The following is a 55,800-nucleotide window of genomic DNA, read 5'->3' on the forward strand; positions in this document are numbered from 1 at the left end:
GGCATAGTCGAGTCGTCTGCGGTTGATCGCACGGTTGTAACCAAGCTTCTCGACCCCGTCATAATCGTTGCGGGTGGCGAGCAGCGCATGAATGTAGAAGGCTGGAACGCCCTCAAGCCCCATAACAATCGCCTGGCTGCATAAGAAGCGCTCGAGCTGGTGATCGTCGACGCCCTGATGTGTGCCGGCAAACGCGTCGAACAGCGCCACGTTCAATTCGTAGGGGCGCTCGCCATCCGGCCTTGCGTAACAGGATACGCGACCGCCAAAGCCCTTCACCGTTTCGATGACCCGTGCGATCTCGTCTTGCGGGATCAGCCCCTCTGCCGGGCGCAGGCCGATGCCGTCATGCGAGGCGGAGAAATTGAAATAGGTGCAGCCGAGCTGGGCCGGTGGCATGGCCATCTGCCAGGCGTTCAGATATTTCGACGTGCCGCCCAGAAGCGCATGCAAAAGAAGCGGCGGCAGCGCGAAATTGTAGATCATGTGCGCTTCGTTGCGATTGCCGAAATAGCTGAGATTCTCGACATTCGGGACGTTGGTCTCGGTGATGAGAACGATCGGCTCTTCGCGATAATCGCACAGGAGACGGATCAGCCGGATGATCTCGTGCGTCTGGCGCAGATGGATGCAGGGCGTGCCGACCTCCTTCCAGAGAAAGGCCACCGCATCGAGGCGGATGGTGCGCACGCCATGCTCGATATGCCCGCGTATGATGTCGAGAAACTCCAGCAGGACACGCGGATTGGCAAAGTCGAAATCCACCTGATCGTGACTGAACGTGCACCAGACATAACGGCTGCCGCTTTCGGTCCTGAATTCACGCAGCAGCGGATGCGTGCGCGGCCGCACCACAGCGCTCAGATCGTCGTCGGGGCTTGCTTCCTTGAAAAAGCCGTTCCACGGCTCGTGGCCCTGAAGAAAATCGGAAAACATGCGGGCCTGGCTCGAACAGTGGTTCATCACCAGATCGGACATGAGGCGGAAATGCCCGGCAATGCGTGCGATGTCCGCCCAGTCGCCCAGCTGGCTGTTCACCTGACGATAATCCGTGACGGCAAATCCATCATCGGAGGTGAAAGGGAAGAAGGGCAGGATGTGAATGCCGGTGAAGACGCCCGCCAGATAACGTTCGGAGAAATCGTGGAGCAGATCGAGCGGCTTGTGCTCGCCATCGACGAGCGTGTTGCCATAGGTGATGACGTAGTTGTCCTTCTCGCTCCACAGTGCGTTTGCGGGAAGACGGCCGCGCCTGCGCGGCGCACTGGCCGCGCCGAAGAAAGCCCTTTCGGCGCTGGCTGCCAGTTCGGCGGGATCGTGATCCGGATAGATGGAGGCGAGAAGCTGGCGCAGACCGTTTCGCAGTCTGGCGGGCGCGGCCGCCCGGGGCTGGCGCGCTGCTTCTCTCACAGTCATGGGCTGAACCGGCCATGTTGCATTGCAGCATGATGACGCGGGACGGCGACGATGACAAGAGGCCGCACGGGAAGCGACTGCAATTGCGGATGCGCCACCGGCTGAAGCCGTTTATAGAATGGCCTCATGCGTATTCTCGATATCAAGACATTCGTGGCGCTCGCCCGCAACCGGCATTTCGGCCGCACGGCGGAAGAGCTGAACACGACACAGCCGGCGATTTCGAGCCGGCTTGCGGCCATTGAGGCCGAACTGGAAAGCCGGCTGATCAACCGCGGCGATGGCAGCTTTGCGCTGACCGCCGATGGCGAGCGCGTGTTGCAGAGTTTTGAGGCGATCCTTGGCGATATCGACCAGTTGCGGGGCACGCTTCAGGGCGACGCCGTGCCGGCGCTGGAGCCGCTGCGGATCGGGGCAATCGATTCCGTGTCATCCACCTGGATGCCGCATCTGATCGACTCGCTGCACCGGAGCTTTCCGAACCTGAAGATCGAACTGACGGTCGACGGCACGAAACATCTCGTTCAGGGCATGACCAAGGGCGAGTTTGACGTGATCTTCTCGCTGCACCCGGTGCTGGATGACGGTTTCCGAAGCTTCACTTCCTGCGTGCTGCAGATGGTGTGGGCCGGTTCGCCCAAGCTGATCGACCCGAACAGGACCTATAGCGTGGCGGAACTGGCGAGCCTGCCGATCATCAGCTTTCCGAAGAATTCGCCGCCCTACCAGATGATCGCGCCCTATTTTCACGACGAGCAGGCACTGGCCTCGAAGCTGACCACCTGCAACTCGCTCTATGCAATCATCAACCTGATCATTGACGGGTTCGGCGTGGGCGCGATCCCCGCCGTGACCATCAGGCGCGAGTTGAGCATGGGCCTCCTGCATCAGGTGCAGGTGTCGAAGCGCTTTCCGCCCATGCACATCGTGGCCAGCTATCAGGCCTCGACCCATCAGGACTTCATCCGCAAGGTCATCAGCCAGGCGCGCATCAGCGCCGCGCGATTTTGCGCCAGTGTGGAACCGGACATGGCCTGGATCGACTGATCCCGGCAGGAAACACAAAAAAGCCCGGCATCTTTGCCGGGCTTTTTCTTATCCGTGCCGTTGCGGCTCAGGCCACCATGATGTGGCGGGCCTGCGTGTATTCCAGCAGCGACTGCATGGAAAGATCCGAGCCATAGCCGGAGTTCTTCATGCCGCCATGCGGCATCTCGGTGGCGAAGACGCCATGGGTGTTGACCCAGGTGACGCCGTATTCGAGATCGTTGGCAAGACGCAGCGCGGCGCCGGTGTCACGCGACCAGACCGACGAGGCAAGGCCGTATTCCGAAGCGTTCGCCCAGCTCAGCGCCGTGTCCGGTTCATCGAACTCGGTGAGCGTGACGACGGGGCCGAACACCTCTTTCTGCACGATCTCGGCGCCGATGGGCGCACGCACCAGCGTCGGCTCGTGGAAGAAGCCTGCGCCATCCGGCTTATTGCCGCCAGCGACGATGTCCGCACCCGATGCGCGGGCGCGCTCGACGAAGCCGGCGACGCGCTCCTGCTGGGCGGCGCTGATCAACGGGCCGAACTCAACATCCTCACGCTCCGGCGCGCCGTAAACGAGGCTGCCGATCATGGCGGACAGCTTGTCCGTCAGTTCATCGGCAATCGCCTTGTCAGCGAAGACGCGGCAGGCTGCGGTGCAGTCCTGACCGGCATTGTAGAAGCTGGCCTCGCGCATCGTGTCGACAACGCTGTCGAGATCGGCGTCCTTCATCACAATGACCGGGGCCTTGCCGCCAAGCTCGAGATGGGTGCGCTTGATCTGCTCGCCGGCAGCCGCCTTGAGGATGGCGCGACCGGTGCGCACATCGCCGGTCAGCGAGATCATGCGCACGAGCGGATGGGTGATGAGCGGCTGGCCGACATCCGGGCCGTTGCCGCAGATGACATTGACGACGCCGGCGGGCAGAACCTCGTTGAGGATCGCGGCCAGACGCAGAAGGCTGAGCGGCGTGTTTTCCGATGGCTTGATGACCACGGTGTTGCCCGCGCCGATGGCCGGGGCAAGCTTCCATGCGGCCATGAGCAGCGGATAGTTCCACGGCGCGATGGACGCGATGACGCCAAGCGGATCACGACGCAGCATGCTTGTCATGGTGTGGGCGCGATAGCCGTCTGCGGCGACGCCCGGCATGTTGCGCACAGCGGTCGCGTAGAAGCGGAACACGTCGGCCACATTGGCAAGCTCGCCGGCCTCAACGAAGCGGCGCGGCTTGCCGGCGTTCAGCGATTCAACCTCGGCGAGACGGGCTGCGTTTTCCTCGATCTTGTCGGCGACGGCCCACAGCATGCGGCTGCGTTCCTTCGGCGTCGTGCGGCGCCAGCGCTGGAACGCGCGGTAGGCGGACTGCACGGCGGTGTCGATCTGGCCTTCGCTGGCCGAGGCGACACGGGCGAGCTCGGTCCCGCGTGCGGGATCGAATGCGGTTTCCTCCGCGCCCTCACCGGCGACGAACTCACCATCGATGAAAAGACGTGTTTCAAGGCTGCTCATGCGTGTCTCCATTCGCTCAAGGGCGATCGGTTTTCAAAACTGTATGTGAATGCGTCAGGCAGAACGCGGCCGAAGCCGCTATTCCCCTTCGGACAGAACGCGCAGGCGCGCCGGATCGATGGCGAGGCCAACCGTCTCGCCGCGCTCGAAATCGAGATCGTGCGGGGCCAGAACGCGGATTTCTTCCTTGCCGATCTGGATCACGTAGCGATTGCGCGCGCCAAGATAGACGCGGGTGCGCACCTTGCCCTCGATGACGCCCTCGCCCTTCGGCTTGATGGCCACATCTTCCTGACGCAGTGCGACGACGGCCGGGCCACGGCGCGTTTCGTCCTTGCCGACCGGCAGGGTCTGCCCGTCGGCAAGTGTTGCCACCGGCCCGCCAGCTTCTTCGGTAATATTGGCCGACACGAGGTTGGCCGCACCAAGGAAGCTCGAAGCGTAGCCGGTGGCGGGTTGGGCGTAGATCTCGCGGGGAGCCCCCTCCTGCTCGATCTTGCCCTTGTTCAGAAGAATGATGCGGTCCGAAAGGCTGAGCGCCTCTTCCTGATCGTGCGTGACGAACAGGGTGGTGAGGCCGAGACGCTTGTGGATCTCGATGAGCTCGACCTGCATGTCTTCGCGAAGCCGCGCGTCGAGATTGGACAGCGGCTCGTCGAGAAGCAGGATCTGCGGACGCGAAACGATGGCGCGGGCGAGCGCCACGCGCTGCTGCTGGCCACCGGAGAGCTGGTTGGGCCGGCGGTCGGCCAGATGGCCGAGCTGCACGGTCTCCAGCGCATCACGCACCTTGTCGCGCTGCTCGTCAAGCGTGCCGATGCGGCGCATGCGCAGCGGGAAGCGGACATTCTCGGCAACGCTCAGATGCGGCAGAAGCGCGTAGGACTGGAACATCATCGCGATGTCGCGCTTCTCGGGCGGCAGGTCGGTGACGTCGCGCCCGCCGATCTCGACAGTGCCGGAAGTGACGCTTTCGAGACCCGCAACGATGCGCAGAAGCGTGGTCTTGCCGCAGCCGGAGGAGCCCAGAAGGCTGACGAACTCGCCGGATGCGATATCGATGGAGATGCCGTGAAGAACCTCGACCGGGCCGAAGGATTTCTTGATGGCGTTGAGACGGACTTCAGCCATGGATCAGGTGCTCGCGAAACGGTGCAGGCCAAGCATCCGGTCGATCACGAAGATCAGAAGGACGGTCAGGCCGATCATGATGGAGGAAACGGCAGCCACCGACGGGTCGGGGCTGAATTCGAGCTGGCCGTAGATCTGCACGGGCAGCGTGGTCATGCCGGGCTTGCGCAGGAACAGCGCCAGAACGGCCTCATCGAAGGAGATGTTGAAGGCGAAAAAGGTGCCTGCCGCAAGGCCGGGAAGGCACTGCGGAAGAACCACCAGCCGAAGCCGCTGGAAACGGCTCGCGCCCATGGTCTGCGCCGCTTCCTCGAGGAAGGGGTTGGACTCCGACAGGACCGCCAGCGTGGTGCGGATGACATAGGGCGTGGTGATGATCGTATGGCTGACCCACAGGGTAAGCACCGACACCGGCCCGAAGATCGCGCTCCACAGCATCAGCATGCCGATGGCGTAGATGATGGTGGGCAGAACCAGCGGCGACAGAAACAGCGTCGAAAGCAGGCCCGAGAAGGGCAGCTTGCGCCGGTGGAGCGCGATGGCCGCCGCACCGCCCACGAGACAGGAGGTGACGGTGACCAGAAGCGCCACCTGGATGCTGATCCAGGCCGCATTGAGATAGGCGTCGGACGACAGGACCGCCTCGTACCAGCGCAGCGAGAAGCCCGTTGGCGGGAACGAGATGAACTGGCTTTCCGAAACGGACACACCAACGATCACGACCAGCGGCGCGAGAAGGAAGATGCCCGTCAGGACGACGAAGGCGACAGCGCCGATGCGCAGCGGAGTGGAAACGGCTCTAACCATTGGAGCGCCCCGAAAGTCTGGCATAGGGCATCAGGAGAACGATGATGCCGAGGAACAGGATGACAGCCTGGGCTGCGGCGAAGGGCCAGTCGAGCGTCTGCGTGACCGAACGGTAGATGGACGCGGCCAGAACCTGAATGCGGGCGCCGCCCAGCAGGTTCGGCGTGACGAACGAGCTTGCCGAAAGCGTGAAGACCAGCAGCGAGCCGGCGACGATGCCCGGCACCGAAAGCGGCAGGACGACCGTGCGCAGGGTCTTCAGGAAGGAACAGCCCATGGTGCGCGCCGCCTCTTCAAGCCGGCTGTCGATGCGGGTGATGACGCCGAGGATCGACAGGGTCATGAAGGGCAGAAGCACCTGCACCATGCCGATGACGATGGCGGTCTCGGTCTGCATCAGACTGAAATTGCGCCCGACGAGGCCAAGGTCACGCAGGACCTCGGGCACGAGGCCGCTGCGGCTCAGAAGCACCATCCAGCCGAAGGTACGCACGACCACGGAGGTCATCAGCGGCAGGATCACCATGATGACCAGCCAGAGCCGCAGCTTCGGGCTGACATGCGCCATGATATAGGCCATCGGGAAACCGATCAGCGCGCAGATGAGCGTGATGATCGCCGACAGGCGCACGGTGCGCCACAGCACATTGAGATAATAGGGGTCGCTCAGGAAGCGGGTGAAATGGGCCAGGGTCAGCCCGTTCTCGCCCGAGACAGACAGCATCAGCATCTGTGCAATCGGCACGAAGAAGGCGAGCACCAGGAGCAAGAGGCCCGGCAGGATCAGAAGCGAGTTTTCCGCGCGGTCTGTCATGGTCGTCCTTGTTTCAGCTTGCATTGGACCGGTGAAGGCCCAGCGGGTTTGGCCGCGCGAATGTGCAGGCGCAAGGCGCGGCGCCGCAAGGGGATGCGACGCCGCAATTCAAGGTTTCGCCTTAGCGGGCGATGGTGCGGTTCCAGGCGTCGACCCAGGCCGAACGGTTGGCCTCGATCTTGACCGGGTCAAAACGGATGAGGCCCTTCACGCCTTCTTCGCCATAGGCGACGTCAGCGGCGACTTCACCGGCAAGCTCGGTCTTCGCGTTGGTCGGCGAGTAGCGCAGCTTCTCTGCGAAGCAGGCCTGCGCCTCCGGCGAGATCGACATGTCGATCAGCTGGACGGCGAGATCCTGGTTCGGACGGCCTGCCACGAGGTTTGCCGTGATGAAGCTTGCCGGCGTGCCTTCTGCACCCTGGGTGAAGGCGGTCGGCAGACCGGCCTTGCGCAGCGTGTAGGCGTAATCGGAAGCGTAGGCCGCGATCCAGGCGTCGTTCTGGGCGAACTCCTGCTGGATTTCCGGCGAGGTGGAAACAACGATTGCGCCATTTTCGAGCAGCTTGGTGACTGCATCGAGACCCGGCTGAATGTTGTCGAGATCGCCGCCATTGACCTGGTTGATCATGAGGAAGCCGAGCATGCCGTAACCGTTGGAAATGTCGGTCAGGACGATGTGGTCGGCATAGGCCTCGTTGGAAAGATCCTTCCAGGCGGTCGGCTTGGGATCGGCAGCTTCGTCATTGTAGAGAAGGCCGATCGCAGCAATCGAGTAGGCCGGACCTTCACCCTTGGCGAGGTTGGCGCGCGCGAAGTCATAGACATCGGCGGCGTTGGTCAGCTTGGCTTCGTCGATGGGCGACAGGAGGCCTTCTTCGGCAGCCACGATTTCCTGACCACCGGAGAAGTGGATGACATCGAACTGCGGAGCGTTCTTCTGCGCGCGAAGCTGGGCGAAAGCGTCGGCGGAATAGGCCGTCACCACGCGCACCTGAGCGCCGGTCTTTTTCTCGAACGGGGTGAGAATGCACTCACGATGTGCTTCTTCGTAAGCACCGCCGAAGGAGTTGATCGTGAGCGTTTCGGCCTGGGCAAGCGCCGTGCCTGCCATCAGAGCGCCAACGCCGGCGACCGTGATCTTGGAAATCGTCTTCATGGCTGTTCCCTTGCTGTCTTTATGTTTGATCTTCTGGAAATTGGGCAGCCGGCCCCGAGAAGGGCCGGCTGCCGGATCATCAAACGATGCGGCCGATCTCGACCGTCTTCAGGCCTTCCTTGCGGATCAGGCGGCACTGCTCGGCGATTGCGTCGAGCCCTTCGGACATGTTTCCGAAGTAGGTGCACGGGATCCAGCCGGTCGGGCCGAACGTGCGGCCACCAACACCGTAGAACATGCCGATCTCCCAGAACTCGTCCGGATCGATCTTGAAGAAGTTCTTCGGCTGATAGAACCAAAGCATATCACCAGGCTCCGGGAGAACCGTCTGGTTTTCCGGCGGCAGGCTGGTCGGATCGAAGTTGCGGGCCTCTTCCGGCAGACCCATCATGATTTCCGGGCCGGAGAAGATGGCATGGCTGGCAGGAACCTGAATCGGCTTCTCCAGTGCACCCCAGATCGCTTCGCAGGTCTTGGGCGCGGTATCCCAATAAAGAGAAATGATACCCTTTACGTCTGCCTCGACGAATTTCAGATAGATATTCTTGTCAGTCATGAACCTAAACCCGTTTGTTACGCCCATATTTCAAGGCAAGGTCGGGTGCATGTCCAATCGCAATGCGGAATTCTGCCTATAAAGAAATTTTATCGCCAGTCAGATCAGAGCGCGCTTACGCCTGTGACAATCCCGCCGCACGACGCGCCGCCTCTCCGACGTAACGCCAAAACGCCAGATCATGCGGCCGTTTTTCCGCTTCCCACTCGGGATGCCACTGCACGGCGAAGACCGGAGCCTTTGTCCCGGCGGCTGCGACAGCCTCGACAACACCGTCATGTGAACGAACGGCGGCGGAAAGCCCCTCGCCCAGCTCACCAATGCGCTGATAGTGAACGCTGTTGATCTTCAGGGGACCGGAGACGGCGAGCGCCTTCTCATAGGCCGCACCCGGAACCACCTCGGCGTCATGCCCATAGGCGAACATGGCATCGAGATCGACGCCATCGGGCGCATGGTGCGAGAACTCCGGCGTGCCGGCATCACGCTCGTCGACAAGCGTGCCGCCAAAAGCGACATTGATTTCCTGAAGGCCACGGCAGATGCCGAACAGCGGCGTGCCGCCTTCTACCGCTGCATCGATGAGACGCGCGGTTGCGCTGTCACGCGCAGCATCCAGCATGCCGCGCTGCGCATGGGGCGAGCGATAGCGGGCGGGCGAAATGTTGGAATTGCTGCCAGTCAGAAGCAGGGCATCCATTCTGGGCAGGAGTGCCGCGACATCATCCGCATCGAGATTGCTGGGAAGGATGAGAGGCAGCGCGTCCGCGTGCTGCCGCACGGCGTTCAGGTAACGCTCCTTGACGATCTGGGCATTCTCTCCCTCCACCGGACGGGTGCAGGCGATGACGCCGATGACAGGCAAAGCGGACATGAGTTTCTTCCTTTCGGGAACTGGAAAACGGCAAATAGCGGCGAGGCTCATAACGCCTCGGACAACGCTACGAGAATAAGACAGCCGCGAAAAGCTTCTGGACCAAACGACCAGTCCAGCAATAAATCAACCCGCTATTCGGTCGCAGCCGGTTGTTCCGGCAGCCACCCGCCTTCGGGCGTTGGCGCAAGGGCCGGCGTTTCGAACACACCGACAACGCGGTCGCAGATGCCCCCGCTCTCGGCCGAAAGCGCCTCGCGCCAGCGGCGCGTCTGCAACATGGCCGCACCGACGGCGACGGGCTCGATGTTGCACAGTTTGAGGAGTTTCAGACCGGCGAGAATGGAACTGCCGGTGCTGATGACATCATCCACCAGAAGCACGCGGCGACCCTCGATGAGGGGCAGCATGCGGGGGTCCACATAAAGGCGCTTCTGCTGATCGGGGCTGGTGACGGAGCGCAGCGGAACCGAGCGCTCTTCCTCGTACCAGAACTTGCGCGACGTGCTGAGCGGCACATAGCGGCTGTGACCGAGCGCGCGGGCGACCTGCGAGGCGAGCGTCAGACCCAGCGTCGGTAGACCGACGACAACATCCGGTCTGAAGGCGGACGCCTTTTCAGCGAGCGCCTTCGCCAGCGCGTCGGAAACGGAGAAGCTCGCCTGGTTGACGATCAGCGAAGCCAGCGCCCGCTCCCCACCTGAAAGAACGCGGATCGGGAGGCCGAGCTGACGCCCATCGGGCAGCTCTGCGGGGAAGAACCCCTTGTGGCCGCCGCGCGGGGCGCGCTCGTAGGTTCCTGCCGGTTCGAGCTCCTGCCAGAATGCCTGGGGATCGATCTGGAAATCGGAATGCGTCATTGTCTGCCGAAAGGCCCCGCGTTAAGAATGAGCTGTTTTCACCTGGATTTCTGTTCCCGGACAGAGCGTATATCTCCACGCCGGCCGCCTTGTTGCGGAAGGCACCTTTTATCCGGGCAGACGCATAAATGGAAAGGGCGTATTGATGGCTGTTAACGAGGATGTTCGCGCGGAGATGGATTTTCTCGTCGCATTGCGGCGCGATCTGCACGCACATCCCGAGCTGGGCTTCGAGGAAGAGCGGACCAGCCAGATTGTCGCCGAGCATCTGACAGAGACCGGCATGAAGGTGCATCGCGGCCTTGGCGGCACCGGCGTGGTGGGCACGCTGACGGTGGGCAATGGCCCGCGCACCATCGGCCTGCGCGCCGACATGGACGCGCTCGCCATGCCCGAAACCGCCGACCGCCCCTACAAATCGACCGTGCCCGGCAAGATGCATGCCTGCGGGCATGACGGACACACGACGCTGCTTCTGGGCGCGGCGCGCGAACTGGCGCGCACGCGCAATTTCTCAGGCACGGTGCACTTCATCTTTCAGCCGGCGGAAGAAGGCCGGGGTGGCGCAAAGCGCATGGTGGAAGACGGCCTGTTCGAGATGTTCCCCTGCGATGCGGTCTATGGCCTGCACAACATGCCCGGCCTCGACACCGACGAGATGGCCGTGGTGGCCGGCCCGCAGCTCGCCTCCTCCGACAGCTGGCAGGTGCGTTTTCGCGGCGTCGGCACCCATGGCGCAAAACCGCATCTGGGCAAGGACCCGGTGACGGCGGGCGGACATTTTCTCGCAAGCCTGCAAACGATTGTCGGCCGCGTGGTGGACCCGTTGCAGCCAGCCGTGGTGAGCGCCTGCTCGGTGCAGGCGGGCGACCCCAATGCGCTCAACGTGATCCCCGATTTCATCGACATCGCAGGAACCGCCCGCGCCTACACGCCGCGTGTGCGCGACCAGCTGGAAGAAGAGATCGGCCGGCTTGCGAATGGTGTTGCTGCAATGTTCGGCATCGAGGCCGAATACCGCTTCATCCGCCGCATTCCGCCCGTGGTGAACAATGCGGATGCGACGGCGCGTGCGCTGGCGGCGGCGCAGGCCGTGTGCGGCGACAAGGTGCGCACCGACTTTCCGCCCTCGACGGCGGGCGACGACTTCGCGTTCTTCTCGCAGGACGTGCCGGGGGCCTATGTGTGGCTCGGCAATGGACCGGCAGTGGATGGCGCGCTGCACCACAACACGGCTTATGACTTCAATGACGGGGCGATTGGCACCGGCGTGAAGTTCTGGACGACGCTGGTGGAGCAGGAACTGGCGGCCTGATTTTGGACGTGGGGCGCTCGCCCCTCATCCGCCTGCCGGCACCTTCTCCCCGCAGGCGGGGAGAAGGAAAGCGCGGATTTTCTCTCGCTCAAAAACCAAGATGCGGCTTCTATGCCCCCTTCTCCCCGTTCACGGGGAGAAGGTGAGGATGAGGGGCGAGCGCCGACTTCTAAAACCTATCCCAGAATTTCGAGAACCGGCGTTTCCAGAACAGCGGGGCGGGCATTGTCGGCAATGCCGAGATCGGTCTGGTGCGGGCCGGCATTGCAGGCGAGCGTCGCGCCGAAACAGGCCTTGAACACCAGATAGGGCGGCTCCCAGTCGACAATGCCGTCCATGGCGGAGCGCAGGGCCGCAAAGCCCGCTGCCACATCGGCCAGCGGCTCATCGGAAACGAGGCCCGACAGGGGCAGCGCCAGAGAGGCGACGATGCGACCGCCCTGCGCAACGGCCATGCCGCCGCCAGCCTCGATCACCCAGTTGGCCGCTGCCGCCACATCTTCTTCATTACCGCCGAAGACCGTGACGTTGTGGCTGTCGTGGGAAACCGTGGTGCAGAATGCGCCGCGCCACGCCCCCCAGCCGGTGAGATAGCCCACACGCGGAATGGCCGCCGCGCGGCCATGACGGTGGATGACGCTGATCAGCGTCGCGCCCTCGGGCGGCACGACGAAGCCATCGCGCACCGTTGTTTCGGCCTCGCCCCACTCGGTGAAGCGGGGGCGGTGAATGGTGGCGACGCGCACACGCTCTCCTTCCGCCCGGACGCGGAAATCATCGGGCGTGAAGGCGGGGCATTTGATGGAGCCTTTGAGCGGCGCGGTGGAATGCGCCTTCACCGGGGCGGTCAAAGCGCCATCGCGCGCGACCACAACGCCATTGGCGATGACGGCGGCGGCGCGGAAATTCTCCAGATCGTCAAACAGCGCGATGTCGGCGCGGCGACCGGCGGCGACAAGGCCAAGATCGGGGCGCGCGAGCCGGTGCGCGGCATTGAGCGTTGCGGCCTGAATGGCCCAGCTCGCCGGCATGCCGTAGCGCACCAGGCGGCGCACCACATCGTCAAGCCCGCCTTCGTTCAGAAGCGAGTCGGGAAAAACGTCGTCGGTGCACAGCGTGACCGTGGAAGGCAGCCGCCCGAGCGCGTTCAGCGCTTCGACGAATTCCGGCAGTAGGTGGTCGTGCGAACCGCGCATCTCGATCGCCAGGCCGGCACGCAGCTTGGCCATCAGATCATCGCCGGAGACGAGTTCGTGATCGGAGCTGACGCCGGCGGCCATGAAGGCGTTGAGGTCTGCGCCTGCGAGGCTGCGGGCATGGCCGAAGACGGGCTTGCCGCTTTCAAGGCCGGCCTGCACCACATCGCGCATGGGCGCGGTGCGGTCGATGACGCCGCGCATGTTCATGACCTCGGCAACGCCGCCAATGCCGGGACGCGCCAGCATGCCGGCAAGCTCGGCTCCGCCGAAATCGGCAGCGGACATTTCAAGTCCCGGTGCTGCGGGAACGCAGGACGGCGCGAGCACGATCATGCGCAACGGCAGATCGGCTGCCGCCTCCAGTGCCCAGGTGACGCCGTCGAGCCCGTGCACATTGGCGAATTCATGCGGGTCCCACTGAACGGTGGTGACGCCGCGCGGCAGGACAGCCTGCGCATAGGCGGCCGGCGTGATCATGGAGCTTTCCACATGCATGTGCATGTCGATCAGGCCGGGCGTGATGGTGAGCCCTTCCGCCTCGATGATCTCGGCTGCGTCTTCGCGCGCGCCCCGTTCGTGGACGCTGGCGATGAGCGCGCCGACAATGCCGATATCGGCAGGGCGCAGTTCGCCAGTCACCGCATCGAGCAGCGTGCCGCCGCGAATGAGAAGATCAAACGGCGCATCGCCGCGTGCGGCTGCAACGGCGCGGTCGCGCAGGGCGGCATTGTCGAGATCGCGGGGTTCGACGGTCATGAGCGGGCAGCCTCCACAAGGGCGTCGAGCGCCAGCGCGCGAACGCGGGCGGCATCGGCGCGCATGCCCCACAGGGCGTTGGGTTTCACATGCGGGCGCTGGTCGACAATGGTGCGGCCGCGCGTGTGCGCGCCGGCAAGCTCCATCGTCACCTCCGCTTCTTCGAAGACGAAGGCGTCAGGCGCGACAAAGGCGGCGGCGGCGGTGGGATCGTAAAGCGCCATGGCGGGACGGCCGCGCGTGAGCGCGATGTCGACATAAGCGCCCAGAAGATCGGCCAGAATTTCGCCGCGCGGCGTGCCGGCGGCGCGCACGACATCGACATCTTCGGGACCGACGAGCACCTGGCGGCACAGATCGAGATCGGCGACGCGCAGCGAAATGCCGCTTGCCAGAACGATGGCAACGGCCTCCGGGTCGGCGAAAGCGTTGAACTCGGCGGACGCCGTGTGGTTGCCGCGGGTTGCGCCACCGCCCATCCAGGTCACGCTGTCGATCTTTGAAAGCAGATCCGGGCGGGCGAGCGACAGGATCGCGATGTTGGTGAGCGGGCCGAGCGCAAGGATTTCGCCCGGCGCATCAAGCCCTTCAAGCCATGCGGTCAGAGCCGCAAGCGCATCGGTGCGCGGCAGCGCCTCGGCTTGAGGAAGGCTGCGCCCACGGGTGGGAATGCCGGTGGGGCCGAGAACATGGGCGGGTGTTTCCACCCCGCCCAGGATCGCCCGTTCCGCGCCGGTGTGGATCGGGAACCGCCAGCCAAGCAGCGATGCGGCTCCGGCGGCATTGGCGCGCACCGCATCCATCGGCGCGTTGCCGAACACCAGCGAGACGCCAGCGACCGGCTTCGACGAGGCGGCGACCATCATCACCGCCAGAATGTCGTCGAAGCCCATATCCGTGTCGATCCAGACCAAGGCGGACACTCCCTTTCTACATGCGTTCGAGAACGGCGGCGCGTTCCGGCGGCAGGTCGAAGGCAACCCGGCTGCCCGGCTCGAAAGCAGGTGCGGCGGCATCCATCTCGGCCTTGATGGGGCCGAGCGGGCTCTTCAAGAGATATTCGCGCGAGCCACCGGCAAAGGCGGCGCCAAGCACCTCGCCCTCAAAGCGCCCCTCGCCGAGGGTCACCATGTTCGGACGCCATGCAAGACCGGACGCGCCGGCTGCGGGCTTTGCGGAAAGCTGCATCGCGCCGGCTTCGGTGCGAATGCCGTCGCCTTCCACCGGGAAGATGTTCTCGAAGCCGACGAAGTCCGCGACGAAGCGGGACTGCGGCCGGTTGTAGACATCCTCGGGCGAACCGACCTGCTCGATTGCGCCTTCCTTCATGACGACGATGCGGTCGGCCAGCGCCAGCGCCTCGTTCTGGTCATGCGTGACGAAGACCATGGTGACGCCGCTCTCGCGCTGAACGCGCTGCAGCTCGGTGCGCATTTCCAGACGCAGGCGCGCATCAAGGTTGGACAGCGGCTCATCGAGCAGCAGAACCTTGGGCTCCATGACCAGCGAGCGGGCAAGCGCAACGCGCTGCTGCTGACCGCCTGAGAGTTCCGCCGGCTTGCGGCTGTGGAACCTGGAAAGCCCGACCATGGCGAGGCCGGCCTCGACCCGCTGGTTGATCTCCACCGTGGGAAGCTTTTTCAGGCGCAGACCGAAGGCGACGTTCTCGAACACGGTCAGGTGCGGGAACAGCGCGTAGGACTGGAACACCAGACCGACATGACGCTTGTTGGCCGGCACATAGGTGATGTCCGCGCCATCCAGCGTGATCTTGCCGGACGCCGGACGCAGAAGGCCGGTGATGGCGCGCATGGTGGTGGTCTTGCCGCAACCGGAGGGGCCGAGCAGTGCAATCAGCTCGCCCTTGCGGATGGACAGGTTGAGGCTTTCGACCGCGACGGTCTTGCCGTAGGCGAGCGTAAGATTGCTCAGATCGAGATAGGTTTCATCAGACATAGCGGGAGAACCCCAGGAAACGTTCCGCGAGGAAAACGATGGAAATGGAGAGGAAGGCGAGCAGCGCGGCAAGAGCGGCCACCGACGGATCATAGGTGATTTCCATGTACCAGATCATGTCGATGGGCAGCGTGCGCACGCCCGGTCCTGAAAGGAAGAGCGACACCGGCACCTGATTGAAGCTGGTGACGAAGCCCAGAATGAAGGCCGCCAGAATGCCGCTCTGAATGTTGGGCAGCACGATCCGGAAGAAAGTGGCGACCCGCGAAGAGCCGAGGATGACCGCAGCCTCCTCGATGTCGCTGCGCAGATTGTCGAGCGAGGCTGAAACCACGCGCACCGCATAGGGCAGGATCAGCGCCGTGTGGGCGATGAACAGCGCCACGCCGACGCTGACATCAAGCGGGATCACCAGATAGCGCAGCAGCGCCAGACCGACGATGATGCCCGGCACGATGATCGGCGCGGAGACGATGGTGCGGATGGTCTCGCCGAAAGGCAGACGATAGCGCGAGGCGGCATAGGCCACCGGCACGCCAAGCACGAGTGCAGCGAGCGTGCCGAAGATGGCGAGGAACATGGAAAGCGCGAAGCTTGCCCTGAAACTCTCCACCTCGAACACTTTCATCACCCATTTGAGCGACAGGCCCTGCGGCGGGAAGGCGAGCGTTTCGCCGCCCGAAAGGGCCGCCGCGACGATGATGACGAACGGCCCGAGCAGGAAGATGAGGACGAGCGTCAGCGTGACGTAGGACAGAAGGCGGGAGGTCATCGCTTGTTCCTCGCGGTGGCCAGGCGTTTCAGAAGCAGGTTGGCGGAAAAGCTCATGACCATGAGGATCATGGCGATGATGCTTGCCGAGGCGAAGTCATTGGCGACGGTGACGCGCTGATAGAGCAGCGTTTCCAGCATCAAGACCTTGGAGCCACCGAGAATGGCGGGGGTGATGTAGGCCGTGAGCGAGCCGGTGAAGACCAGCGTGCCGCCGATGACGAGCCCTTCCTTGGTGAGCGGAAGGATGACCTTGACGAAGACCTGCAGCCAGTTTGCCCCCAGAACACGCGCGGCGGGCACGGCATCCTTGGGCATGTTTTCCAGCGCACTGATGAGCGACAGGATCATGAGCGGCAGGAAGAGCTGCAGAAGACCGATGAAGACGGCCGTCTCGGTGAACAGGAACCGGATGGGCGTGTCGGAAAGACCGAGCCAGACAATGGTTTCGTTGACGAAGCCGGTGCGGCCCAGAATGACGATCCAGGCATAGGTGCGGGCGACGGGCGAAATCATCAGCGGCATGACGACGAGGCCGATCATGCGGCCGCGCGCGGTGGGCGGCAGCGTGACGATGGAATAGGCCGTGGCATAGCCGATGACCGCCGACACGGCAGTCACGATCGCGCCGAGCTTCAGCGTGCGCCAGAAGACGGTGCGGTTCAGGTCGCTTTCAAAGAAGCTGGCATAGGACGCCAGGGTCCAGCTTCCCTCGGCGCGAAAGCCCTCGGAAAGCAGGATGCCCACGGGAACGAGAAAAACGATCGCCGCGAAGACCGCCGCAGGCAACGCCAGCGCCAGTCCTTCCATCCGATTCTGAAACATGTGTTGGAACCTTGTGTTGGGTTCAGGGGCGGGTCCTCCACCCGCCCCTGGACCATCGCATCAGCGTATCGGCTTACTGGCCGATCTGAGCATTCCACTCCGAGAGCCAGGTCTCGCGGTTGTCGAGGATGACGGCCGGGTCGAGCAGCTGCAGGCTCTCAACGGTCTCGGCGCCATAGGTGAGGTTTTCGGCGATCTCCTCGGAGACCTTCACTTCCGAATTGGCGGGGCTGTCCACCAGCGCCTCGGCAAGCTTGGTCTGGACCTCGGTGGAGAGCCAGAAATCCATGAACTCATAGGCGAGATCTTCGTTCTTCGCGCCCTTGGTCAGGATCATGACGTTCATGCCGCCGGTCTGGCCTTCCTTCGGGGTGGCCCAGGCCATGTCGAAGCCCATCTTGGAGTATGCGCCCCAGGCAAAACGGCCAATGGGTGCTGCCAGGATTTCTTCCTGCTGCATGAGCTGTGCGACCTGCGAGGAACGCTCGTAGAAGGTGACGATGTCGTCCTTGTTCTTGGCGACTTCGGCAATGGCGGCCTTCAGGTCTGCGGAATCGTCACCGATGGCCTTGCCGACCATGTAGAGCGCGGGCGGACCCTGATTGGTGCTGACATTCGGGAACGCAACGCGGCCCTTCAGCTTGTCCTGGAACAGGTCGGCCCAGCTTTCAATCGTCACCTCGTCGGCGCGGTAGGCGATGGAGGTGGCGTAGAAGGTGTAGCCGACAGCCAGATTGTCGCCGAGCGGGTCCTTGGCGATGTCATAGAGCTTGTCGTAGTTCGACAGGCGGCTGACGTCGATGGACTGGGTGATGCCTTTGCGCGATGCCGAAAGCGCGTCGTGCGTGGACATGACGGCCATGTCGATTTCCGGATCGTCCTTGCGGGCTTCCAGCTTTGCGAGACGCTCCACGGAGTTGCCGGTCTCGACCACCAGCTCACAGCCGCACTGGGCCTCGAACGGATCGTAGACGATCTCCTTGAAGGCGTCCTGGGCGAAACCATAGACGGAGATGACGAGGGTCTTGTCGGCTGCCTGTGCTGCGCCGCTGAGTGCGGCCAGCGCGACGCCGGAGGCCATGAGTTTCTTGAACATGTCTAATCGCTTCCTTCTCTGGTGGTGCTTTTCTAGACGGGGTCCGTGGCGGATGATGACGCGGGCCAGCGATGGACCGACGTCCTGTCGCCAGGAGCGGCCCGACCCAACACCGGGCCGCTTGACTGGCGTATGATGAGCTCCATCGGGATGGAACTCTGGCCCTTGAGGGCCGGCAGATCGGACGACGCATCGCGCGCGCCGCCTTGGTCGATCTGGGAAATGAGGTCGGCTATCGCGATCTCGGCAATGCGCTCCATATCCATGCGCATGGTGGTGAGGCTCGGCGCGATGACGCCGGCCCAGATGAGATCGTCAAAACCGGTGACGCTGACATCGTCGGGAATGGAGACGCCGCCCTGCTGCAGCTCGGTGATGGCGCGCAGGGCATGAAGATCGGACACGGCGGCGAAGGCCGTAACGCCCTCCTCCACCAGACCCACAAGACCGAGCGGGCAGCCGGAACCATGGCTGCGCTCCATTTCGCCGATCCAGATCAGGCGGGCTTCGCCCTTGCCGGAAAAGGCTTCGCGAATGCCGGCAATGCGGTCGTTCTGAACGTTGGAATCGGAATGAAGGCCGATGATCGCCACGGAGCGGTGGCCGAGCTCCAGCAGGTGCCGGCCCATTTCGAGGCCGCCATTGCGGTGATCGGCGGCAACCGTGTTGCCCGGTGTGGAGGGGGAATCGATGACCGCAACGGGACGGCCGATATCGGCAATGCAGGTGCCGTGGCGCGGCACGACGACGATGCCATCCGCACCGCGCTCGATCAGCCGGTTGATGGCGCGGGACTGGGCTTCGATATCGCCGCGACTGTCGCCGATGAGAACGCCATAGCCAGCCTCGGAGGCGGCATGCTCGATGGCCTGCGCAAACTGGGGAAAGAGCGGGTGACCGATATCGGCCAGAACGAGGCCAAGCACATGGCTGCGCCCGGTGCTCAGCGCCCGGCCTGCGAGGCTGGGCACATAGCCCAGCTCTTTTGCCTTTTCGCGGATCGCCCGGCCGAGCTCCTTCGACACGCGGCCCTTTCCGGACATCGCGTTTGAAACGGTCGCAACCGATACGCCAAGAGCTTTGGCAATATCGGATAGATTGGCGCGAGAAGCCATCAAAGCCCGATTCAAATGAAGGTTAAGCGTTTAAGCATTATGCCCGGCAAGAACCATCATGTCGAATCGGATTTTGAAAATCCCCAGAAATAGCGGTCAGGACATATCAATATCATGACCGCTATGGCGATCAGGCGGACGCCGTGACCACCCTCGCCGCGCCGACCTGCGCTCCCTCCTGCCCGGCGGACCGGGCAGGAAGCGGCGCCTGAAAGCGCTTGAGGCGCAGGGCATTGCCCAGCACGAAGACACTGGAGAGCGCCATCGCACCGGCAGCGAGCATGGGCGACAGGAGCGTGCCCGTGGCCGGATAGAGGACGCCGGCGGCAACCGGAATGAGGCTCACATTGTAGGCGAAGGCCCAGAACAGGTTCTGCCTAATGTTGGTCATGGTCGCCTGCGAGAGGCCGATGGCGTTGGCAACACCGGTCACATCGCCCGCCATGAGAACCACGTCGGCGCTTTCGATGGCGACATCCGTTCCGGTGCCGATGGCGATGCCGACATCGGCTTCGGCCAGAGCAGGAGCATCGTTGATGCCGTCACCGACGAAGGAGACCGGACCTGCCAGACTGCGCAGGCGCTTGAGCGCCTCGACCTTGCCCTCGGGAAGAACCTCCGCCTCGACCCGGTCGATGCCCAGCTTTGCGGCGATGGCTTCGGCGGTGTGGCGGTTGTCGCCGGTGATCATGGCCACTTCCAGCCCCAGTGCATGAAGTGCGGCGATGGCGCGCGGCGTCGATTCCTTCACCGGATCGGCAACGGCGACCACGGCGGCAAGCCGGCCATCGACCGCCGCATAAAGCGGCGTCTTGGCGTCGGTTGCGAGCCTGTCGGCATCGGTGGATGCGCTGCCGATCTCGACACCCTGCTGGCGCATGTAGCGGTCCGCACCGATGTGGAGTTTGCGGCCGTCAACGGTGGCTGCGATGCCGAAGCCCGGAACCGCATCGAACGCGGCGACCGGCTTGAGGGTGAGCCCCTCGGCGCGCGCGGCCTCGACGATGGCCTCGGCCACCGGATGTTCGGACATGGCTTCCGCCGATGCGACGAGCGAAAGGATATCGGCGCGCTCGAACCCATTCTGCATCACGAAATCGGTGAGTGCGGGGCGACCGAGCGTCAACGTGCCGGTCTTGTCGAAGGCGACGACACTTGTGTTGCGCAGGCTCTGCAGCGCCTCGCCATTGCGGAACAGAACGCCAAGCTGTGCAGCGCGACCGGTGCCGACCATGATGGAGGTGGGCGTGGCGAGCCCCATGGCGCACGGGCAGGCGATGATGAGCACCGCGACCGCGTTGACCAGCGCGAAGGCGAATGCGGGATCGGGACCGAACACCATCCACACGACGAAGGTGAGCGCGGCGGCAAGCATCACGGCCGGCACAAACCAGGCCGTGACCCGGTCGACCACCGCCTGAATGGGCAGCTTGGCCCCTTGCGCGTTTTCGACCATGCGGATGATCTGCGCCAGCACCGTGTCGGAGCCGACCTTGGTGGCGCGGTAGACGAAGCTGCCGGTCTTGTTGATCGTTCCACCGATCACCTCATCGCCTTCAGCCTTGGAGACAGGCACCGGCTCGCCGGAGATCATGGCTTCATCGACATAGGAAGAACCGCTTTCGACCAGACCGTCGACCGGCACCTTGTCGCCGGGGCGCACCTGAAGCCGGTCGCCCACAACCACGTCCTCAAGCGGCAGCTCGACAAAGGCACCCTCGCGGAGAACACGCGCGCTCTTGGCGCGCAGGCCCATCAACCGCTTGATGGCCTCGCCGGTGCGGCCCTTGGCGCGCGCCTCCAGAAGCCGGCCGAGCAGGATGAGCGTGACGATGACGGCGGACGCCTCGAAATAGACGTTGACCGTGCCGGACGGGAGAACGCCGGGCGCGAAAGTGGCCACGACCGAATAGGCCCAGGCGGCGGTGGAACCGAGCATGACAAGCGAATTCATGTCCGGCGCAAAGCGCATCAGCGCGGGGAAGCCCTTGCGATAAAAGCGCAGGCCCGGCCCGAACTGCACGATGGTCGCCAGCACGAAATAGAGGAGGTAAAGCGTCTTGCGGTCGGCGATCCCCATCAGCCAGGCATGCATGCCCGGTATGAAATGGCTGCCCATCTCGAGAATGAAGATCGGAAGGGTGAAGATTGCAGCCAGCGTGAAATCGCGCTTGAGCGAACGAAATTCGGCGGCCTTGGCCTCCTCATGCGCATCACGGGCGGCAGCGCCATCGGAACGCGCGACCGGCGTGTAACCGGACTTGCGGATCGCCTCTTCAACGCCGCGGCGCGCTTCATCGTTCAGAAGTTCGACGGATGCGCTTTCGGTGGCGAGGTTCACCGCGACCTTGGAAACGCCGGGCACGGCGGCAATCGCCTGCTCCACACGCCGCACGCAGGATGCGCAGGTCATGCCCTCGATGCCGATATCGAGATGGCTCTCCGGCACGCCATAGCCGGCACGTTCCACCGCACTGACGATGCTGGAAAAATCAACGCCGGGCTGCACCGCCACATCGGCCGTCTCGGTCGCCAGATTGACCGAGGCGCTTTCAACGCCATCGACGGCGGCAATCGCCTTCTCCGCGCGTTTGACGCAGGAAGCACAGCTCAGCCCCTCGATGCGGAAGCGTTTTACATTGGCCGAAGACGTGCCGGCAGGAAGGGTATTCATCGCTTTCACCCTGAATGACTATTGTTCAGGATTGCGCTTCTAAACCTTCCAGTCAATGGAAGGTCAAGCGAGAAAATCACTGCATCATGTCGGAGCCGGAAAAGGCGCTCAGAAGCAGGCGCAGATACTGCACTTCCGGGTGGTTCGGCAGCCGCCGGTCGATCTCGGCAAGCTGGCGGCGCGCCGCATATTCGATATCGGCATGGGGCGGGAGGCTCAAAAGCCACTCCATGAAAGCGCGCTGCTGCGCCGGGATCGAGCCCGCGCGCAACAGCTTCATTCTGGTTGCGTCATACGCCATGGATCAGTCCCAGCTCAGCGCGCCGCCGTTCTGATATTCGATGACGCGGGTCTCGAAGAAGTTCTTCTCCTTCTTCAGATCCATCGCCTCGCTCATCCACGGGAACGGGTTTTCGGTTTCGGCGAAGACCGGAGCCAGGCCAAGCTGGGCGCAGCGGCGGTTTGCGATGAAGTGCATGTACTGCTCGCACAGCGCCGCGTTGAGACCGAGAAAGCCGCGCGGCATCGTATCCCGCCCGTAGGATGCTTCAAGTTCGGCGGCATGCGCGATCATGCCCCGCACCTCGTCCTGAAAGGCGGGCGTCCAAAGATGCGGGTTCTCGATGCGGATCTGGTTGATGACGTCGATGCCGAAGTTCAGATGGATCGATTCATCGCGCAGGATGTATTGATACTGCTCGGCGATGCCGACCATCTTGTTGCGGCGGCCAAGCGACAGGATCTGTGCGAAGCCGGTGTAGAACCACATGCCCTCGAAGATGACATAGAAGGCCACGAGGTCACGCAGGAACGCCTGATCGGCCTCCGGCGTGCCGGTCCTGAATTCGGGATCGTCCAGATGCTGCGTGAAGTCGAGCGCCCATGCCGCCTTGTCGGTGATGGAGGGCACTTCGCGATACATGTTGAACAGCTCGCCCTCGTCCAACGACAGGCTTTCCACGATGTACTGGAAAGTGTGCGTGTGGATCGCCTCCTCGAAGGCCTGACGCAGCAGATATTGCCGGCATTCGGGATTGGTGAGGTGCCGGTAGATCGCCAGAACGATGTTGTTGGCGACAAGGGATTCGGAGGCAGCGAAGAATCCGAGATTGCGCTTGATCATGCGCCGTTCGTCTTCGGTCAGGCCATCGCGCGATTTCCAGAGCGCAATGTCGGCCTGCATGGAGACCTCGGTGGGCATCCAGTGATTGTTGCAGCCGGCGAGATATTTCTCCCAGGCCCAGCGATATTTGAGCGGCAGGAGCTGGTTGACGTCGGCACGGGCGTTGATCATGCGCTTGTCATCCACCGAGACGCGGGCCGCCCCGCGCTCGATCTCGCCGAGGCCCGTGGCGTCGGCCTCGTCAGCGGCAGGGTTCGCGGCAGTGGCGGGCTGCGATTGTTCGTTCCAGTTCAGCATTTTTTTGTCTTCCGATTGGGTTTGGGCGCTACGTACCCACCTTCGTCCTTCGACAGGCTCAGGATGAGGGGGGGGCTCAGGCTCACGATGAGGGTTGGGGCGCGCTGCGCGGGATGCGAAGGCCGGGTTACTGGCAGGCTTCGCACTCGGGATCGTCGATGGCGCAGGCCCTGCCCCATGCCGCGTTCGGATCGATGGCGATGGGCGCGGCAGGAACGCTCGTGGCGGAGACGGCGTTGAGTTTGCCATCGGTTCCCTTGAGCGTGGATTTCTCCACATGGGTGGCGGAACGCGAGCGCAGGTAATAGGTCGTCTTCAGGCCCTTCCGCCATGCCAGCCGGTAGAGTTCGTCCAGCTTCTTTCCACTCGGATTGGCGATGTAGAGATTGAGCGACTGGGCCTGATCGATCCATTTCTGGCGGCGCGAGGCGGCGTCGATCAGCCAGGCGGAGTCGATCTCGAACGCGGTCGCATAGAGCGCCTTCAGATCATCCGGCACACGGTCGATCTGACCGACGGACCCATCGAAATATTTGAGATCCGACATCATGACCTCATCCCACAGACCGCGCTCTTTCAGATCATGGATCAGCGCCGCGTTCACCACGGTGAAATCGCCCGACATGTTCGATTTGACGAACAGGTTCTGGTAGGCGGGTTCGATGGACTGCGACACGCCGCAGATATTGGAGATGGTGGCGGTGGGCGCGATGGCCATGCAGTTGGAATTGCGCATGCCGGTTTTCTTCACCCGCTTGCGCAGGCTCTCCCAATCGAGCGTTGCCGCACTGTCCATCTCGACGCCCGGTCGCGCTTCTTCCAGAAGCCGGATGGAATCGATGGGCAGAACGCCCTTCGACCAGAGCGAACCGTCAAAGCTGGCATAGCGCCCGCGCTCGGCGGCAAGTTCCACCGAAGCCGCAATCGCATGATAGCCGATTGCCTCCATGCTCATATCGGCAAAGGCCACGGCCTGTTCACTCTGATAGGGAATGCGCAGCTTTTGCAGGGCATCCTGAAAGCCCATCAGGCCGAGACCGACCGGGCGATGGCACAGATTGGAATGGCGCGCCTCGGGAATGGTGTAGAAATTGATGTCGATGACATTGTCGAGCATGCGCATGGCGGTGCCGACAGTGCGCGCCAGCCGCGCCAGATCGAGCGCGCCATCGGCAATGTGATTGACGAGGTTCACCGAACCCAGATTGCAGACGGCCACCTCGTCCCTGGACGTATTGAGCGTGATTTCCGTGCACAGATTGGACGAATGAACGACGCCCACATGGCCCTGCGGCGAACGGATGTTGCACGGGTCCTTGAAGGTGATCCAGGGATGGCCGGTCTCGAACAGCATGGTGAGCATGCGCCGCCACAGATCGACCGCGCGCACGGTCTTGAAGACACGCAGCTCACCGGCCTCCGCCTTTGCCTCATAGGCTTCATAAGCCTTGCGAAACGCCTTGCCATAAAGGTCGTGCAGATCGGGCGTCTCGTCAGGCGAAAACAGCGTCCACGAACCGTCCGCCTCGACGCGTTCCATGAACAGGTCCGGCACCCAGTTGGCCGTGTTCATGTCGTGCGTGCGGCGGCGGTCGTCGCCCGTGTTCTTGCGCAGATCGAGGAACTCCTCGATGTCGATGTGCCAGCTCTCCAGATAGGCGCAGACGGCGCCCTTGCGCTTACCGCCCTGGTTGACGGCGATGGCCGTGTCATTGGCGACCTTGAGGAACGGCACGACGCCCTGGCTCTCGCCATTGGTGCCCTTGATATGCGCGCCGAGACCGCGCACCGGCGTCCAGTCATTGCCGAGACCGCCGGAATATTTGGCAAGCAGCGCATTGTCCTTCACCGCCTTGAAGATGCCGTCGAGATCGTCAGCCACCGTGGTGAGGAAGCAGGAAGAAAGCTGCGGGCGCAGCGTGCCGGAATTGAACAGGGTGGGCGTGGAGGCCATGAAGTCGAAGGACGACAGAAGATCGTAGAATTCGATGGCGCGCGCCTCGCGGTCGATCTCGCGCACGGCAAGCCCCATGGCGACACGCATGAAGAACGCCTGCGGCAACTCGAACCGAATGCCCCCGGCATGAAGGAAATAGCGGTCGTAGAGCGTCTGGAGGCCAAGGAACTGGAAGTTCAGATCACGCTCGGGCCTGAGCGCCGCGCCAAGGCGCGCCAGATCGAAACGGGCAAGCTCGGGGTCGATGAGCTCGCTGGCAATGCCGCTCGCGATAAAGTCAGGGAAATAGCTTGCATAGCGCTCCGCCATTTCGGCCTGCGTCGCCTGCTCGGGCCTGCCGGCCACAAAGGTCAAAGCCTCGCGCCGCAGCCTGTCGAGCAGAAGACGCGCGGAGACGAACGCATAGTCAGGCTCCTGCTCCACCAGCGTGCGGGCGGCAAGGATGGGCGCAAGCGACAGCTCGTCCTGACGGATACCGTCATAGAGATTGCGCCGGGTTTCCGTGAGGATCGGTTCGGAGGAAACGGTCTTGAGGCCGGCACAGGCTTCTTCGACGATTGCGGCAAGCCGCGCCTCGTCCAGCGAAACCAGCGTTCCGTCATCCGCCGTCATCTGCAGGGCGGATTGCGGGGCTTCCACACTGGCCGTCCCGGCGGCGCGTTCGCGGGCGCGCTCCTCGCGATAGAGCACATAGGCGCGGGCAACCCGATGATGCTCGCCGCGCATGAGGGCGAGTTCCACCTGATCCTGAATTTCCTCGATGTGGAACAGACGGTCGGCATCGGCCCGGCGCGTGAGCGCGGACACGACCTGTACGGCAAGCTCCTCGACAATTTCATGGACACGGCGCGAGCCAGCGGCGGTGGAACCCTCAACCGCCAGAAATGCCTTGGTCAGCGCCACCGCGATCTTTGCCGGATCGAACGGTGTGACGCCGCCACTACGGCGGATGACGCGGTAACCCGGTTCAGACGATGCGGTTTCGGTGTTTGCAGTGGAATGCGGAACCGTGGCGGTTCCGTTGGTGTGTTGTGCTTCGGTGGTGTGTTGTGCTTCAGTCGCCGGCATGTAGATCCCCGTGGCGGTTGGACGGGGGCGCGGAGACATGCGGCGCGACGGCATAGCCGTGGCGACACACGCACCACCGGGACACCCCGCCCGTGGACGTTTATTTCGTCATGGCAGGTCTCCTGGCTCGCAGGTCATCACCGCTTTCCGGCCTTCCCGATGCGCTGGGGCATCAGTGACACAAAGTGAAAGCGGCTCGCTGCTTACAGTTGCGGGGGCAGCGCCGGCCTTGCCCAGAGGCGCACCGGCTTCCCTTTTCACTTCCGATCCCACGAGGAATCGAAAGAACCATAACCCCTACAGTTGGTATCTTCTGGATATATGAAGTCAATATATTGTTTCCGGGGAAAGCAGAAACAAACTGCTGGATTATTCGCAACGCCGCTTTGGGCATGGCTCTACGGCGCGCGTGTGATCTCCTCCAGAACGGAAAAAATCCGTTCATCGTCGCATTGAGCAACGTTGAAACGCAGGAACCCGCAGGCCGAGCCTGACAGGCTGAAGGCGTTTCCAGGCGCGAGCACCACGTCCCTCTCAAGCGCATGGCGGGCAAGCGTGGCCGCATCCAGCCCGTCGGTCACCGCCGCCATCATTCTGTGCGTGGCAGGCGCAAGATTTTCCGCCGGGCGCTCAGGCGCGCCGGCGGCAGTTGGTCAAGATCTCAGGCGAAACTCGACGTCTTGAGGAATTCGGCAAGGCGTTCGGTCTGCGGCTTCAGGAACATCACCTTCGGATCCCCCTCCTCGCCGATTACCCCCTGGTTCATGAAGATGACGCGGGAGGAAACCTCGAAAGCGAAGCGCATTTCGTGGGTGACCAGAAGCATGCTCATGCCATCGGCAGCCAGATCCTTGATCACCTGAAGCACTTCGCCCACCAGTTCGGGATCAAGCGCAGACGTTACCTCATCAAAGAGCATGAGGCGCGGGTTCATGGCGATGGCGCGGGCAATGGCCACGCGCTGCTGCTGACCGCCGGACAGCTGGCCGGGGTAGTGATCCGCGCGCTGGCCGAGACCGACGCGCTCGAGCCATTTTTCCGCGACGCTGCGCGCCTCGTCGCGCGCCATCTTCTTCACCTTGATCAGGCCGAGCATGACATTGGATGCTGCGGTCATGTGCGGGAACAGGTTGAACTGCTGGAAGGCCATGCCCGTCAGCGCGCGCTGGCGGGCGATTTCCTTCTCGCTCTTGCGAACGCGCACGCCGTTGCGCTCTTCATAGCCGATGGGTTCGCCATCGATGAGGATACGGCCGCCCTGAAAATCCTCCAGCATGTTGATGCAGCGCAGCATGGTTGTCTTGCCGGAGCCCGACGAACCGATGATCGAGATCACCTCGCCCTGCTGCATGGTGCAGTCGACGCCCTTGAGCACCTCCACCGAACCGTAGCGCTTGCGCAGGGCCTGAATTTCAAGAAGGTTCTTCGTCATGTCGGGTACTCTCAGGATGGAACAGACACCTTGCGCTCGACATATTTGCCGAAGCGCTCGATGGCGTAATTGATGGCGAAGTAGAGAAGGCCGGCCAGGAAATAGAACTCCAGGCTCATGAAATTGCGCGAGATGATCTCCTGCGTGCGGAGCAGAAGCTCGGCCACGCCGATGACGGACAGAAGCGTGGACGCCTTGACCATCTCCGCAGCCGTGTTCACCCAGGTGGGCAGCATCTGGCGCAGCGCCTGCGGCCACAGAACCGAAGTGAAGGTCTGGCTGAAGGTGAGGCCGATGGCCTTGGCCGCTTCTGTCTGCCCGGCCGGAATGGCCTGCAGCGCGCCGCGCACGATTTCCCCCACATGCGAGGAGCAGAAGACCGCCAGCGCAAACACACCCGCCTGAAACGCGTTCAGCTCAATGCCGATCGTGGACAGGATGTAGAAGCTGGCGAGCACCAGAACGAGCACGGGCGTGCCGCGAATGAAATCCGTATAGGCGCGGACGACAAACCGCAGCGGCCTGTTTCCATAGGTCAGCGCAAGCCCGACCATAACGCCCAGCACGGAGCCCAGGGCGATGGCCAGAAGCGAGATTGAAACGGTCAGGCCAAGGCCGCGCAGGATCACGAAACGGGCAAGCCAGACCTGATCGAGAAATGCGAGAAACTCGTTCATCGGCTCACCTCGAAATCACAAGACGGCGCTCGACCATGCGCATAAGCGCGGCCAGCACCGTGCAGGTGGCGACATAGAGACAGGAAGCGACGATCCAGGTCTCGACCACACGGAAGGTTTCGACATTGATCTTGCGCGCCTCGAAGGTGAGTTCCGGCACGGCGATGGCTGCGGCCAGAGACGTGTCCTTGAAAAGCGAGATCAGCGTGGAAGAAAGCGACGGCAGCACGTTTCTGAACATCAGCGGTATGACGATGGAGGAGCGGATCTGCATCGGCGTCAGACCGATGGCGAGGCCCGCCTCCTTCAGACCGTTGGGGATGGACAGAAGGCCCGCGCGAAACACCTCCGCCAGATAGGCGCCGGAATAGATGGCGAGCGTTGCCACGAAGCTCTCGATCTTGCCCAGACGGACACCCATCTGCGGCAGCGCGAAATAGGAAAACAGGATCAGAACGAGAATCGGCAGATTGCGGATCACCGTGACGTAAAGCGCTGCCGGACGGCGCGCCCAGCCGCTTTTGGAGATGAGGCCAAAGGCGGTTACCAGGCCGATGACGGTGCCGATCAGGATCGCGCCAATCGCCAGTTCAAGGCTGAGCAGCAGCCCCCAGAGAAGCTGATCGAAGCTGCGCCAGACGGCGGAAAAATTGAGTGTATAGCCCATATCGGGTCCCAGCCATGCAGGAAGGCCGGCGGATGACGCACCCGGTCACCCGCCGCCCTCATGCAGATGCGATGCTTACTTGTATTCGACCGGGAAGCCGATCTGCGGCGGCTGCAGATCCTTGCCGAACCAGGTCTTGAACGAGTCCGCATAGAAGTTGAACTCAACGCCCGTCATCGCCTCATGCAGGGCGGTGTTGACGAAGTTGAGCCAGTCCTGATCACCCCGCGCCACGGCGCAGGAATAGGACTGCGGGTTCCAGCCATAACCGGCATCGCGGTAACGGTCGGGGTTCTGCGTCATGTACCAGGCAAGCGACGACTGGTCGGTGGCGACGGCGTCAGAGCGGCCGGATTCCAGCGCCTGATAGATGAGATCGACGGACTCATACTGGTCGACGCTCGCCTCGGGCAGCGCCGCGTGCACCATGTCTTCCGCGTAGACATTCTGCAGAACGGACACGGTGACGGAGGAACCGGCCTCCTTGAGCGCTTCGTAATCCGCATAATCACCATCGGCCTTCAGCATGAGGCCGACGCCCTCGCGGTAATACGGGATGGTGAAGGCGACCTGCTGGGCGCGCTCACCGGTGACGGTCATGAACTGGCAGGTGACATCGACCTTGCCGGTGGTGATGTTCGGAATGCGCGCATCCGAGGACTGCGTCACATATTCGATCTTGTCGGGATCACCGAACAGCGACTTGGCGATGATGCGGCCCATGTCGACATCGAAGCCCTGAAGCTTGTCGTCGACACTCTTGAAGTGCCAGGGCGCGTTGGTGCTGCCGGTGCCAAGAACGAGGTGACCGCGTTCCAGAACCTCGTCGAGCTTGCTCTTGTCCTGCGCGACCGCCGGTGCGGCCGCGACCATCATTGCGGTGGTGAGCAGAAGCGCATGTGCGCGAAACGGAATAGCCATGCTGAGTTCCCCTTTCCCAAATTTGTCAGTTCCACTATTGTGGACACATATCCATATTAGTGGATTTCCACATCAAGCCGTATAGCCGGCTTGTTGTCAAGGAATGCCGCCAGCGCTTTTTTGAAACTGCACAGGCCCGGGCAATGCGGAAAACCCGCATGCCAGCGGGCGCCGCGCACAGACATGTGGCGGCGTCTGACACCTCGCGAAATGGCGCTGTCTTACGACAGGCGGTCGGTGGCGGTGCGCACCCAGTCGAGGCGCTTTTCCGGGATCAGGCCGTAATTGTAGAAATTCACGCCATCAGCACCGGCGGCGATGGCGGCCTGCGCCCGCTCGGCAAGGTCGTCGCCGTTTTCCATCTCCGGGTAGAAGACGCGCAGCCCGACGCCCAGGAATTTTTCTGGTCCGACGATGCCACGCGCTTTTTCGAATAGCGCACTCACGGCCTGCGGCTCCATGCAGTAGCAGCAGAGGATCACGCCATCGCAGGCCCCTGCCGCTTCTTCCAGTTCGACGCCGCCCAGCCATCCGTCGGCAAGGTCGATCAGGACCACCTTTGTTTCAGGGTGTGCGGCCTCACGGATCTCGGCAATCAGCGACGTGACCGGCTCGCTGCGCCAGGCAAGGTAGGCGCGCAGGTCTTCATGAGCGTTGAACGCATCGAGGCCCGCTTCCGGGAAATCCGGGAACTGCTTTTCCGGAATTTCACGCGCGCACATTTCTGCGATGAAGCGGCCAACCGTCTCGCGCGCGCCCTTTGCATTGACGCCAGCCGCCCCGGCGCGCGCCATGCAATGGTCGCAGAAGCACAGCGACAGGAGGAAATCATCCTCCGCATTGAGGCCGACGCCGTCCTTCTCGTGGTGATATTCGTGCGCGAAGCCCATGAAGTTGGGGCTCTCAAGCTCGATCATGTCCGGCCGGTAGCGGGTGCTCACATCCTGAACGAGCGTCGTGACATAGGCGCGGGCAGCCGGGCTGGACGGGCAGAGATTGTAATAGTTCGGATTGCCGAACGCGTTGCGGGTCACGTGGTCTGGATGCTCCATGCCCAGACGCGTGTTGTGCAGGCAGACGGTCCAGCAGGAGACTTTCATGCCGGTCTGTGCGCGCGCGTCTGTGAGCACCTTCAGCATGTCGCCACGCTCGGCAACATTGCGCGCCTTCAAAGGCTTGATCTCCCGATCCGCCCAGAGCGCTTCATCCGGCTCGAAATAGACCGTTCCATCCTCGGGGAAATAGGCTTTCTGATGCGGGCTGCGCGGCTGGAGAAAGCGACCGGCGTGATAGGACGTGGCAAGGCTGACCGTGTTGAGCCCGGCGCGGTCGCGCAGATCGGCGACAAGCCGCTCCAGCCCCTGATCCTGAACATCCCAGGGGTAAGTCCACATCGACAGATGCATGGCGGGCACTCCTTTGAAATCAAACATTATCGGGCCGCCGGGGGCGGCCGCGGAATTGGCTAGAGAACGCGACCGGGACGCGCGCCCGTCTCGCGGCCATCGTCGATGACCATGCCCCCATTGACGAAGAGATGGCTGACACCGGAGGGCAGTTGCGAAGAATCGTCGAAGGTCGCGCGGTCTGCGATGCTCTCCTCGAAGAGCACGACATCGCCGGCCATGCCGGGGCGCAGAAGCCCGCGATCCGTGAGCGAAAAGCGCTGCGCGGCCATGGACGTCATGCGGCGCACGGCATCTTCCAGCGAGAACCAGTTCTGGTCGCGGACAAGCGGCCCTGCAATGCGCGGGAAGGTGCCGAAGGCACGCGGATGCGGCTTGGAGCCCGGTCGCGGAAGCCCATCGGACCCGGCCATGTAGAGGCGGTTGCAACAGGCGGCGTGCAAATCTTCTTCGGCAAGCTGGAACAGGATGATGCCGGTCTGCCCGTCATCTTCTTCGATGAAGCGCAGCATGAGATCGAACGGATCGACAACCAGTTTCGCTGCCGCGGCCTGCATGTCGAGCCCTTCAAGATGCTTGAGCGCATCAACGCCCACGGCGGAGAGACGAACATTCTCCCAGCCGATGAGCGACACCTTGCTCTGGCCGGGGAATTCCGGGCCACCCTCATTGACCCAGCGGCGCAGGAGCGCCTGCTGGGCGGGATCGGCCAGACGCCGGCGCAGCCCGGCAAGCCCGCCTTCCATGACAGCGGCGGGCAGGAGCTGGAGTATCCATGTGCTGCCGGCGGGATAGGGGTACATGTCGAAGCTGACATCGATGCCGTCCCGGCGCATCGTCTCCAGAAGCGCGATGGCATCGGGAATGCGGCCCCAATTGGGACGGCCGGCAGACTGAAGATGCGAGAGCAGGCCTGCTGCACCTGACGCCCCAAGCACACGCCCGAACTCTTCGGTGGCGTCGATCAGCCCTGCCTCATAGGAACGGATATGCGCGGCGAGCACCCGACCGTGACGCCCGACGACACGCCCGAGCGCAATCAGCTCCGCCTCATCGGCAAAGGCGCTTGGCGGATAGACAAGGCCGAGCGACAGGCCTGCGGCGCCCTGCACAAGCTGGGCTTCCAGAAGGTCGCACATGGCCTGCGTTTCTTCCGGGGTGGCCGGGCGGTCGTCATGCCCCATGACGGCAAGGCGCAGTGCGGCATGCCCTACGAGCGACACGAGATTGAGCGCGATGCCAGCGCCCTCTGCCCCGCACAGTGCGTGACGGTAGCCATCGAGATCGGCGAAGATTTCTTCATGCGCCGTTTCGCCGAGAAGGCCGGAAAAGTGCCGGCGCAGATCCTCGTGGGATCCGGGCGTGGCGGGATAAAGCGAGAAAGAGCAGTTTCCGACAACAATGCTGGTGACGCCCTGAAACGCCTTTTCCGGACGTCCGCGTTCGCGCAGGAAGATCAGGTCGTCATGACAATGCGCATCGATGAAGCCGGGTGCGGCGTAGCGCTCTTCTGCATCCACCACATGCGCGCCGGAAACGGGCAGATCGCGCCCGATGCGGGCGATGCGCCCGCCGGATAAGAGAATATCGCCGCGATACCAGGGCGCACCGGTTCCATCGATGATGCGCGCCCCGCGGATGAGCGTGTCGGTCATTCAGATCCTCTCAGGCTTCAATCGGCTCGGCCACTTGTATCAGGCAATCGCCGGACTGGCTGTCGCAATGAAGGCGATGCGAGATGACGATGCCACCCTCGGCGAAGTGCAGTGCTTCCTCGGGCGCGTCGATGCGTTCAAGATCGTGATACCAGCCGGCGAGATCGCCAGCGGCAACGCGGTCGCCCAGACGGGAGGCGGGCTCGAACCAGCCGCGCCGGGTGGCGTAGATGCCCTGACTGTGGCGCGACAGCGAAAGAAGCTGGAGCGGCGGGACCTTCTCATCAAGCGAGGCGGAGAGCACCGGCGCGGACACGATGCCCAGCGCGACAAGCAGGCGATCGATTGCGCCCGCCGTGAAGGCCATGCTGTCGGGCGTGACCGTGCCGCCGCCACCGAACTCGCCGGAAAGACCGACTGCGCCAGCGCGGCCGGCAGCGCCCATCGAGGTCGGCGCTGCCGGCCCATTGTCGGCGATGAAGGCGTGGGCGGCACCCATCTGGCGCATGAGATCAAGTGTGCGCTCGAAGCGCGCCGGATCCGCCTGCCGCTCGATCAGCGTGCAGGGCAGATGCGCCATGGAGGTTCCACCCGAATGGAGATCGAGCACCACATCGTGGCGCGGGAACAGCTCATGTTCCAGGAAATGGGCGATGCGCTCGGTCGGTGTTCCGGCAGGGTTTCCGGGAAAGGCGCGGTTGAGATTTCCGCCATCAAAGGGGGAGCAGCGGCGGGCCGCCATGACAGCCGGCTGGTTGATGATCGGCAGAACCGTGACCGTTCCGCTGATGTCGAGCGTCTTCAGGCGGCGCATGAGCCGGGCGAGCTGAAGTTCGCCCTCATATTCGTCGCCGTGATTGCCCGCCATCAAAAGGAGGCTCGGTCCCTCGCCATTGCGGACCCGCAGCCAGGGGATGCGGATCTGGTAATAGGGCGACCGGTCCACCGAATAGGGAATTGCCAGGAAGCCAGACTGGACGCCCCCGGCCTCGAAATCAATGGAATGAACAATGCCCGTATGCATGGCAGAACTCCGGTCGCCAGAAGAAGAGCCGGTGCGCGGGGCACCGGCCAGGTGTCAGACTGCGGCAACAGCCGTCATTTCGACGCGCAGGTCCGGATCGGCAAGGCGCGCCTCGACGCAGGCGCGGGCCGGCGGGTTCTCCGGGTCGATCCAGGCATCATAGACGCTGTTCATCGCGTCGAAATCGATGATGGCCGGCAGGAAGACGTTGACGGCCACGAGCTTGGAGCGGTCGGTGCCGGCTTCGGCCAGGAGAGCGTCGATCTTGCGCAGAACATCTGCTGTCTGATCCTCGATGCTCGCCTTGCGGTCATCGGGGACCTGCCCCGCAATGTGGACGAGACCGCCATAGACGACGGCCTGGCTCATTCGGGAACCCTTCTGGTAGCGCATGATCATTTTCCAAAATTCCTTTTGCTTGGGTAGGGGGTGGGGTGGGGTTGGAACAGTTTCAGCCGAAGCTGGTGAGATAGGCCGAGACAACGCGATGATCGCCGTCCAGACCGTAGAGGATCGCGTGCCGGTCAAGGCAGGTGCAGGGGTGCGAGATGCCGAACTCCACCACATCACCGACACGCAGATCGACGCCCTCGCCCAGTGAGACGAAGGCATGCTGATCGTTCAACGCGGTGACGCGAACCGTCTGAGAAAGAGCGGTGCGCACGCCATCGCGATAGAACGCAAGCGGGCGCGGCAGGCCCTGATCGGCCGCCACATCGCGCAGGCCCATGCCGCAAACGGCAAGCCCTGGCTCCGGCCTCGAAAGAACCTCGGCCCAGACGCGAAGCGCGGGGCGGAACCCGGTGGCCGCCGAAACGGCCTTGCCGCCGATCACGAAACCGGACCGGTTGTCGAGGCCGGTCAGACCGCGCTCATAGATGCCGTGATCATGAAAGAAGATCGCGCCGCTGCGCAGGACCAGAACCGCGTTTTGATCTGCGGCGACCACCGCCTTCAGACCGCGAACCACCATGTCGAAATAAACCGAACCGCCGGCGGTGACGATCATCGGACGCTCCGGTCCAAGCCGCTGGCGCAGCGCAGAGAAGAGCGTTGCCGTGCGTTCGACCAGAGCCGAAATGCGCAGTGCCGTCTCAGCCGCATCGGGCGTTGCGGCTGCACCTTCGTAAGCCGCGACGCCAGCGAGCCGGAAAGTGTCGGTCTCGCGTTCGAGAATGGCCTCGGCGAGCTGTAACGCGGCTTCACCGGAGCGGAGCCCGCCACGGGCAGCGCCCAGCTCGACCAGAAGTCCGAGCGGCGGCAGATCAGCGGAAGCAGACCACGCGGAAGCGAGCGCCTCCATCATCTCGCGTGAATCGACGAAGATCGAGAAATCGGCATCGGGATAGGCGGAAAGCAGGCGGGCAAGCCGTCTGGCTGCCGCCGGGCCACCGATCTCGTTGGCGAGGATCAGGCGGCGGAAGCCCGCGCGCAGCATGACGGAAGCCTGACGAATGTCGGCCACCGTGACGCCCCATGCCCCGGCCTCGACGAGACGGGCGGCGATGGCCGGCGACATCGGCGTCTTGGCGTGCGGTGCGATCTCGACGCCCTGCTCGCGCACATAGGTCATCATCAGATCGACATTATTGGCGAACGCCGTTTCATCGAGCGAGATCAATGGCAGGGACATGGCGCCGTCGAAGGGCTTCCACTCCTGAGCGCCGATGGCGCCGAGGCCAAGGGCTGCATGGCCTGCGGGAAAACCGCGAACGCGGTCATCGATGACGGGATCGCTCGCAGTGGTGAGCGTGGCGTCAGACATGGGAAGCATCCTGTGATGTTTGCGAAGGCGATAGGCCAAGGCGGTAAATGCGGTTCGCCGTCGAGAAGAACAGGGCCTCCTGCTCATCATGCGAATGGCTGGCGGCTATGGTTCTGAACGCGCCATAAAGCGCATCGAAATCCGCGTGCAGACCGGCAACGGGAAAATCGCTGGCGAACATGGCGCGCTGCGGCCCGAAACAGGCGATGCAGTGGTCGATCACCATGCGCAGACTGTCGACTGTCCAGTGGTGATCATAGGCCACGGGATCGGAGATCTTGATGGCGATGTTGGGCGCACTGGAAAGCTCCGAAAGCCCGCTGCGCCAGAGCGCCATGCCTTCCTCGCTGCGATCCACCGGGCTGCCGCAATGGTTGAGCACGAATTGCGTGTCGGGATGATCGGCGACAAGGCGCGCCGCCTCCCCCATCTGCCAGGGAAAGAGCATGAGATCGAAACTGAGGCCGAGTTCGGTGGCGCGCGAAAGCCCCTCGCGCCAGCGCGGGTCGCTCATCATGCCTTCGCGGGAGGCGAAGCTCTTTGCCGGGTCGGGATGCCAGCTGACGATATCGCGAATGCCGACCACAGCGGGATTTGCAGCCTCACGCTCAACGAGGCGCTGCGCATCCGCACCGGCAAGCGGCACGCGCGCCACATAGCGCGCGGCAACGCCAAAACGCCTGTCGAGACTGTCGAGCCAGCGCGTTTCCTCCAGCGGAAAATCATCCGACCAGCCGGCCTCGACATGGACGGTGGCGACGATGTTCTGCCGGGCCGCGTCCCACAGATAGTCGCCCACGCCATAGTCGCGACGGATCGGCGCGATGCTGCCGAACACCATCTCCTCATCAGCGGCTTCAGGCGGCGCAAGCCAGGGATGCCTGCCAAGCGACAGGTCCCACAGATGGTGGTGCGGGTCGATGACCGGACCCGCATAGGCAGAACTCATCGTCGCGCCTCACGCCCCGAGATCAGGAGCAGTGCCAGAATGAGCGATCCGAACATGATGGACCGCCAGCCGGGCGACGCGTTGACCACGGTGATCAGCGCCGTGGTGGTGACAAGAAGGATCGCGCCGGGAATGGTGCCCGCATAGGTGCCGCGCCCGCCCAGAATGGAGGTGCCCCCCAGAACCACAGCGGCGATGGACGTCAGAAGATAGGGATCGCCGATGCCCACATAGCCCTGACGGTTCATGCCGAGGATCAGGATGCCGGCAAGACCGGCGAAGAAGCCCGAAAGCGTGAACAGGAGCAGCGTGTTGCGCTTGACGCTGACGCCCGAAAGCTCGGTTGCCAGCGGGTTGGCCCCCAGCGCCAGAAAACGCGCGCCGGCCGGCATGCGGTGAATGATGAGCAGCACCACAATCGACACGGCCACCCACAGGAGAACGCCGGCGGGAATGCCGAAGGGCCGCGCCTGGCCGAGCCAGATGACGGTTGCGTTCGTGACGGAGACGGCGCTGCCGCCGGCGACGATGACCAGCATGCCCTGCAGGAAGGTCGCCATGGCCAGTGTCATGATGATGGGCGGCACTTTGAGATAGGCCGCGCCAACGCCATTGAGAAAGCCGATGCTGGACGCGATGCCCAGCGCAAGCACGATGCCCACGAGGCCGGTGGGATCGATGTCGGGCGAGATGAGCGGCAGGAGAATGGCCGTGACCGTGATGACCGCGCCGACCGAAAGGTCGATGCCGCCCATCAGGATCACGAGCGTCTGGCCGGCGGCGACGATGCCGATGACTGCGGAGAGTTCCAGCAGGTAGCGCAGGTGGCCAAAGGCCCCGAAGCCACGCAGCGTGAGGCTGGCGACGATCCAGACGAGGATCACGAGAATCAGCGTCAGAAGCGGCGGATTGCGGAAGGCCGACTTGAGAGCGTTCATGGCTTTGCCCTCCACTGGCTGGTCAATTGCGGGATCGCGACTGCGCCGACGATGATGAGGCCCTGCGCCACATATTGAGCGACCGGCGGGAAGCCGAGGAAGAACATGACGTTGATCATGACCGAGAGAAGCAGGCTGCCGCAGATGACGCCCCGCATCGTGCCCTTGCCGCCCAGAAAGGCGACGCCGCCAAGCACCGCGCCGGCGATGGAGTTGAGCGTGAAGGGCGTGCCGATGACCGGATCGCCAGAGCCGGTCTGGGCTGCAACGAAAAGGCCGGCAAGGGCTGCAAGAAGACCCGACAGCGCGAAGGCGAACACCTTGACGCGCTCGACGGGAACGCCCGAGCGGAACGCGCCGACGGGATTGTTTCCGGCGGCATAGATGCCAAGGCCGAGCGGCGTTGCGAGATAGAGTTTCCAGCCGATCAAAAGCAGGACCAGAAGGCCAAACGCAACCGGCGTGTGACCGGCAAGCAGGTCGGAGAACCAGTCGGGGATGTAGCCGCCGGGACGCGGCAGGAGAATGAGCGCGATGCCGGTGATGATGAACGATCCGGCCAGCGTGACGATGATGGCGGGCAGGCGCAGATAGGCGACGATGCCGCCCGTTACCGCGCCGATGAAGAGGCCGGCGACCGAGACGGCGATCAGCCCGCCCAGAACACCCAGCGGACCGCCCATGGTGACGGCGGCAATGACCGCGCCGAGGCTGACCATCGGACCGATGGCAAGCGAGATGCCGCCATTCAGCATCATCAGGGCCTGCGCCATGGTGACGAGCGCCAGCGGGAACCAGTTCTGCGTGAACTTGGAGAAACCGCCAACGCTGAGAAGGCCCGGAAATAGAACGGCGTAGACCACGAGAAACGCGGCAACGACCAGATAAAGGCCCGTCAGGCCGCGATTGCGGCGCTTCTGGACGGCGGCATAGAGATTTGCCGGAACGGTGGTGGCACTCATGCCGCAGTTCCTTTCGCTGAGACGCCCATGGCGGCGCCGACGATCGCTTCTTCGGAGATGTCTGCGCGCGGCAGCGTGGCCACAACGCGCCCCTCGCGGAACACGGCGACACGATCACAAAGATGGACGAGTTCAGGCGTGTCGGAACTCAGAAGAATGACCAGCTTGCCCTCGCGCGCGAAGGATTGCAGCATCAGATAGATTTCCCGCTTGGTCTCGATATCGACGCCACGCGTCGGGTCGTTGAGGAGCAGTACCGAAGGATCGAGCGGCAGCCATTTGGCCAGCGCCACCTTCTGCTGATTGCCACCGGAAAGCGCCTGAACCGGACGGGTCACATCGCCCTTGATCGTCAGCCGCTTGGCAAGATCGGCAACCAGATTGCGCTCGGCGGCGCGGTCGCGCAGACCATGTTTCACCAGATTGCCAAGCGAGGGCAGAAGGAGGTTCGACGCAATGGAATGCGGCAGAACGAGCCCCTCATGCTTGCGGTCAGCCGGCACATAGGCGAGGCCGGCCTGATTGGCCGCCTCGACGGTTTTCAGCGGGCGGTGGCTTCCCGAGATTTCCGCCTTCTCTGCGGAAGCGGGAATTGCGCCGTACAGGCCGAGCAGGAAATCCTCCTGTCCCTGCCCCACCAGACCGCCGATGCCAATAATCTCGCCGGCGGATGCCTGGAAATCGACATCAAGGGCCGTGCCTGCGGAAAATTTCTTCAGATGGATGAGTTCGGCGCCGGCAGGATGGTTCTGCCAGGCGGGGAACAGGTCGCCCGCATCGCGGCCCACCATCAGGCGCACGAGACCTTCATCATCGACGCCGGCCAGCGGCTGGTCGGCGGTCACCACGCCATCTTTCAGCACCGTGACATGCGAGCACAGCGCCTGAACCTCGTTGAGGCGATGGGAGATGTAGAGAAGCGCGATGCCTTCATCACGCAGCTTGCGGATGAGGCCTGCCAGAATGCCCGCCTCATGCGCGGACAGGGAGGATGTCGGCTCGTCCAGAATGAGCACACGCGGCTTGCGGAAAAGCGCCTTGGCAATTTCCACCATCTGCCGGCGGCCAAGCGAGAGATCGCCAACGGGCATGTCGAGCGGTTCGGTCAGGCCGACCCGCTCGCAGACCTCCGCGACGGAGGCGGAAAGCGCTTTGTAGTCGATGAGACCAAAGCGCCGTGGCAGAGCGCCAAGGCCGATATTCTCGGCAATGGACAGCTCGGCGGCAAGGCTCAGCTCCTGTTGAACGACGGCAATGCCCGCCTCTCGCGCAGCAGCGGGGCTGAAGCGCGAGACGGGCTTGCCGTCCACGACAATGTCGCCCTTGTCGGGCTGCAAAGCGCCCGAGAGCAGATTGATCAGTGTCGATTTTCCAGCACCGTTCTCACCCAGAAGAGCGTGAACGCGTCCGGGCTCAAGGGCGATGTCCACGCCCTTGAGCACCGGGTTGCCGAAAAACCCCTTGAACACCTGCCTGGCTTCGAGCAGGGGCTTGGTTTTCGTCATCAGGAACCGGCCTTTTCGTCTTCGTGTCTTACTGCGCCAGCAGCTTGTCGAAGAGCGCGCGGTCGTAGTCGGAGTAGATGTATCCGTCGGCCGGGAACTGATCGGCGCGCGCGAGATAGCCGTCGATCGTGTCGTCGCCGATGACCGGCAGCGGCACCTTGATGAAAGCCGGAACGTCCTTGCCCTCAAGCGCCTGAACCGCTGCGTAGACAGACAGGGCGCCCAGCCAGTTCGGCTGCATGGTTGCCCAGCCTTCCAGACCCTTCTCTTTCCAGAGCTCAAGGAACTGACGTGCGTTTTCACCGGTGGTCGGAACCTGCTCGCGGCCCTGACGGTCGAAGGCGAGAACGGAACCGGCCGAAAGCGCGCCGCCGAGCGAAAGAACGCCGTCGATTTCCGGGTTGGCGAACAGAAGGCTGGTCATGGCCTCCTGAGCGGGCGCGACATTGTATTCGGTGTTGGTCTCGGTCAGGATCTCGATGCCGGGATTGGCGTCCAGAACCGGCTGCGCGCCCTTGCGGCGGTCATCGCTGACGGAAATGCCTGCCGGGCCGTTCATGACGATGATCTTGCCTTCACCGCCGAGCTGATCGACCATCCACTGTGCAGCAGCTGCACCCCATTCACCGGAATCGGTGTTGATCTTGGCGGTCACCTTGTCGGTGTTGACCAGGCTGTCGAAGTTGACGACGGCGATGCCCTTGTCACAGGCGTCCGAGATCACGCGGTCGAGCGCGTTGGACGAACCGGCGATGACGACGATGGCGTCGACATTGGCGTCGATCATGGACTGGATGTGCTGGATCTGCGTCTGGGCATTGCCCTGGGCGTCGGTGATCATGAGATCGTCGACCAGACCGGCCTTCTTCAGCTCTTCGACCTCGGCAGCGATGGTGCCTTCGGTCTGCTTCATCCAGGTCGGTACGGAATAGATGTTCGCCCAGCCGATCGTATAGGGCGCTTCGCGGTCTCCCTGGATGCAGTTGGCCGCAGCCGAAGCCGCTCCGCTGCCGGCAACCAGCATGGATGCCGCCGCAACGCCCATGAGCAGGCCGCGACGACGCCTGGAATTTTCAGAACCCGATAAATGCATGTCTTCCTCCCTCAACAAGATGCGGCGCCGCAAAAGGCTTGCCGCCAATCAATGTCCGCTATAATGTACAAATGATCTTTATAGTGAAAGTGCATATTATCCGGTTTTGACGCCCCTGCAAGTGGCGGTCGAAAAATCACGGCGAACACCCCTTCCACTCCGGGTGTGACGCCAAGAGCATTGACAGGCTGCAACGAGTTCAGAAGAAGGACAGAGCCAGAAGCGATGGAGACGAGGCCGTTGGATACCGCCGCACCGACCAGCACTGCCAAGCGCGCACGTGGTCTCGACCGCGCATTCGAGATACTGGATTTTCTGCGTGATCAGAAAATCCCGATGCGCCCCAACGAGATCGCGGTCCAGATCGGCGCGCCGCGCTCTTCGGTCTACGAGCTGGTGAACCTTCTCCTGCGCAACGAGATCCTTGAACTCGCCGGCGGCGACGGGCGGGTTTTCCTCGGACGCAAGCTCTATTTCCTGGGCGCGGCCTATGAAGAGCAGTTCGATTTCACCCGCGAGTGCGAAGCCGCCCTTGAGATGATCGCGCATGAAACGCGCGAGACCTCGCAGTTCTGCATGCTGGACGGCAACAAATACATCGTCGTTCGCATGAAGGAGGGCGCGCGCCCGTTCCGCATTTCATCGGATGTGGGGCAGTCGGTGCCTATCCCGTGGACAGCGTCCGGCCGCCTGCTGGTCGCGCATCTTTCGGATCAGGAAATCATCGACTTCATCCCGCCGCAGGACTTTCAGCTCCCTAATGGCGAATGGCTGGAACCGGCGGTCTTCATTCGCGAAGTGCGCGAAGCATGGCTCAAGGGCGAGTTCACCTTCGACAGCATCGTGGACAGCTTCACCCATTGTTTCGCGGTTCCGGTTCTCGATGCAAACCGCCGCTGCGTGGCGACGCTCTGCCTTGTCGCGCCGCGGGAAGACGGGATTGAGAACAGGGAAGAATATCTGCTCTGCCTCAAGCGCGCCTCGCAGCGCCTGAGCGGACAGACAAGCGTTCCGCCACTCAGCCGATAGACACCCGGAAATGAAAACGGGCGGCTTTGGCCGCCCGTTTCAGTTTCACGATCAGATATCCGCCGGGCGCGGTTGCAGCGGCGGCTGCACGTCTTCCGGGATCGGACAGGTGTAGGGCGTCGCGGCCGTGCGGGCGGCGTGGTCTTCCCTGGCCTTCGCCAGCAGATCGGCGTCGCCGATCAAATCGAGCGCCGTTCCCGCCATCACCTTTGCGGCGTAGACCATACCCTTGTGGGCTGCGGGCATTTTGCCCTGCGCGGTGATCTGCCAGGAGTGCCCCGGTGTGCCGATGGCATGGGTCGCAACACGCGCCTGAACGGTGGGCACCACCCAGCTCACATCGCCCACATCGGTGGAGCCGATCATCGGCACGCCCTCGAGATCGCGCGGCACCACGCAATCGCACAGCGGTGTGTTGTCCTTCACCGGCAGGCCGATGCGAAGATAGTCGTTGTGAATATCCTCGTCCGACAGCGTGTCCTGAATCTTGGCGGCAAAAGCGCGATCCTCATCGTCAAAGGCGACGGGTCCGAGACGGTCCATCTGACGCTGCATGGCTTCTTCGAGCGGCGTGTTGCCAAGCAGATTGGCCACTGCACTCATGATGGAGATGTCGACCTTCGTTTCGGTCATCATCGCCGCGCCGCGCGCCACCTTCTGCACGCGCTCATTGAGAGCGAACATGCCCGGCAGACTGGTGGACCGGATCGCATAACGAACCTTGGCTTTTGCCTGCACCACGTTGGGCGCGATGCCGCCGGCATCAAGCAGTGCGTAGTGGATGCGGCTGTCGGCCGGCACATGCTCACGCAGGTAATTGACGCCGACGCTCATGAGCTCGACGGCATCGAGCGCGCTGCGGCCCAGATGCGGTGCGGCGGCAGCGTGGGACGAACGGCCCGTGAACGCGAAGTCCATGCGCGTGTTGGCCAGCGACATGGCCTCGTCAACACGGGTGAAGGACGCCGGGTGCCAGGTGATGGCCGCATCGACATCTTCAAACGCGCCGGCGCGCGCCATGAAGCTCTTCGCAGCGCCACCCTCTTCCGCCGGGCAGCCATAATAGCGCACGCGGCCCGGACGTCCGGTCTCTTCCAGCCAGTCCTTGATTGCCGTGGCGGCCAGAAGTGCGGCGCTGCCAAGCAGGTTGTGACCACAACCGTGACCATGGCCATTGCCCGGCAGGGGACGCGGCTCGGCGATGCCGGCCTCCTGGCTCAGGCCCGGAAGCGCATCATATTCGCCGAGGATGGCGATGACGGGACCGCCCTCGCCTGCCTCGCCGATGACGGCGGTGGGAATGCCGGCAACGTCCTCAACCACCCGGAACCCCTGCTCGCGCAGCATGGCGGTGTGTTCGGCGCAGGAGCGGTACTCGGTGTAGGCGATTTCCGGCATGCCCCAGACACGATCGCTCAACGCCTCGAAACCGGCCTTCTTTGCATCAACGAGATCCCAGATCTCATCGCTGTTCTTCATTTTTGGCTCTCCTTGTGGGATGAATGATCGTGCGTCGAATGATGGTCGTGGCCGGGATGGGCCACATATGCGTCAGGCGTTGAAGCCACCGGTGCCAGCGCCGAGCTGGTCGCCGGCCGGCAGAGCGCCTTCGAACCAGAGACCGGCAGCGGCAACCGACATGGCGCAGCCATCGTGGGCGACGCCGGGAACCTCGGTCATCTGCCAGTTGAACGGGACGCCCAGCTCTTCAGCCTTCGCCTTGCCCCTGGCAAAGTAATTGCGGGCGCGGTGAAGACGGCCCGGCCCCTGGGCGATGGCCTCGGGCTGGGTCGGCAGGTTGTCGGCGTTGGACTCGCAGTCGTTCAGGCCGGCCATGATGTGCAGCGGCGTGGCGAGCAGCGCCACCAGATCCTGCTGCCCGTAGCCCAGACCGCCAAGACCGGCGGGGAAATTCGTGTCCAGATCGGGGAGAGAATACCAGCCGGCATTGGCCGCGCCGACGGCCTCGAACGGCCCCATGCCGAACAGCGACACCATGCGGTGCAGGAACTGACCACCGGCGGAGTGACCGAAAATCTTCGGCTTCACGCCCTTCATGACGCCGGCCTCTTCAAGGGCCTCGGCGATCAGCGCCGGAGCGCGGTAGATCCAGCTTTCACGCGGGGTCGGCTTTCCCTCGGCATCGAGAACCATGCCGTTGTTGTAGTTTTCCGGCTCGGGAAAATCGCCATTCGGGAAGGTCGGCGCAACGATCAGGAGGTCGTGCCTGTCGGCAGCCGCAATCCAGAAATCGCGATAGTCGTCGCCATTGCGCAGCATGCCGTGCTGGACGAACACGACCGGCTTGCCCGGCTCATATCCGGCAGCCTTGTAGGTGTTCAGAATGACGGTCTTTTCCGGCTGACCAGAGAAGATGAAAGGCAGGGCGTTGGAGCCATTGCCGTCGAGCAGGCTTTGCAGTTCCATGAAGTCCTCAAGAAGGTTCGTGCAGATGACAGGCGACCGTGCGGCCCGGCGCGATCGTCCGGCTGATCGGGCGTTCGCTGCGGCACCGGTCGGTGGCCATGGGGCAGCGGGGATGGAAGGTACAGCCGGATGGCGGGTTGAGCGGCGAAGGCAGCTCGCCCTTGACCGGCTGGAAGGCGCGGCGACGGCGCTTCACCGAGGGGATCTCGGCAAGCAGCGTCTGCGTGTAGGGATGGGCCGGGCTGTCGAACAGCTCCGTTGTCGGCGCGAGTTCGACGATCTCGCCCAGATACATGATCGCAACCCGGTCGGCGATGTGCCAGACGACCGACAGGTCATGGCTGATGAAGAGATAGGTCAGCGCACGCTGCGCCCGCAGCTCCAGAAACAGGTTGATGACCTGCGCCTGAATGGACACGTCGAGCGCGGCAATGGGCTCGTCGCAGACCAGAAATTCGGGATCGACAATCAGGGCGCGGGCAATGCCGATGCGCTGACGCTGACCACCGGAGAACTGATGCGGATAGCGATCCCTATAGGACGGGTCGAGCCCGACTTCATTGAGCGCCGCATCGACACGTTCGCTGATTTCCGCCCGGCTCTTGCATCGATTGTGTACGCGCAGCGGCTCGGAAAGGATCTCGCCGACCGTCTGTCGCGGGTTGAGCGACGCATACGGGTCCTGAAAGACCATCTGCACGGCGAGCGTATAGGCGAGCCGTTCCTGACGGCTCATCTCATCCGTGCGCTTGCCATTGTAGAGGATTTCGCCTTCCGATGGCGGGTTGATGCCCGTCATCATGCGGCCAAGCGTGGACTTGCCGCAGCCGGACTCGCCGACAAGGCCCAGAACCTCGCCACGCCGCACGGTCAGATCGAGCGACTTGACGGCCGTGAGAACCGGAATTTCCGGCGCTTTTCCAACCAGACCGAGAAGCTGCTCGGCCAGTACGGGCTTGCGCGAAAAGCGGCGGGAGAGCCTGCGAACCTCAAGGATCGCGTCCTCGCCCCTGTCCGGAGCGCTCGTGATGTCGGTGCGCGGGCTCATGGCGTCTTCTCCGGATCAAGCGGATGGTGACAGCGCCAGCTGTGATCACCGGCCTGCGCAAGCGGCGGCTCCCCGGTGCGGCACAGATCGCTGGCGCGGAAACAGCGGGGATGGAAGGGACAGCCGAGCGGCCTTGCCGTCAGCGACGGGGCCGCGCCCTCGATCTGGCGCAGCGCCTCGCCGCGCGGCGTGTCGCCGGGAACGGAGTTGAGCAGGCCAAGCGTATAGGGATGGCGGGGCGTATCGAGCACGTCATCGACCTGCCCGATCTCGACAATGCCGCCCGCATACATCACGGCAATGCGGTCAGCCAGTTCCGAAACCACGCCCAGATCATGCGTGATCCAGATGAGCGCCGTCCCGGTTTCCTTCTGCAGCGTCTGCATCTCGGCCAGAATCTGGCCCTGAATGGTGACGTCGAGCGCGGTGGTCGGCTCGTCCGCGATGATCAGTTCGGGCTGGTTGAGCAGCGCCGTGGCGATAGCAACGCGCTGGCGCATGCCGCCGGAAAGCTCGTGCGGAAACTGGTCGACACGCGTTTGTGGCGAGGTGATGCCCACCTTGGTGAGCGTATCGATGCAGCGCTGGCGCGCGGTGGCCGGATCGACGGTTTCGTGCTCGCTGATCGCCTCCATCATCTGCTCGCCGATGGTGAGCACGGGATTGAGCGTGGTCAGCGGATCCTGAAAGATCATGGAGACGGATTTGCCACGCACCCGGCGCAGCTCCTCGTCGCTCAGCTTGCGCAGATCACGTCCCTTGAAGCGGACCTCGCCGGAGACGATCTCGCCGGGCGCATCCACCAGACCGATCAGGGAGAACCCGGCGACGGACTTGCCGGAGCCGGATTCGCCCACAAGCCCGAGAACCTCGCCGGCCCTGAGCTCGAAGGAAAGACTGTCGATGGCGGGATAGGCGCCATCGGCGAAGTGAAACACGGTGCGCAGATTCTCGACCGCGAGCAACGGAGATGAAGACTGATCAGACATCATGAACGCTTTGGATCGAGGGCCGTGCGCAGGCGGTCGCCGGCCAGATTGAGGGAAAAGATCAACACCAGAAGGGCAAGGCCCGGAAAAAAGCTGATCCAGTAATCGCCACTCATCAGGAAGTCGAAGCCATTGGCGACCAGAAGCCCGAGCGAAGGCTCGGTGACCGGCACGCCGACACCCAGGAAGGAGAGCGTCGCTTCAAGCGTGATGGCGGAGGCAACCTGAATGGTCGCCACGACGAGCACGGCGCTCAGGCTGTTGGGCATGATGTGGCGGAACATGATGCGCAGGCGCGAATAGCCGAGATTGTAGGCAGCCTCGACATATTCCTTCTTGCGCTCGACCAGCGCGGCTGACCGCATGATGCGCGCGTAGTTCGCCCATTGCACCACGACGATGGCCAGAATGACCTTGTCGACGCCGCGCCCGATGACCGCCAGCATCACCAGCGCCACCAGAATGGTGGGAAAGCCGAGAATGAAGTCGACCAGCCGCATGAGCAGCGTTTCGACCCGACCGCCGAACACAGCGGCGGCAAGACCCACCGTGACGCCGATGATGAGCGCGATGGCCGTGGCGACAAGACCGACCAGAAGACTGATGCGCAGGCCATAGAAGATGGCCGAGAGCATGTCGCGCCCCTGGGAATCGGTGCCCAGCCAGAAGATCTCGCCATTCATGCCCTCGCTACCGGGCGGCAGGCGGTTGTCCATGACGCTGAACGACGCGAGGTCATAAGGGTTCTGCGGCGCGAAGAAGGGCAGGAGAAGCCCTGTCGCCACCACAATGCCCAGAAGGAGGAGCGCCTTCCTGACGCTCGGCCGGCGCTTGATGCGGCGCAGATTGGCCCCGCGCTGCGGTGTGTCGGCCAGAGGCGGGCGCGTTTGAGAAGACATGTTCTGCATCTCGCTCATGACATGCGCTCCGACAGGCTGACGCGCGGATCGAGCAGCGCGTAGGTGAAGTCGACCAGCAGATTGACGACGACGAAGATGAAGGTGACGAGCATCACGTAGGCAACCACGACCGGGCGGTCGAGCTGGTAGATGCTGGTGATGAGCAGCTTGCCCATGCCCGGCCATGCGAACACGGTTTCCGTGATCGTGGAGAAGGCGATCAGGGAGCCGAACTCAACGCCCAGCACCGTGATGATGGGAATGAGAATGTTGCGCAGGATGTGACGGCGCACGATGCGCTTTTCGCGCACGCCCTTGGCGCGGGCGAATTTCACGTAATCCTGCATGCGCGCTTCGGAAGCGCCGGCGGCCGTCAGCCTTGTGATCAGAGCGATGTTGGGAATGGCCAGGTTGATGACCGGCATGGCCAGATGGCGCAGGCCGTCAACGGTGAGAAAGCTGAACGGAATGCCGAAGACGGAAACCGTTTCGCCACGACCGGAGGCAGGCAGCCACTGAAGCCAGACGGCAAAGAAGAGAATGAGGACCATGCCCTTCCAGAAACTCGGAATCGAGTAGCCGAAGATGGAGCCGGTCATGATCGCGCGGGCGATGCGGTTTTCCTCTTTCAGCCCCACATAGAGACCGAGCGGAATGCCGATGATGCTGGCGACGAGCATGGCGAGAAACACCAGCTCGAAGGTTGCCGGCATGCGGCTCAGAATAAGCTGAAGCGCTGGCTCGGCATGCACGAAGGAGGTGCCCATATCGCCCTGAACGGCGTTGGACAGAAAGGTGAAATATTGCATCCAGACGGGCTGATCGAGGCCCAGCCGGGAAACCATCGCCTCACGCTCAAGCTGCGTGGCTTCCGGATTGACCAGAAGCTCGACGGGATCGCCGACCGCGTAGACGGCAAGGAACACCGCAACCGACACGGCCAGAAGAACAGCGATGCTTTGCAGCATCCTTTGCAGGGTAAACAATAGCACCGGAAGCGCTCCCGCCCGTTAATGACCATCGGCGCGAAGACGCGCCGATGGATGGTTCAGACTGTTTGAGGTGGCTACTTGGCCGGCCGGATGTCCTTGGCCATGGTGTACTGGTCCATGCGGCCATCGAACGCCAGACCATCGCGGTAGGCCCACAGCGTGCTCTCGAAATGCACGGGGATCAGGCCCAGCTTGTCGAGCGCCATCTGGCCTGCCTGCTGCAGCATCTCTGCGCGCTTCCCGGCATCGACGGTCTCGATGGCTTCGAGAATGACTGCATCGAACTCGGGATCGGACCAGCCGCCATAGTTCGAACCGCCAACGCCACGCTCCTTGTCGCCGGTCGTCACATACTGGCGCAGGAAGGATGCCGCACCGCCGGAGGTGGAGCCCCAGCCGCCCATGGAGAAGCTGAACTCACGCTTGCTGCGGCGGGAGAAGAAGATCGAGCGGGTCATCGCGTCGAGGTCGGTCTCGATGCCAACGCGCGTCAGGAACTGCGCGATGGCCTGAGCCACCTGCGAGTCGTTGATGTAGCGGTCGTTGGTCGCAGAAAGCGTGACCTTGAAGCCATCGGGATAGCCGGCCTCCGCAAGCAGCGCTTTCGCCTTCTCCGGGTCATAGGTCAGCGGAACGGGGTCCGTCTGTGCGCCAAACATTTCGGACGGAACGAACTGGCTGGCCGGCTCTGCGAAACCGTCCATGATGCGCTCGACGATCGCTTCACGATTGATGGCGTGCGCAACGGCGCGGCGAACGCGCTCGTCCTGGAACGGGTTCTTGCCGCCTTCAGCCTCGATGAACGGGCTGTCATCGCGGGCAACGTCCATCTGCAGGAAGATGACGCGGCTCGACGGCTTGGCCGTGTAGCCGAACTCTTCGCCAAGCTGCTTCACGTCGCGGGCAGCCGGGCTTTCGATGAAGTCGTAATCGCCGGCGAGAAGGCCTGCCAGACGCGGACCTGCGGAGGGAACGGGCACGAGCTCGACCTTTTCCCAGGCCGGAGCCTCACCCCAATAGGTGTCGTTGCGGCTCATCTTGATCTTCGAACCCTTGGTGAAATCATCAAGGACGAAGGGGCCGGTGCCGATGGTCATGGAACCATTGTTGAAGCTGTCGACGCTCGGCCATTCGCCGGTGACGCCGCAGCCATTGGCCGGGTCGAAGGACAGGTCGCCATGCTCGAGAATGCCGTCGCTGAGAATGTAGATCTGCGACAGGAGTTCCGGCAGAAGCGGCTCGACCTGCTTGGTGGTGATCTTCACCGTGTAGGGATCGCTCACTTCGACGCTGGCGAAGTTTTCAACGTCCGGCGCAAACGAGCCCGAAACGTTGTTCTCGTTGTTCAGCACACGGCAGAAGGTGAAGACGACGTCATCGGCATTGAAGTCGCTTCCGTCGGAGAACTTCACACCCTCACGCAGCTTGAAAACCCAGGTGTTGTCGTCCACGCCTTCCCAGGATTCAGCGAGCGAAGGCCCGACATTCTGGTTGGCGTCGGTCGCCGTCAGCGCTTCGAAAATGTGCTGAACGAACGCGTTGTTGGTCGACAGATTGTGGTAGTGCGGATCGGCAGCCGTGGGCTCCGAGGACAGCGCGATCTTCAGTTCTTCAGCCTGGCTCGACATTGTTGCCGACGCCAGAATGGCTGCCGTGCCTGCAAAGAGAAACGACTTCATTTTCACCAGTTCACCCTCCCGGTTCATGCGCGCAAAAGCGCTCCATTGAATTTCTGCATCTGATATGCTGAAACGATGAAAGAAAATTTTCATCGAAATGAAAAACATGAAAATTCATTAGGGTCAAGGGGGCTGACATGGACACGATGTACCACTCGGAAGTGGCCAGTCGCATCGGCAGGGCGTATCAGGATCTGAGCCTTGGCCATCGCCGGATTGCGGACTTTATCCTGCGCTCCCCGGCCGAAGCGGCGATGATGACCAATGTGGAACTGGCATCGCGCTGCAATGTCTCCAACGCGACCGCGAATCGCTTCGCCAAGGCCATAGGTTTCAAGGGGTTTCCCGAGTTTCGCGCAAGCCAGATGGACGCGCTGCGCATGGATATGGCAGCCGTGGAGAAACTGCGCACAGAAATTGACGATGATGCGAGCAATATCGACATCATGCGCAACGGGCTCACGCAGGATCTGGACAATCTGCAGAACACGCTCGACGGTCTCGATGAGGCCGGCTGCAGCCACGCGGTCGAGCTTATTCTCGACGCGCAGCGCATTTTCACCTTCGGTTCCGGCATCAGCTACTACATCGCCGGCATGCTGACACACGGGCTGGAGCCCTTCTGCCGCGGCAATGTCACGATGATGGGCGCAACGGGCGGCGCCAATTCAGCCTATCGGCGGCTGGTTCACTGCAATGAAAACGATCTCGCCGTGTTCATCTCGTTCCCGCGCTATTCTCCCAACACGGTGGAGCTGTGTGGTGTTGCCAAGCGCCGCGGCGCGCGCATTCTGTGCATCACCGACAGCCCGACCAGCCCGGTCGCACGCGACGCAGACGTGGTTCTGTTCGCCGAGGCAAAGAGACGCCTGCTCCCCAATTCAGCCACATCAGCCTTCGCGCTTGTCGACGCGCTCGTGGCGGCAATCGCCAATCAGAGCACGGACGGCGCGGACGTTCAGCTCCGCCTGGCAGAACGCTACATGCCCGACATCGGAAAGGTTTCGGGCAAGGACCCTGACGGTTCGTGAAGACAGCTACCGCTCGGACCTGGTTTTCCTGGGGGCACGCCCCGGTGTATTCTGAGCGACGTCGCCAGATGCTTCTGGCATGAAAACCCGGAAGACGGGCGATCTCGCGTATCTGCCCGGGTATCTGCCCGGGTATCTGCATGTCTCCTTCGGTGAGAAGACACCGGGCATAATCGAGCCGAAGGTTGATAAGATACCGATGCGGGCGCTCACTGAACGTGTTTGTGAAAGCCACGATGAAAGGCCCCGGTGAAGGTCGCAGACGCCGACGAGGTCGGCTACACTGAGCTTGCGTCTGAAATTCTCGCCCAGGTGCTCCCGTATCCTTTTCTCATTGCGAAACAAAAGCCCGCCCGTCCCGCTCTTCTTCGGGCGCGCGGCATCGTCGTATCTCCGCAACACCTCGACGCCGAACATGGTGAGCAGTGCATCGACATAGAGTCGTTAACGCCATTGCCGCCCGCCAGCTCATCCCGAAACATGCGCGCCGTCTGCAGGGCCCGGCGATCGGGCGAAATGACGATGGCGACGGTCTCGCGGGAAACCGGCAAGAAGAACAGAGCGCCCGCATCGTCATCAAACTCAAGCGAGCCGAACGCGGCTTGTCAAAACCAGTTTACTGCGGACAACGGAGCTTCGCCCCGCACCGCTTCGAGCAGATATCCGTTTCACCTCTATCACGAAGCAATGCGTATCGACCAAGAACACCTATCAAGTGCGGCTGTCTTACAATTTTCGGCGGTTGAGAACGCCGGAACCGATCTGGGGAACCGCCCCCTTCCCTGAGCGCCAACGCGCCCCGCACGAAGGGATGGACAGATAAAGCACACCAGCTGCCGTTTTTATGCGATTGAGACTGGTTTGTGGGGCGGTCCTTTGGATGCTTTGATTGTTCGTACGATCATCACGGGGAAGATTGAGGGTCGATTTTACGATCTATCTTCGCTTTCGATGACGTTGGGTCTTCCGCTTTCGACGACGCACCGGAAGATCCTTGAGCTTGAGGCTTCTGGATTTCTGGAGCGAGTGCGCAGCGGGCGTTCGACGCATCTTGTCCCGACGCGCCGGAGCTGCGTTGAGCTGGACAAGAGTTTCGAGGAGATGGTTTCGACGCTTCAGCGTCTTTACCGGGGTGGTCCGGGGCTTGGTGAGGACAGGCGCGGTTCAGCGTCCCGGGAGCGCCTCTGAGCGACGGGGCAACGCATGTCAGGTGTGCCCGCGCCTTTGGGTTTCTGGGAAGCCGGGCGGTTTCTGGGAATCTGGTCGGTTTTCTGGAGCGTTAGAACGCAAAAAACCCCGCGGCGTGTGCAGCGGGGTTTGTTCGTTGATTTGGTTGCGGGGGCAGGATTTGAACCTGCGACCTTCAGGTTATGAGCCTGACGAGCTACCGGGCTGCTCCACCCCGCGTCAACTTTTGTGTTCTTTTTGCATGCCAAAAGGCCGCGTTTGCGGCCTTTTGTTTTTGGTTTGTGTCGAGAAGCTTACATGCGATTTGCAGACCTGGCAGCGACCTACTCTCCCGCGTCTTAAGACGAAGTACCATCGGCGCTGGGGCGTTTCACGGCCGTGTTCGGAAAGGGAACGGGTGCAGCCGCCCCGCCATGACCACCAGGTCGGCAAAGCGCATGTAATCGAGAAGCTGGTTGGCCTTTTGGCCAGTATTTTGTCGCTCTTGATGAGCATAAGCAATGAGAATGATTCAAGCCTATCGAGTTATTAGTACCGGTAAGCTCCATGCGTTGCCGCACTTCCACACCCGGCCTATCAACGTGGTGGTCTCCCACGACTCTCAGGGAATACTCGTTTCCAGGTCGGTTTCCCGCTTAGATGCCTTCAGCGGTTATCCGTTCCGTATATAGCTACCCTGCTATGCGGCTGGCGCCACAACAGGTCCACCAGAGATACGTCCATCCCGGTCCTCTCGTACTAGGGACAGATCCTGTCAATATTCCTACACCCACGGCAGATAGGGACCGAACTGTCTCACGACGTTCTGAACCCAACTCACGTACCGCTTTAAATGGCGAACAGCCATACCCTTGGGACCTGCTCCAGCCCCAGGATGCGATGAGTCGACATCGAGGTGCCAAACAACCCCGTCGATATGGACTCTTGGGGGTCATCAGCCTGTTATCCCCGGCGTACCTTTTATCCGTTGAGCGATGGCCCTTCCACGCGGGACCACCGGATCACTATGACCGACTTTCGTCTCTGCTCGACTTGTCAGTCTTGCAGTCAGGCAGGCTTATGCCATTGCACTCAGCGAACGATTTCCGACCGTTCTGAGCCCACCATCGCGCGCCTCCGTTACTCTTTAGGAGGCGACCGCCCCAGTCAAACTACCCACCATACACTGTCCCGGATCCGGATAACGGACCGCGGTTAGACATCCATGTAGATAAGGGTGGTATTTCAAGGATGGCTCCATCCAGGCTGGCGCCCGAACTTCAAAGCCTACCACCTATCCTACACATGCCGACACGAATGCCAGTGTAAAGCTATAGTAAAGGTGCACGGGGTCTTTCCGTCTAACCGCAGGAACCCCGCATCTTCACGGGGAATTCAATTTCACTGAGTCTCTGCTGGAGACAGCGGGGAAGTCGTTACGCCATTCGTGCAGGTCGGAACTTACCCGACAAGGAATTTCGCTACCTTAGGACCGTTATAGTTACGGCCGCCGTTTACCGGGGCTTCAATTCAGAGCTTGCACTCCTCCTTTTAACCTTCCGGCACCGGGCAGGCGTCAGACCCTATACGTCGTCTTGCGACTTCGCAGAGCCCTGTGTTTTTGATAAACAGTCGCTACCCCCTGGTCTGTGCCACCCCCCTCCGGTTGCCCGAAGAAGGGTCACGCTTATCCCGAAGTTACGCGTGCATTTTGCCGAGTTCCTTCAGCAGAGTTCTCTCAAGCGCCTTGGTATACTCTACCAGTCCACCTGTGTCGGTTTCGGGTACGGTCTATATGGAGGAGCTATTTCCTGGGACCACTTGGCTGCCTTCCCAATCCAGTAAGGAAAGACAACGTCCACGATCCGTCACTACCTCCAGGCCCACGAATATTAACGTGGTTCCCATCGACTACGCCTTTCGGCCTCGCCTTAGGGGCCGGCTAACCCTGCTCAGATTAACTTTAAGCAGGAACCCTTGGACTTTCGGCGAGGGGGTCTCTCACCCCCTTTATCGTTACTCATGTCAGCATTCGCACTTCCGATACCTCCAGGAGCCCTCACGGGTCTCCCTTCATCAGCCTACGGAACGCTCCGCTACCGCTTGCAAAGCAAGCCCAAAGCTTCGGTGTATGGCTTTAGCCCCGGTACATTTTCGGCGCAAAACCCCTTAATTAGACCAGTGAGCTGTTACGCTTTCTTTAAATGATGGCTGCTTCTAAGCCAACATCCTGGTTGTTTTGGGAGTCTCACATCCTTTCCCACTTAGCCATAACTTGGGGACCTTAGCTGTTGGTCAGGGTTGTTTCCCTCTCCACGACGGACGTTAGCACCCGCCGTGTGTCTGCCGACTAGTACTCCTCGGTATTCGGAGTTTGGTTAGGTTTGGTAATCCGGTGAGGACCCCTAGCCCATCCAGTGCTCTACCCCCGAGGGTATTCAGTCGACGCTCTACCTAAATAGATTTCGCGGAGAACCAGCTATTTCCGAGTTTGATTGGCCTTTCACCCCTAGCCACAAGTCATCCCGATCTATTGCAACAGATATGGGTTCGGTCCTCCAGTAAGTGTTACCTTACCTTCAACCTGCTCATGGCTAGATCACTCGGTTTCGGGTCTAATGCAACGTACTGAGCGCCCTATTAAGACTCGCTTTCGCTACGCCTACACCTACCGGCTTAAGCTTGCACGTTACATTAAGTCGCTGACCCATTATACAAAAGGTACGTGGTCACACTTGCGTGCTCCCACTGTTTGTAGGCAACCGGTTTCAGGTACTATTTCACTCCCCTCGTCGGGGTGCTTTTCACCTTTCCCTCACGGTACTAGTTCGCTATCGGTCATGCACGAGTACTTAGGCTTGGAGGGTGGTCCCCCCACGTTCAGACAGGATTTCACGTGTCCCGCCCTACTCAAGGACTATCGTTCGCATTACGCATACGGGGCTGTCACCCGCTTTGGCCCAACTTTCCAGAAGGTTCTGCTTGTCTAACGATAGCCACTGGCCTGGTCCGCGTTCGCTCGCCACTACTAGCGGAGTCTCGGTTGATGTCCTTTCCTACGGGTACTTAGATGTTTCAGTTCCCCGCGTTCGCTTCTTATCCCTATGTATTCAGAATAAGATACCTTATAACGATACTTGGAAACCATTTAAGCTCTCTCGATCACCCTGAGGCAAACGATCCAGCCAAAATGATTTCCCAAGTATCTAAGGTGGGTTTCCCCATTCGGATATC

The 55,800-nt window shown here is 62.5% G+C and carries 46 protein-coding genes, 1 tRNA gene, 2 rRNA genes, 1 pseudogene and 1 riboswitch (2 of these 51 cut by a window edge); of the genes and pseudogenes, 5 read left to right on the forward strand and 45 right to left on the reverse strand.

Features of this window, described 5'->3' with window-relative positions; translation table 11 throughout:
* A protein-coding gene (locus tag DEJ54_RS01810; RefSeq protein WP_113153059.1) for a sugar phosphorylase crosses the window boundary here: on the reverse strand, positions 1-1,416 show its 5' portion. It extends 366 nt beyond the left edge of the window; only the first 1,416 of its 1,782 coding nucleotides appear in the window; the start codon lies at positions 1,414-1,416; the stop codon falls past the left edge of the window.
* 126 nt (positions 1,417-1,542) lie between these two features.
* Between DEJ54_RS01810 and DEJ54_RS01815 the strand changes: the two genes are divergently transcribed.
* Positions 1,543-2,463 carry a LysR family transcriptional regulator gene (locus DEJ54_RS01815; RefSeq protein ID WP_113153060.1) on the forward strand — a complete coding sequence of 307 codons (921 nt, stop codon included), beginning with the start codon at positions 1,543-1,545 and terminating at the stop codon, positions 2,461-2,463.
* A gap of 67 nt (positions 2,464-2,530) precedes the next feature.
* Here the strand turns inward: DEJ54_RS01815 and DEJ54_RS01820 are convergent, their stop codons facing one another.
* From DEJ54_RS01820 to DEJ54_RS01855, 8 genes are all read right to left on the reverse strand, one after another.
* Positions 2,531-3,961: an aminobutyraldehyde dehydrogenase gene (locus tag DEJ54_RS01820; protein ID WP_204360843.1), complete on the reverse strand. Its 1,431-nt coding sequence runs from the start codon at positions 3,959-3,961 to the stop codon at positions 2,531-2,533.
* A gap of 78 nt (positions 3,962-4,039) precedes the next feature.
* Positions 4,040-5,092, reverse strand: coding sequence for an ABC transporter ATP-binding protein (locus DEJ54_RS01825; RefSeq protein WP_113153062.1), 1,053 nt, complete (start codon positions 5,090-5,092; stop codon positions 4,040-4,042).
* A gap of 3 nt (positions 5,093-5,095) precedes the next feature.
* Positions 5,096-5,899, reverse strand: a complete 804-nt coding sequence (locus tag DEJ54_RS01830; protein ID WP_113153063.1) for an ABC transporter permease — start codon at positions 5,897-5,899, stop codon at positions 5,096-5,098.
* Positions 5,892-6,713 (reverse strand): ABC transporter permease, encoded by an 822-nt coding sequence (locus tag DEJ54_RS01835; RefSeq protein ID WP_113153064.1) that lies wholly within the window; start codon positions 6,711-6,713, stop codon positions 5,892-5,894. Before DEJ54_RS01835 ends, DEJ54_RS01830 begins: the two co-directional genes overlap by 8 nt.
* A 121-nt stretch (positions 6,714-6,834) precedes the next feature.
* The gene (locus tag DEJ54_RS01840) at positions 6,835-7,869 is read right to left on the reverse strand and encodes an ABC transporter substrate-binding protein (RefSeq protein WP_113153065.1); all 1,035 of its coding nucleotides are present in this window, start codon (positions 7,867-7,869) and stop codon (positions 6,835-6,837) included.
* Positions 7,870-7,948: 79 nt separating this feature from the next.
* A complete protein-coding gene (locus tag DEJ54_RS01845; protein ID WP_113153066.1) occupies positions 7,949-8,425 on the reverse strand; it encodes a DUF3830 family protein in 477 nt (158 codons plus the stop codon).
* Between the two features lie 115 nt (positions 8,426-8,540).
* On the reverse strand, positions 8,541-9,299 hold the full coding sequence (locus tag DEJ54_RS01850; RefSeq protein WP_113153067.1) for a gamma-glutamyl-gamma-aminobutyrate hydrolase family protein: 759 nt from the start codon (positions 9,297-9,299) through the stop codon (positions 8,541-8,543).
* Positions 9,300-9,433: 134 nt separating this feature from the next.
* The gene (locus tag DEJ54_RS01855) at positions 9,434-10,159 is read right to left on the reverse strand and encodes a phosphoribosyltransferase (RefSeq protein WP_204360844.1); all 726 of its coding nucleotides are present in this window, start codon (positions 10,157-10,159) and stop codon (positions 9,434-9,436) included.
* Between the two features lie 145 nt (positions 10,160-10,304).
* Here DEJ54_RS01855 and DEJ54_RS01860 point away from each other — a divergent pair, with 145 nt between their 5' ends.
* Positions 10,305-11,474, forward strand: a complete 1,170-nt coding sequence (locus DEJ54_RS01860; RefSeq protein ID WP_113153068.1) for a M20 aminoacylase family protein — start codon at positions 10,305-10,307, stop codon at positions 11,472-11,474.
* A 176-nt stretch (positions 11,475-11,650) separates the two neighbouring features.
* Here DEJ54_RS01860 and DEJ54_RS01865 read toward each other — a convergent pair whose 3' ends face one another.
* From DEJ54_RS01865 to DEJ54_RS01995, 26 genes and pseudogenes are all read right to left on the reverse strand, one after another.
* Positions 11,651-13,429 carry an adenine deaminase gene (locus DEJ54_RS01865; RefSeq protein ID WP_113153069.1) on the reverse strand — a complete coding sequence of 593 codons (1,779 nt, stop codon included), beginning with the start codon at positions 13,427-13,429 and terminating at the stop codon, positions 11,651-11,653.
* Entirely contained in the window at positions 13,426-14,343 is a 918-nt protein-coding gene (locus tag DEJ54_RS01870) for a nucleoside hydrolase (RefSeq protein WP_113156020.1), read from the reverse strand. The genes DEJ54_RS01865 and DEJ54_RS01870 overlap by 4 nt, the downstream gene beginning before the upstream one ends.
* Before the next feature lie 16 nt (positions 14,344-14,359).
* Entirely contained in the window at positions 14,360-15,385 is a 1,026-nt protein-coding gene (locus DEJ54_RS01875) for an ABC transporter ATP-binding protein (RefSeq protein WP_113153070.1), read from the reverse strand.
* Positions 15,378-16,157, reverse strand: coding sequence for an ABC transporter permease (locus tag DEJ54_RS01880; protein ID WP_025030355.1), 780 nt, complete (start codon positions 16,155-16,157; stop codon positions 15,378-15,380). The genes DEJ54_RS01875 and DEJ54_RS01880 overlap by 8 nt, the downstream gene beginning before the upstream one ends.
* Positions 16,154-16,981: an ABC transporter permease gene (locus DEJ54_RS01885; protein ID WP_113153071.1), complete on the reverse strand. Its 828-nt coding sequence runs from the start codon at positions 16,979-16,981 to the stop codon at positions 16,154-16,156. Before DEJ54_RS01885 ends, DEJ54_RS01880 begins: the two co-directional genes overlap by 4 nt.
* Positions 16,982-17,054: 73 nt before the next feature.
* A complete protein-coding gene (locus tag DEJ54_RS01890; protein WP_113153072.1) occupies positions 17,055-18,077 on the reverse strand; it encodes a polyamine ABC transporter substrate-binding protein in 1,023 nt (340 codons plus the stop codon).
* A gap of 32 nt (positions 18,078-18,109) precedes the next feature.
* Complete coding sequence (locus DEJ54_RS01895; RefSeq protein WP_113156021.1) at positions 18,110-19,192, reverse strand: LacI family DNA-binding transcriptional regulator; 1,083 nt, start codon at positions 19,190-19,192, stop codon at positions 18,110-18,112.
* A gap of 130 nt (positions 19,193-19,322) precedes the next feature.
* Positions 19,323-21,866 (reverse strand): heavy metal translocating P-type ATPase, encoded by a 2,544-nt coding sequence (locus tag DEJ54_RS01900; protein ID WP_113153073.1) that lies wholly within the window; start codon positions 21,864-21,866, stop codon positions 19,323-19,325.
* A 76-nt stretch (positions 21,867-21,942) separates the two neighbouring features.
* Positions 21,943-22,167, reverse strand: a complete 225-nt coding sequence (locus DEJ54_RS01905; RefSeq protein ID WP_113153074.1) for a hypothetical protein — start codon at positions 22,165-22,167, stop codon at positions 21,943-21,945.
* A 3-nt stretch (positions 22,168-22,170) separates the two neighbouring features.
* Complete coding sequence (locus DEJ54_RS01910; RefSeq protein WP_113153075.1) at positions 22,171-23,286, reverse strand: ribonucleotide-diphosphate reductase subunit beta; 1,116 nt, start codon at positions 23,284-23,286, stop codon at positions 22,171-22,173.
* A gap of 127 nt (positions 23,287-23,413) precedes the next feature.
* Complete coding sequence (locus tag DEJ54_RS01915) at positions 23,414-26,311, reverse strand: ribonucleoside-diphosphate reductase subunit alpha (RefSeq protein WP_113153076.1); 2,898 nt, start codon at positions 26,309-26,311, stop codon at positions 23,414-23,416.
* A 94-nt stretch (positions 26,312-26,405) separates the two neighbouring features.
* A riboswitch (cobalamin riboswitch) is annotated at positions 26,406-26,619 on the reverse strand.
* A gap of 90 nt (positions 26,620-26,709) precedes the next feature.
* A pseudogene (locus DEJ54_RS01920) lies at positions 26,710-26,886 on the reverse strand (PLP-dependent aminotransferase family protein); the annotation flags it as partial.
* Between the two features lie 86 nt (positions 26,887-26,972).
* Positions 26,973-27,743: an amino acid ABC transporter ATP-binding protein gene (locus DEJ54_RS01930; RefSeq protein WP_113153077.1), complete on the reverse strand. Its 771-nt coding sequence runs from the start codon at positions 27,741-27,743 to the stop codon at positions 26,973-26,975.
* Between the two features lie 11 nt (positions 27,744-27,754).
* Positions 27,755-28,420, reverse strand: a complete 666-nt coding sequence (locus DEJ54_RS01935; RefSeq protein WP_113153078.1) for an amino acid ABC transporter permease — start codon at positions 28,418-28,420, stop codon at positions 27,755-27,757.
* A 4-nt stretch (positions 28,421-28,424) separates the two neighbouring features.
* Positions 28,425-29,087 carry an amino acid ABC transporter permease gene (locus DEJ54_RS01940; RefSeq protein WP_113153079.1) on the reverse strand — a complete coding sequence of 221 codons (663 nt, stop codon included), beginning with the start codon at positions 29,085-29,087 and terminating at the stop codon, positions 28,425-28,427.
* A gap of 75 nt (positions 29,088-29,162) precedes the next feature.
* Complete coding sequence (locus tag DEJ54_RS01945; RefSeq protein ID WP_371685972.1) at positions 29,163-29,963, reverse strand: transporter substrate-binding domain-containing protein; 801 nt, start codon at positions 29,961-29,963, stop codon at positions 29,163-29,165.
* Positions 29,964-30,229: 266 nt separating this feature from the next.
* Complete coding sequence (locus DEJ54_RS01950; protein WP_113153081.1) at positions 30,230-31,414, reverse strand: hypothetical protein; 1,185 nt, start codon at positions 31,412-31,414, stop codon at positions 30,230-30,232.
* A gap of 59 nt (positions 31,415-31,473) precedes the next feature.
* A complete protein-coding gene (locus DEJ54_RS01955; RefSeq protein ID WP_113153082.1) occupies positions 31,474-33,069 on the reverse strand; it encodes an amidohydrolase family protein in 1,596 nt (531 codons plus the stop codon).
* Positions 33,070-33,079: 10 nt separating this feature from the next.
* Positions 33,080-34,093 (reverse strand): succinylglutamate desuccinylase/aspartoacylase family protein, encoded by a 1,014-nt coding sequence (locus tag DEJ54_RS01960; RefSeq protein WP_113153083.1) that lies wholly within the window; start codon positions 34,091-34,093, stop codon positions 33,080-33,082.
* Between the two features lie 54 nt (positions 34,094-34,147).
* Positions 34,148-34,492: a RidA family protein gene (locus DEJ54_RS01965; protein ID WP_113153084.1), complete on the reverse strand. Its 345-nt coding sequence runs from the start codon at positions 34,490-34,492 to the stop codon at positions 34,148-34,150.
* 52 nt (positions 34,493-34,544) lie between these two features.
* Complete coding sequence (locus DEJ54_RS01970; protein WP_113156022.1) at positions 34,545-35,858, reverse strand: alanine racemase; 1,314 nt, start codon at positions 35,856-35,858, stop codon at positions 34,545-34,547.
* A complete protein-coding gene (locus DEJ54_RS01975) occupies positions 35,851-36,807 on the reverse strand; it encodes an amidohydrolase (protein ID WP_113153085.1) in 957 nt (318 codons plus the stop codon). The genes DEJ54_RS01970 and DEJ54_RS01975 overlap by 8 nt, the downstream gene beginning before the upstream one ends.
* Positions 36,804-37,745, reverse strand: coding sequence for an ABC transporter permease (locus DEJ54_RS01980; RefSeq protein ID WP_113153086.1), 942 nt, complete (start codon positions 37,743-37,745; stop codon positions 36,804-36,806). Before DEJ54_RS01980 ends, DEJ54_RS01975 begins: the two co-directional genes overlap by 4 nt.
* The gene (locus DEJ54_RS01985; protein WP_113153087.1) at positions 37,742-38,707 is read right to left on the reverse strand and encodes an ABC transporter permease; all 966 of its coding nucleotides are present in this window, start codon (positions 38,705-38,707) and stop codon (positions 37,742-37,744) included. The genes DEJ54_RS01980 and DEJ54_RS01985 overlap by 4 nt, the downstream gene beginning before the upstream one ends.
* Complete coding sequence (locus tag DEJ54_RS01990; RefSeq protein ID WP_113153088.1) at positions 38,704-40,212, reverse strand: sugar ABC transporter ATP-binding protein; 1,509 nt, start codon at positions 40,210-40,212, stop codon at positions 38,704-38,706. Before DEJ54_RS01990 ends, DEJ54_RS01985 begins: the two co-directional genes overlap by 4 nt.
* 28 nt (positions 40,213-40,240) lie before the next feature.
* The gene (locus DEJ54_RS01995; RefSeq protein ID WP_113153089.1) at positions 40,241-41,305 is read right to left on the reverse strand and encodes an ABC transporter substrate-binding protein; all 1,065 of its coding nucleotides are present in this window, start codon (positions 41,303-41,305) and stop codon (positions 40,241-40,243) included.
* Positions 41,306-41,545: 240 nt separating this feature from the next.
* On the opposite strand from DEJ54_RS01995, the gene DEJ54_RS02000 reads away from it, so the two are divergent.
* On the forward strand, positions 41,546-42,334 hold the full coding sequence (locus tag DEJ54_RS02000; protein WP_245447668.1) for an IclR family transcriptional regulator: 789 nt from the start codon (positions 41,546-41,548) through the stop codon (positions 42,332-42,334).
* A gap of 51 nt (positions 42,335-42,385) precedes the next feature.
* Here DEJ54_RS02000 and DEJ54_RS02005 read toward each other — a convergent pair whose 3' ends face one another.
* The 7 genes from DEJ54_RS02005 to DEJ54_RS02035 form a co-directional block, all read right to left on the reverse strand.
* Positions 42,386-43,813, reverse strand: coding sequence for a M20 family metallopeptidase (locus tag DEJ54_RS02005; protein WP_113153091.1), 1,428 nt, complete (start codon positions 43,811-43,813; stop codon positions 42,386-42,388).
* Positions 43,814-43,885: 72 nt separating this feature from the next.
* The gene (locus DEJ54_RS02010; protein WP_113153092.1) at positions 43,886-44,761 is read right to left on the reverse strand and encodes an alpha/beta hydrolase; all 876 of its coding nucleotides are present in this window, start codon (positions 44,759-44,761) and stop codon (positions 43,886-43,888) included.
* Between the two features lie 7 nt (positions 44,762-44,768).
* Positions 44,769-45,809 carry an ABC transporter ATP-binding protein gene (locus tag DEJ54_RS02015; protein ID WP_113153093.1) on the reverse strand — a complete coding sequence of 347 codons (1,041 nt, stop codon included), beginning with the start codon at positions 45,807-45,809 and terminating at the stop codon, positions 44,769-44,771.
* Complete coding sequence (locus DEJ54_RS02020; protein ID WP_204360845.1) at positions 45,806-46,801, reverse strand: ABC transporter ATP-binding protein; 996 nt, start codon at positions 46,799-46,801, stop codon at positions 45,806-45,808. Before DEJ54_RS02020 ends, DEJ54_RS02015 begins: the two co-directional genes overlap by 4 nt.
* A complete protein-coding gene (locus DEJ54_RS02025; RefSeq protein ID WP_222474007.1) occupies positions 46,798-47,706 on the reverse strand; it encodes an ABC transporter permease in 909 nt (302 codons plus the stop codon). Before DEJ54_RS02025 ends, DEJ54_RS02020 begins: the two co-directional genes overlap by 4 nt.
* A 5-nt stretch (positions 47,707-47,711) precedes the next feature.
* Positions 47,712-48,689 carry an ABC transporter permease gene (locus tag DEJ54_RS02030; RefSeq protein ID WP_113153095.1) on the reverse strand — a complete coding sequence of 326 codons (978 nt, stop codon included), beginning with the start codon at positions 48,687-48,689 and terminating at the stop codon, positions 47,712-47,714.
* Positions 48,690-48,763: 74 nt separating this feature from the next.
* Positions 48,764-50,368 (reverse strand): ABC transporter substrate-binding protein, encoded by a 1,605-nt coding sequence (locus DEJ54_RS02035; RefSeq protein ID WP_113156024.1) that lies wholly within the window; start codon positions 50,366-50,368, stop codon positions 48,764-48,766.
* A 137-nt stretch (positions 50,369-50,505) separates the two neighbouring features.
* Here DEJ54_RS02035 and DEJ54_RS02040 point away from each other — a divergent pair, with 137 nt between their 5' ends.
* A complete protein-coding gene (locus DEJ54_RS02040; protein ID WP_113153096.1) occupies positions 50,506-51,399 on the forward strand; it encodes a MurR/RpiR family transcriptional regulator in 894 nt (297 codons plus the stop codon).
* A 249-nt stretch (positions 51,400-51,648) separates the two neighbouring features.
* Entirely contained in the window at positions 51,649-52,185 is a 537-nt protein-coding gene (locus DEJ54_RS02045; protein WP_113153097.1) for a hypothetical protein, read from the forward strand.
* Between the two features lie 544 nt (positions 52,186-52,729).
* Here the strand turns inward: DEJ54_RS02045 and DEJ54_RS02055 are convergent.
* The 3 genes from DEJ54_RS02055 to DEJ54_RS02065 all read right to left on the reverse strand — a co-directional run.
* Positions 52,730-52,806, reverse strand: a tRNA-Met gene (locus DEJ54_RS02055).
* A gap of 91 nt (positions 52,807-52,897) precedes the next feature.
* Positions 52,898-53,012 (reverse strand): 5S ribosomal RNA (rrf, locus tag DEJ54_RS02060).
* Positions 53,013-53,093: 81 nt separating this feature from the next.
* Positions 53,094-55,800: ribosomal RNA gene (locus DEJ54_RS02065) — 23S ribosomal RNA — on the reverse strand (it continues 109 nt past the right edge of the window).

It is taken from the genome of Nitratireductor sp. OM-1 (assembly GCF_003296175.1).
GTDB lineage: Bacteria > Pseudomonadota > Alphaproteobacteria > Rhizobiales > Rhizobiaceae > Nitratireductor > Nitratireductor aquimarinus.

What these genes read in the sequence shown, in the direction of transcription:
- DEJ54_RS01915 (WP_113153076.1), bottom strand. Translation starts at nt 26,311, where the DNA reads ATGCCGGCGACTGAAGCACAACACACCACCGAAGCACAACACACCAAC.
- DEJ54_RS01965 (WP_113153084.1), bottom strand. Translation starts at nt 34,492, where the DNA reads ATGATCATGCGCTACCAGAAGGGTTCCCGAATGAGCCAGGCCGTCGTC.
- DEJ54_RS01860 (WP_113153068.1), top strand. Translation starts at nt 10,305, where the DNA reads ATGGCTGTTAACGAGGATGTTCGCGCGGAGATGGATTTTCTCGTCGCA.
- DEJ54_RS01940 (WP_113153079.1), bottom strand. Translation starts at nt 29,087, where the DNA reads ATGGGCTATACACTCAATTTTTCCGCCGTCTGGCGCAGCTTCGATCAG.
- DEJ54_RS02040 (WP_113153096.1), top strand. Translation starts at nt 50,506, where the DNA reads ATGGACACGATGTACCACTCGGAAGTGGCCAGTCGCATCGGCAGGGCG.
- DEJ54_RS01840 (WP_113153065.1), bottom strand. Translation starts at nt 7,869, where the DNA reads ATGAAGACGATTTCCAAGATCACGGTCGCCGGCGTTGGCGCTCTGATG.
- DEJ54_RS02015 (WP_113153093.1), bottom strand. Translation starts at nt 45,809, where the DNA reads ATGAGCCCGCGCACCGACATCACGAGCGCTCCGGACAGGGGCGAGGAC.
- DEJ54_RS01910 (WP_113153075.1), bottom strand. Translation starts at nt 23,286, where the DNA reads ATGCTGAACTGGAACGAACAATCGCAGCCCGCCACTGCCGCGAACCCT.
- DEJ54_RS01820 (WP_204360843.1), bottom strand. Translation starts at nt 3,961, where the DNA reads ATGAGCAGCCTTGAAACACGTCTTTTCATCGATGGTGAGTTCGTCGCC.
- DEJ54_RS01885 (WP_113153071.1), bottom strand. Translation starts at nt 16,981, where the DNA reads ATGTTTCAGAATCGGATGGAAGGACTGGCGCTGGCGTTGCCTGCGGCG.
- DEJ54_RS01880 (WP_025030355.1), bottom strand. Translation starts at nt 16,157, where the DNA reads ATGACCTCCCGCCTTCTGTCCTACGTCACGCTGACGCTCGTCCTCATC.
- DEJ54_RS02025 (WP_222474007.1), bottom strand. Translation starts at nt 47,706, where the DNA reads ATGCAGAACATGTCTTCTCAAACGCGCCCGCCTCTGGCCGACACACCG.
- DEJ54_RS01845 (WP_113153066.1), bottom strand. Translation starts at nt 8,425, where the DNA reads ATGACTGACAAGAATATCTATCTGAAATTCGTCGAGGCAGACGTAAAG.
- DEJ54_RS01865 (WP_113153069.1), bottom strand. Translation starts at nt 13,429, where the DNA reads ATGACCGTCGAACCCCGCGATCTCGACAATGCCGCCCTGCGCGACCGC.
- DEJ54_RS02035 (WP_113156024.1), bottom strand. Translation starts at nt 50,368, where the DNA reads ATGAAGTCGTTTCTCTTTGCAGGCACGGCAGCCATTCTGGCGTCGGCA.
- DEJ54_RS01900 (WP_113153073.1), bottom strand. Translation starts at nt 21,866, where the DNA reads ATGAATACCCTTCCTGCCGGCACGTCTTCGGCCAATGTAAAACGCTTC.
- DEJ54_RS01970 (WP_113156022.1), bottom strand. Translation starts at nt 35,858, where the DNA reads ATGTCTGACGCCACGCTCACCACTGCGAGCGATCCCGTCATCGATGAC.
- DEJ54_RS01990 (WP_113153088.1), bottom strand. Translation starts at nt 40,212, where the DNA reads ATGACGAAAACCAAGCCCCTGCTCGAAGCCAGGCAGGTGTTCAAGGGG.
- DEJ54_RS01905 (WP_113153074.1), bottom strand. Translation starts at nt 22,167, where the DNA reads ATGGCGTATGACGCAACCAGAATGAAGCTGTTGCGCGCGGGCTCGATC.
- DEJ54_RS01930 (WP_113153077.1), bottom strand. Translation starts at nt 27,743, where the DNA reads ATGACGAAGAACCTTCTTGAAATTCAGGCCCTGCGCAAGCGCTACGGT.
- DEJ54_RS01995 (WP_113153089.1), bottom strand. Translation starts at nt 41,305, where the DNA reads ATGCATTTATCGGGTTCTGAAAATTCCAGGCGTCGTCGCGGCCTGCTC.
- DEJ54_RS01850 (WP_113153067.1), bottom strand. Translation starts at nt 9,299, where the DNA reads ATGTCCGCTTTGCCTGTCATCGGCGTCATCGCCTGCACCCGTCCGGTG.
- DEJ54_RS01835 (WP_113153064.1), bottom strand. Translation starts at nt 6,713, where the DNA reads ATGACAGACCGCGCGGAAAACTCGCTTCTGATCCTGCCGGGCCTCTTG.
- DEJ54_RS01855 (WP_204360844.1), bottom strand. Translation starts at nt 10,159, where the DNA reads ATGACGCATTCCGATTTCCAGATCGATCCCCAGGCATTCTGGCAGGAG.
- DEJ54_RS01950 (WP_113153081.1), bottom strand. Translation starts at nt 31,414, where the DNA reads ATGCATCTGTCGATGTGGACTTACCCCTGGGATGTTCAGGATCAGGGG.
- DEJ54_RS01960 (WP_113153083.1), bottom strand. Translation starts at nt 34,093, where the DNA reads ATGCATACGGGCATTGTTCATTCCATTGATTTCGAGGCCGGGGGCGTC.
- DEJ54_RS01975 (WP_113153085.1), bottom strand. Translation starts at nt 36,807, where the DNA reads ATGAGTTCTGCCTATGCGGGTCCGGTCATCGACCCGCACCACCATCTG.
- DEJ54_RS01980 (WP_113153086.1), bottom strand. Translation starts at nt 37,745, where the DNA reads ATGAACGCTCTCAAGTCGGCCTTCCGCAATCCGCCGCTTCTGACGCTG.
- DEJ54_RS01955 (WP_113153082.1), bottom strand. Translation starts at nt 33,069, where the DNA reads ATGACCGACACGCTCATCCGCGGGGCGCGCATCATCGATGGAACCGGT.
- DEJ54_RS01985 (WP_113153087.1), bottom strand. Translation starts at nt 38,707, where the DNA reads ATGAGTGCCACCACCGTTCCGGCAAATCTCTATGCCGCCGTCCAGAAG.
- DEJ54_RS01895 (WP_113156021.1), bottom strand. Translation starts at nt 19,192, where the DNA reads ATGGCTTCTCGCGCCAATCTATCCGATATTGCCAAAGCTCTTGGCGTA.
- DEJ54_RS01935 (WP_113153078.1), bottom strand. Translation starts at nt 28,420, where the DNA reads ATGAACGAGTTTCTCGCATTTCTCGATCAGGTCTGGCTTGCCCGTTTC.
- DEJ54_RS01825 (WP_113153062.1), bottom strand. Translation starts at nt 5,092, where the DNA reads ATGGCTGAAGTCCGTCTCAACGCCATCAAGAAATCCTTCGGCCCGGTC.
- DEJ54_RS02020 (WP_204360845.1), bottom strand. Translation starts at nt 46,801, where the DNA reads ATGATGTCTGATCAGTCTTCATCTCCGTTGCTCGCGGTCGAGAATCTG.
- DEJ54_RS01945 (WP_371685972.1), bottom strand. Translation starts at nt 29,963, where the DNA reads ATGATGGTCGCGGCCGCACCGGCGGTCGCGCAGGACAAGAGCAAGCTC.
- DEJ54_RS01830 (WP_113153063.1), bottom strand. Translation starts at nt 5,899, where the DNA reads ATGGTTAGAGCCGTTTCCACTCCGCTGCGCATCGGCGCTGTCGCCTTC.
- DEJ54_RS02010 (WP_113153092.1), bottom strand. Translation starts at nt 44,761, where the DNA reads ATGGAACTGCAAAGCCTGCTCGACGGCAATGGCTCCAACGCCCTGCCT.
- DEJ54_RS01890 (WP_113153072.1), bottom strand. Translation starts at nt 18,077, where the DNA reads ATGTTCAAGAAACTCATGGCCTCCGGCGTCGCGCTGGCCGCACTCAGC.
- DEJ54_RS01815 (WP_113153060.1), top strand. Translation starts at nt 1,543, where the DNA reads ATGCGTATTCTCGATATCAAGACATTCGTGGCGCTCGCCCGCAACCGG.
- DEJ54_RS02005 (WP_113153091.1), bottom strand. Translation starts at nt 43,813, where the DNA reads ATGAAGAACAGCGATGAGATCTGGGATCTCGTTGATGCAAAGAAGGCC.
- DEJ54_RS01875 (WP_113153070.1), bottom strand. Translation starts at nt 15,385, where the DNA reads ATGTCTGATGAAACCTATCTCGATCTGAGCAATCTTACGCTCGCCTAC.